General features: G+C 71.4%; 52 protein-coding genes (1 of these 52 only partly in view). 19 read left to right on the forward strand and 33 right to left on the reverse strand.

From position 1 onward, the window contains the following. The 8 genes in view from ABEA34_RS16785 to ABEA34_RS16820 are tightly spaced (at most 53 nt apart) and all read right to left on the reverse strand, a layout consistent with a single transcriptional unit that may run on beyond the window. A protein-coding gene (locus tag ABEA34_RS16785; RefSeq protein WP_345522543.1) for a phage baseplate assembly protein V crosses the window boundary here: on the reverse strand, positions 1–1000 show its 5' portion. It extends 773 nt beyond the left edge of the window; 1000 of the gene's 1773 nt are visible here — the first part of the coding sequence; its start codon is at positions 998–1000; its stop codon lies off the left edge, out of view. 1 nt (position 1001) lies between these two features. Then, positions 1002–1664, reverse strand: coding sequence for a CIS tube protein (locus tag ABEA34_RS16790; protein WP_345522544.1), 663 nt, complete (start codon positions 1662–1664; stop codon positions 1002–1004). Continuing rightward, on the reverse strand, positions 1664–5239 hold the full coding sequence (locus tag ABEA34_RS16795; RefSeq protein ID WP_345522545.1) for a hypothetical protein: 3576 nt from the start codon (positions 5237–5239) through the stop codon (positions 1664–1666). The genes ABEA34_RS16790 and ABEA34_RS16795 overlap by 1 nt, the downstream gene beginning before the upstream one ends. Continuing rightward, entirely contained in the window at positions 5236–5718 is a 483-nt protein-coding gene (locus ABEA34_RS16800; RefSeq protein WP_345522546.1) for a phage tail protein, read from the reverse strand. The genes ABEA34_RS16795 and ABEA34_RS16800 overlap by 4 nt, the downstream gene beginning before the upstream one ends. Continuing rightward, positions 5705–5881, reverse strand: a complete 177-nt coding sequence (locus ABEA34_RS16805; protein ID WP_345522547.1) for a DUF6760 family protein — start codon at positions 5879–5881, stop codon at positions 5705–5707. Before ABEA34_RS16805 ends, ABEA34_RS16800 begins: the two co-directional genes overlap by 14 nt. A gap of 20 nt (positions 5882–5901) precedes the next feature. Then, positions 5902–6336 (reverse strand): hypothetical protein, encoded by a 435-nt coding sequence (locus ABEA34_RS16810; protein ID WP_345522548.1) that lies wholly within the window; start codon positions 6334–6336, stop codon positions 5902–5904. A 4-nt stretch (positions 6337–6340) separates the two neighbouring features. Further along, a complete protein-coding gene (locus ABEA34_RS16815) occupies positions 6341–6814 on the reverse strand; it encodes a phage tail protein (RefSeq protein ID WP_345522549.1) in 474 nt (157 codons plus the stop codon). A gap of 53 nt (positions 6815–6867) precedes the next feature. After that, positions 6868–8442 carry a phage tail sheath family protein gene (locus tag ABEA34_RS16820; RefSeq protein ID WP_345522550.1) on the reverse strand — a complete coding sequence of 525 codons (1575 nt, stop codon included), beginning with the start codon at positions 8440–8442 and terminating at the stop codon, positions 6868–6870. 156 nt (positions 8443–8598) lie between these two features. On the opposite strand from ABEA34_RS16820, the gene ABEA34_RS16825 reads away from it, so the two are divergent. After that, positions 8599–9600: a helix-turn-helix domain-containing protein gene (locus ABEA34_RS16825; protein ID WP_345522551.1), complete on the forward strand. Its 1002-nt coding sequence runs from the start codon at positions 8599–8601 to the stop codon at positions 9598–9600. A gap of 12 nt (positions 9601–9612) precedes the next feature. Here ABEA34_RS16825 and ABEA34_RS16830 read toward each other — a convergent pair whose 3' ends face one another. Genes ABEA34_RS16830 through ABEA34_RS16840 form a run of 3 tightly spaced genes read right to left on the reverse strand, consistent with a single transcriptional unit; the run spans position 9613 to position 11075 of the window. Then, positions 9613–10002, reverse strand: coding sequence for a DUF4280 domain-containing protein (locus ABEA34_RS16830; protein WP_345522552.1), 390 nt, complete (start codon positions 10000–10002; stop codon positions 9613–9615). 19 nt (positions 10003–10021) lie between these two features. Continuing rightward, positions 10022–10516: a septum formation family protein gene (locus ABEA34_RS16835; RefSeq protein WP_345522553.1), complete on the reverse strand. Its 495-nt coding sequence runs from the start codon at positions 10514–10516 to the stop codon at positions 10022–10024. After that, the gene (locus ABEA34_RS16840; protein WP_345522554.1) at positions 10509–11075 is read right to left on the reverse strand and encodes a Pvc16 family protein; all 567 of its coding nucleotides are present in this window, start codon (positions 11073–11075) and stop codon (positions 10509–10511) included. Before ABEA34_RS16840 ends, ABEA34_RS16835 begins: the two co-directional genes overlap by 8 nt. 316 nt (positions 11076–11391) lie before the next feature. Between ABEA34_RS16840 and ABEA34_RS16845 the strand changes: the two genes are divergently transcribed. From ABEA34_RS16845 to ABEA34_RS16855, 3 genes are read left to right on the forward strand one after another with little or no spacing between them, the layout of a single operon-like run. After that, on the forward strand, positions 11392–13746 hold the full coding sequence (locus ABEA34_RS16845) for a carboxypeptidase regulatory-like domain-containing protein (protein WP_345522555.1): 2355 nt from the start codon (positions 11392–11394) through the stop codon (positions 13744–13746). A gap of 1 nt (position 13747) precedes the next feature. Further along, positions 13748–16357 carry a carboxypeptidase regulatory-like domain-containing protein gene (locus ABEA34_RS16850; RefSeq protein WP_345522556.1) on the forward strand — a complete coding sequence of 870 codons (2610 nt, stop codon included), beginning with the start codon at positions 13748–13750 and terminating at the stop codon, positions 16355–16357. Beyond that, positions 16354–22503 carry a carboxypeptidase regulatory-like domain-containing protein gene (locus ABEA34_RS16855; protein WP_345522557.1) on the forward strand — a complete coding sequence of 2050 codons (6150 nt, stop codon included), beginning with the start codon at positions 16354–16356 and terminating at the stop codon, positions 22501–22503. Before ABEA34_RS16850 ends, ABEA34_RS16855 begins: the two co-directional genes overlap by 4 nt. Positions 22504–22528: 25 nt before the next feature. On the opposite strand, the gene trhA is transcribed toward ABEA34_RS16855, so the two are convergent. Beyond that, positions 22529–23260, reverse strand: a complete 732-nt coding sequence (trhA, locus tag ABEA34_RS16860; RefSeq protein ID WP_345522558.1) for a PAQR family membrane homeostasis protein TrhA — start codon at positions 23258–23260, stop codon at positions 22529–22531. Between the two features lie 98 nt (positions 23261–23358). On the opposite strand from trhA, the gene ABEA34_RS16865 reads away from it, so the two are divergent. From ABEA34_RS16865 to ABEA34_RS16875, 3 genes are all read left to right on the forward strand, one after another. After that, positions 23359–24129, forward strand: coding sequence for an isoprenyl transferase (locus ABEA34_RS16865; protein WP_345522559.1), 771 nt, complete (start codon positions 23359–23361; stop codon positions 24127–24129). 245 nt (positions 24130–24374) lie between these two features. Beyond that, the gene (phoH2, locus tag ABEA34_RS16870; RefSeq protein ID WP_425576879.1) at positions 24375–25784 is read left to right on the forward strand and encodes an RNA 5'-3' helicase PhoH2; all 1410 of its coding nucleotides are present in this window, start codon (positions 24375–24377) and stop codon (positions 25782–25784) included. Positions 25785–25972: 188 nt separating this feature from the next. Further along, entirely contained in the window at positions 25973–26629 is a 657-nt protein-coding gene (locus ABEA34_RS16875; RefSeq protein WP_345522561.1) for an aggregation-promoting factor C-terminal-like domain-containing protein, read from the forward strand. Positions 26630–26727: 98 nt separating this feature from the next. On the opposite strand, the gene ABEA34_RS16880 is transcribed toward ABEA34_RS16875, so the two are convergent. The 8 genes from ABEA34_RS16880 to ABEA34_RS16915 all read right to left on the reverse strand — a co-directional run bounded on the left by ABEA34_RS16880 (position 26728) and on the right by ABEA34_RS16915 (position 35148). Then, positions 26728–28110, reverse strand: coding sequence for a class II fumarate hydratase (locus ABEA34_RS16880; RefSeq protein ID WP_345522563.1), 1383 nt, complete (start codon positions 28108–28110; stop codon positions 26728–26730). Continuing rightward, a complete protein-coding gene (locus tag ABEA34_RS16885; protein ID WP_345522564.1) occupies positions 28107–28790 on the reverse strand; it encodes a spermidine synthase in 684 nt (227 codons plus the stop codon). Before ABEA34_RS16885 ends, ABEA34_RS16880 begins: the two co-directional genes overlap by 4 nt. A gap of 20 nt (positions 28791–28810) precedes the next feature. Next, complete coding sequence (locus ABEA34_RS16890; protein WP_345522565.1) at positions 28811–29059, reverse strand: TFIIB-type zinc ribbon-containing protein; 249 nt, start codon at positions 29057–29059, stop codon at positions 28811–28813. A gap of 72 nt (positions 29060–29131) precedes the next feature. Next, positions 29132–30820, reverse strand: coding sequence for a fumarate hydratase (locus tag ABEA34_RS16895; protein WP_345522566.1), 1689 nt, complete (start codon positions 30818–30820; stop codon positions 29132–29134). Between the two features lie 51 nt (positions 30821–30871). After that, the gene (locus ABEA34_RS16900; protein ID WP_345522567.1) at positions 30872–32107 is read right to left on the reverse strand and encodes an ABC transporter ATP-binding protein; all 1236 of its coding nucleotides are present in this window, start codon (positions 32105–32107) and stop codon (positions 30872–30874) included. A gap of 4 nt (positions 32108–32111) precedes the next feature. Continuing rightward, positions 32112–32945, reverse strand: coding sequence for a carbohydrate ABC transporter permease (locus ABEA34_RS16905; RefSeq protein WP_345522568.1), 834 nt, complete (start codon positions 32943–32945; stop codon positions 32112–32114). Further along, positions 32945–33880, reverse strand: a complete 936-nt coding sequence (locus tag ABEA34_RS16910) for a carbohydrate ABC transporter permease (RefSeq protein ID WP_345522569.1) — start codon at positions 33878–33880, stop codon at positions 32945–32947. Before ABEA34_RS16910 ends, ABEA34_RS16905 begins: the two co-directional genes overlap by 1 nt. Further along, positions 33877–35148, reverse strand: coding sequence for an extracellular solute-binding protein (locus tag ABEA34_RS16915; protein WP_345522570.1), 1272 nt, complete (start codon positions 35146–35148; stop codon positions 33877–33879). Before ABEA34_RS16915 ends, ABEA34_RS16910 begins: the two co-directional genes overlap by 4 nt. Before the next feature lie 159 nt (positions 35149–35307). On the opposite strand from ABEA34_RS16915, the gene ABEA34_RS16920 reads away from it, so the two are divergent. Further along, entirely contained in the window at positions 35308–36390 is a 1083-nt protein-coding gene (locus tag ABEA34_RS16920; RefSeq protein ID WP_345522571.1) for an ABC transporter ATP-binding protein, read from the forward strand. A gap of 58 nt (positions 36391–36448) precedes the next feature. Here ABEA34_RS16920 and ABEA34_RS16925 read toward each other — a convergent pair whose 3' ends face one another. Next, the gene (locus ABEA34_RS16925) at positions 36449–37342 is read right to left on the reverse strand and encodes an alpha/beta fold hydrolase (RefSeq protein WP_345522572.1); all 894 of its coding nucleotides are present in this window, start codon (positions 37340–37342) and stop codon (positions 36449–36451) included. A 183-nt stretch (positions 37343–37525) separates the two neighbouring features. On the opposite strand from ABEA34_RS16925, the gene ABEA34_RS16930 reads away from it, so the two are divergent. Continuing rightward, a complete protein-coding gene (locus ABEA34_RS16930) occupies positions 37526–38362 on the forward strand; it encodes an esterase/lipase family protein (RefSeq protein ID WP_345522573.1) in 837 nt (278 codons plus the stop codon). Here ABEA34_RS16930 and glpX read toward each other — a convergent pair. The 6 genes from glpX to ABEA34_RS16960 are packed head-to-tail and all read right to left on the reverse strand — an operon-like array spanning position 38327 to position 43655. Then, positions 38327–39349, reverse strand: coding sequence for a class II fructose-bisphosphatase (glpX, locus tag ABEA34_RS16935; protein ID WP_345522574.1), 1023 nt, complete (start codon positions 39347–39349; stop codon positions 38327–38329). The genes ABEA34_RS16930 and glpX overlap by 36 nt on opposite strands. Positions 39350–39379: 30 nt before the next feature. Beyond that, positions 39380–40435: a sulfate/molybdate ABC transporter ATP-binding protein gene (locus ABEA34_RS16940; protein ID WP_345522575.1), complete on the reverse strand. Its 1056-nt coding sequence runs from the start codon at positions 40433–40435 to the stop codon at positions 39380–39382. Continuing rightward, complete coding sequence (locus tag ABEA34_RS16945) at positions 40432–41220, reverse strand: ABC transporter permease (protein ID WP_345522576.1); 789 nt, start codon at positions 41218–41220, stop codon at positions 40432–40434. Before ABEA34_RS16945 ends, ABEA34_RS16940 begins: the two co-directional genes overlap by 4 nt. A 3-nt stretch (positions 41221–41223) precedes the next feature. After that, a complete protein-coding gene (gene modA, locus ABEA34_RS16950) occupies positions 41224–41997 on the reverse strand; it encodes a molybdate ABC transporter substrate-binding protein (protein WP_425576888.1) in 774 nt (257 codons plus the stop codon). Positions 41998–41999: 2 nt separating this feature from the next. Beyond that, positions 42000–42395, reverse strand: a complete 396-nt coding sequence (locus ABEA34_RS16955) for a TOBE domain-containing protein (RefSeq protein WP_345522578.1) — start codon at positions 42393–42395, stop codon at positions 42000–42002. A 24-nt stretch (positions 42396–42419) separates the two neighbouring features. Continuing rightward, positions 42420–43655 carry an SLC13 family permease gene (locus tag ABEA34_RS16960; RefSeq protein WP_345522579.1) on the reverse strand — a complete coding sequence of 412 codons (1236 nt, stop codon included), beginning with the start codon at positions 43653–43655 and terminating at the stop codon, positions 42420–42422. A 34-nt stretch (positions 43656–43689) separates the two neighbouring features. Here ABEA34_RS16960 and ABEA34_RS16965 point away from each other — a divergent pair, with 34 nt between their 5' ends. Next, positions 43690–44265 (forward strand): DUF4245 family protein, encoded by a 576-nt coding sequence (locus tag ABEA34_RS16965; RefSeq protein WP_345522580.1) that lies wholly within the window; start codon positions 43690–43692, stop codon positions 44263–44265. Positions 44266–44312: 47 nt separating this feature from the next. On the opposite strand, the gene ABEA34_RS16970 is transcribed toward ABEA34_RS16965, so the two are convergent. Together ABEA34_RS16970 and xseA are read right to left on the reverse strand one after the other, a co-directional pair. Further along, on the reverse strand, positions 44313–44522 hold the full coding sequence (locus ABEA34_RS16970; RefSeq protein WP_345522581.1) for an exodeoxyribonuclease VII small subunit: 210 nt from the start codon (positions 44520–44522) through the stop codon (positions 44313–44315). Continuing rightward, positions 44506–45741 (reverse strand): exodeoxyribonuclease VII large subunit, encoded by a 1236-nt coding sequence (gene xseA / locus ABEA34_RS16975; protein WP_345522582.1) that lies wholly within the window; start codon positions 45739–45741, stop codon positions 44506–44508. Before xseA ends, ABEA34_RS16970 begins: the two co-directional genes overlap by 17 nt. Before the next feature lie 75 nt (positions 45742–45816). Between xseA and ABEA34_RS16980 the strand changes: the two genes are divergently transcribed. Both ABEA34_RS16980 and ABEA34_RS16985 read left to right on the forward strand, forming a co-directional pair. Beyond that, complete coding sequence (locus tag ABEA34_RS16980; protein WP_345522808.1) at positions 45817–46800, forward strand: 4-hydroxy-3-methylbut-2-enyl diphosphate reductase; 984 nt, start codon at positions 45817–45819, stop codon at positions 46798–46800. Between the two features lie 3 nt (positions 46801–46803). Then, complete coding sequence (locus ABEA34_RS16985) at positions 46804–47430, forward strand: L-threonylcarbamoyladenylate synthase (RefSeq protein ID WP_345522583.1); 627 nt, start codon at positions 46804–46806, stop codon at positions 47428–47430. On the opposite strand, the gene ABEA34_RS16990 is transcribed toward ABEA34_RS16985, so the two are convergent. From ABEA34_RS16990 to ABEA34_RS17000, 3 genes are read right to left on the reverse strand one after another with little or no spacing between them, the layout of a single operon-like run. After that, positions 47373–47837, reverse strand: a complete 465-nt coding sequence (locus tag ABEA34_RS16990; RefSeq protein ID WP_345522584.1) for a DUF6542 domain-containing protein — start codon at positions 47835–47837, stop codon at positions 47373–47375. The two genes, ABEA34_RS16985 and ABEA34_RS16990, sit on opposite strands and share 58 nt — an antisense overlap. Further along, positions 47834–48907: a DNA recombination protein RmuC gene (locus tag ABEA34_RS16995; protein ID WP_345522585.1), complete on the reverse strand. Its 1074-nt coding sequence runs from the start codon at positions 48905–48907 to the stop codon at positions 47834–47836. The genes ABEA34_RS16990 and ABEA34_RS16995 overlap by 4 nt, the downstream gene beginning before the upstream one ends. Before the next feature lie 27 nt (positions 48908–48934). Then, positions 48935–49726, reverse strand: coding sequence for an exodeoxyribonuclease III (locus ABEA34_RS17000; RefSeq protein ID WP_345522586.1), 792 nt, complete (start codon positions 49724–49726; stop codon positions 48935–48937). A gap of 70 nt (positions 49727–49796) precedes the next feature. On the opposite strand from ABEA34_RS17000, the gene ABEA34_RS17005 reads away from it, so the two are divergent. From ABEA34_RS17005 to ychF, 7 genes are read left to right on the forward strand one after another with little or no spacing between them, the layout of a single operon-like run. Continuing rightward, a complete protein-coding gene (locus ABEA34_RS17005) occupies positions 49797–50348 on the forward strand; it encodes an ArsR/SmtB family transcription factor (RefSeq protein ID WP_345522587.1) in 552 nt (183 codons plus the stop codon). A gap of 8 nt (positions 50349–50356) precedes the next feature. Next, positions 50357–51601, forward strand: a complete 1245-nt coding sequence (locus ABEA34_RS17010) for an MFS transporter (RefSeq protein ID WP_345522588.1) — start codon at positions 50357–50359, stop codon at positions 51599–51601. Next, on the forward strand, positions 51598–53388 hold the full coding sequence (locus ABEA34_RS17015) for an NAD-binding protein (RefSeq protein WP_345522589.1): 1791 nt from the start codon (positions 51598–51600) through the stop codon (positions 53386–53388). The genes ABEA34_RS17010 and ABEA34_RS17015 overlap by 4 nt, the downstream gene beginning before the upstream one ends. Positions 53389–53406: 18 nt before the next feature. Continuing rightward, on the forward strand, positions 53407–53808 hold the full coding sequence (locus ABEA34_RS17020) for a hypothetical protein (RefSeq protein ID WP_345522590.1): 402 nt from the start codon (positions 53407–53409) through the stop codon (positions 53806–53808). A 4-nt stretch (positions 53809–53812) separates the two neighbouring features. Continuing rightward, complete coding sequence (locus ABEA34_RS17025) at positions 53813–54670, forward strand: MOSC domain-containing protein (RefSeq protein WP_345522591.1); 858 nt, start codon at positions 53813–53815, stop codon at positions 54668–54670. 47 nt (positions 54671–54717) lie between these two features. Then, a complete protein-coding gene (locus tag ABEA34_RS17030) occupies positions 54718–55044 on the forward strand; it encodes a TraR/DksA family transcriptional regulator (protein WP_345522592.1) in 327 nt (108 codons plus the stop codon). A gap of 39 nt (positions 55045–55083) precedes the next feature. Beyond that, positions 55084–56160: a redox-regulated ATPase YchF gene (ychF, locus tag ABEA34_RS17035; RefSeq protein WP_345522593.1), complete on the forward strand. Its 1077-nt coding sequence runs from the start codon at positions 55084–55086 to the stop codon at positions 56158–56160. Positions 56161–56222: 62 nt separating this feature from the next. Here the strand turns inward: ychF and ABEA34_RS17040 are convergent, their stop codons facing one another. Further along, a complete protein-coding gene (locus ABEA34_RS17040) occupies positions 56223–56897 on the reverse strand; it encodes a hypothetical protein (protein ID WP_345522594.1) in 675 nt (224 codons plus the stop codon). Between the last annotated feature and the right edge of the window lie 142 nt (positions 56898–57039).

Raw genomic sequence — 57039 nt, forward strand, 5'->3', positions numbered from 1 at the left:
TGAGGAAGCCGTCGGGCTCGAACACGTGCTGCACCCGGGTGACCAGGAACTTCCCCGAGGACGGTCCCGCGTCGGACACCTCGACCTTCGTGAACGGCCGGATCGCGCTGTTGATCATGCACGTCCCGCGGGTGGTGACGGCCGCCGCCGTGGCCTCCGCGAGCATGGTCTCGCTGACCAGCTTGGCCTCGTCGGCGGTCAGCGGCGACGCCCCGGAGACCTTGAGGCCGGTCCCGGTGGGTGCTGCGCGACCCGGGTACTTCTCGACCAGGCCCGCCTCGGCGCTGCCGCTGGTGGAGGCGACGTTGGCGATCGCGGCCTGCTGGGCGTCGTCCCACCCGGTGACGGTCACCTTGCCGGGGTGCAGCCCGGAGGCCCGCGTCGACAGCCGGATCAGGTCCTGGCCCAGCTTGACCGTGGCGGCCGGGCTGCTCGGGGCGGCCGAGATCTTCTTGACCATCAGCTTGCCGACGTCGACCCACCAGACCATGCCGCAGCGCCCGACGATCCAGTTGAGGTACGCCAGGTTGGAGCCGGTCTGCAGCAGGTAGGGGTGCGAGGCCGAGGTGGCGTCAATGGAGCTCGTGAGGCCGGTGCCGGACACCATCTTGGTGATCACGTCCGAGTACGTCGAGTTCAGGAACGCGGTGTTCTGCGTGTTCTGGCCGAGCTTGTACGACGCGTCGTCCACGGTGACGGTCAGCACCGTGGTGCCACGCTCGGCGTCGTAGTCGAGGCTGACCCCGGTCACGAGGCCCTTGAAGAGGTCCTTGTCGGCGCCGGTGCCCATGGTCCCGAGCTCCACCTCGGTGCCGAGCCCGAACGTGGGCGAGACGGCGACGTCGTACGACGACTCGATGAAGCGCAGCGTCGCCCGGCCCACCAGGTTGAGGCCGAGGTCGACCTCCATGTAGGTCAGCGCGCCGTACTGGGCGGCGGTGAGCGTGGCGCCGCCGACCTTGATGACCGGGCTGATCAGCCCCATCGACGCTGTCGTCATGTCAGGACCCCTCGAGACGCGGGACCGTCAGCATCGTCCCCGGCCGGACGGCCAGCGGGTCCTCGAGTCCGTTCGCGGAGGCGAGCAGGCGCCAGCGGGTCGAGTCCCCGTAGTAGCGCGCGCTGATCCGGTCGAGGGTCTCGCCGGGCTGCACCCGGTGGACCCGGTGCGGCTTCGGGGTGCCCGAGGTGGGGTTCTGGGCGCCGAACGCCTGGGACTTCTCGTACTGCCGCAGCTCCAGCTCCATGTTGGCGCGCAGGGGGACGCCGGCGGAGGAGAAGTAGGTGAAGCTCAGGCGCAGCCCCTCGATCACCGCCTTGAACGAGTGCAGGTCGCCCCAGTGGAACGTGACCGTCGGCGGGCGCACGTTGCTGGTCGCCTCGTCCGCCCCCGGGAGGGACGGGTCGATGTCCATCAGGTCGACGATCTTGCCGGTGTGCGTGGTGACCGCGGTGCCGTCGTTGGTCGTGTCGAAGACGAGGTCGACCTTGAGCCAGCCGGAGTTGGCGCCGGCGTACCGCAGCGTGGGGACGCCCTGGCCGGGCATCGGGTTGGAGACCCAGTTGTTGCGGCGGCCGACCGTGACGGTCTCGGGGTTGTAGAGGCAGGGCACCTTGTCGTTGGAGCCCTCGATCTCCAGGAACGCCTTCTCGAGCTCGGCCATCAGTACTGCCCTCTTCCCTGACGGTGGCCACGTCGCTCGAGCTCCTCGATCACGCGGCGCTCGATGCGCTCGACGACCTTGTCGACGAGGCTGTCGGTCACGCCGTCGGACAGGAAGTCGGGGTTGCCGGAGGTCGCCGGCGAGTGGTCGGACTGGGTGATCGTCCGGCGGATCTGCAGGTCCCCCGATGCCCCGGACTGGGATGGCACAGGCATGGAGGAACCTCCTGGGTCGGTGTAGCGGCGGACGAGCGGGGCGTCCGGGGTGGCGAACAGGTGGGCGGTCGCGTCGACCAGCGAGCTGCCGGGCGCTGTGTTGCTCCGGCGTACGGGCGAGCTGCTGGGGGCGCGCACCGGCAGGTTGCCGGTGCGGGCGACCTCCGGGACCGGAGGGGGCGGCGGCTGCGAGGGCGCGACGCTGATGCGCGGCGGCGCGACGGTCATCCGGCGCAGGTCGGGTGCGGCGCGGCGTCCGCTCGGGGCCGACGCGGCGCCCGGGGGTCCCGCGGGGAAGCTCGTGGTCGGAGCGGCGCCGGGCGCCGTGCCGGCCGGAGCGGGGGAGTCGCTCCAGGGCTGCCAGGTGCGCCGCACGGGAGCGCTCGGGCTGGCGGCCCGGGCGGCCCCCGAGAAGCGTGGTGCGTCCGGGGCGCCGCCCCCGGCAGCAGCGCGGCCCGTGGCGAACCCGGCCGCGAAGCCGACCGGCGGAGCGGAGGCGCGAGCGGTGGCCGCGGTGGTCCCGACGCCTGCGGCGGTCCTCGTGGTGGCGGGTGCGCCGGCGCCGGCTGCCGCGGCGGCGGGGGTCGTCAGCGACATCGGCGCGGCGGACGCCCCCGCGGGAGCGCCGAAGCTGCGGACCACGCCCGCGGGAGTGATCGTCCGCCGCCAGAGCCGGGACTCGCCGCCGACCGCGGCCACCGGCGCGGCCACGGGGCTGCCCGCCGGGCGGATCGTCTGCGAGGCGCCGAAGCCGGTCGCCAGCGTGCGGTTGGCGTCGGTGCCGTGTGCCGTCGCCCGCCGGATCGTCATCAGCTCCGGCATGCCGACCGCCACCCCGGCCATCCAGGGGCTGGCCACGTGCGCGCCGACCCGGCTCGCCGGGAAGGTCGAGCGGCGTACGGCGGCCGCAGGCGTGGCTGCTGCGGCTGCGGCTGCGGCTGCGGTTGTGGCCGGTGTGCCTGTGGGTGCTCCAGGAGCGGCGACCGGACGCGCAGCCGTGCTCGCTGCCGTGCTCGCTGCCGGGGAAGCGGCAGCGGCCGGAGCCGTCGTCGGTGCTGCCGGGGAGGTCGGGGAGGACGGTGATGCGGTGGCGATCCCTGCGGCCGGGGTGCGGGCTGCCGGGGTGCCTGGAGACGGCGTGGTGGCTGCCGGTGCTCCGGGCGCGGCGCCTGGTGCCGGTGCGGAAGCCGCCGGAAGGCGACGGACGGTGGCCGCGGAGGCGGGAGCGGCCGGGGTCGAGGCGCCGGGCTCGGCCGCCAGGCGCACGACCGGGGCCGGGACCGACGTACGGACGTCGGTGGCGGGCCGGACCTCGGTCGCCCGACGCCACAGTCGCGGGAGCCCGCGTGGGGTGCTGGGCGCAGCCGCTGCGGTGCCGGGATCGGCGGAGGACGACCCGGCCGCAGGCCCAGCAGGCGACGAGGCAGACGATGAGACAGGCGAGCCAGCGGCAGTCGCCGCGGTCGCCGCGGCCGGATCGTGCTGCCCGGAGTCGGTGGACGTCACCGGTGTAGGGCCGACTGCCGAGGGCAGACGGCGTACGACGGGCTCGGCGGCTCGGGCTGCGGGGGCCGAGGGGGCTGTGCCCGCCGGTGTCGCGGCGTCCGGGCTCGTGGCGGCCGGCGCAGCACGGGGCGTCGTGGCGGAGGGAGTCGTGGAGGTCTGCATCGTGCCGGGCGCCGCGCTCGCCTGGCCGGGAGACGTCGACGCAGAGCGCGTCGTCGTACCCGGTGCGGCGGTGGTCCCGGGACCGGTCGAGCGGCTGACCGTCCCGGTGGCCGTCGGACTGGTCGCGCGGGCGATGCTGGCCAGGCCGGCCTGCTCGCGGGCGCCGGCGGCCTGACGCATCACGAGGCTCCCGGCCGACCAGGCGTGCCGACGGATCGTGGCGGGCGCGTCGGCGCCACCCGCGATCAGCGCGGGCCCGGCGGCGGTGACGGTCGTGCTGCCGCGCACCGCGGTCTCGAGCCCCGTGGTGGGGCCGGAGCCGGGCCCGGCCGTCGAGCCGGCGGTCGCGCCGACCGGGCGAGCCCGGTCGGGGGTCGCCAGCCGACTGACGATGCTCGCCAGTCCCACGATGGGGGCGGAGGGGGGCGCCGTGGCGGCGGACGGGACCGAAGCCGGGTGGCCGCTGTGGCCGATCGGGGTGCGGCGTACCAGGCCCGCGAACCGTGACTGCTGCGAGCGCAGCTGCCACGACGGCCGGGCCACGCGTCGCACGGGCGCGCCCACCGCGGCGGCAGTGTCGCCCGCCGCGGGAGCAACCGATCCGCTGCCCGCGACGGTTGCTGGCGCACCGCTGCCGGGGCTCGTCGCGTGCCCGGCGCTGGTCGGCGGTGCGGGATCCACCGATGTTGAGCGGGAAACGGTGGAGGGGGCACCGCCGGTGGGCGCGGGCGGGGCTGGCGGCGTCGGATCCACCGATGTGGAGCGATGAACGGTGGAGGGGGCACCGCCGGCCGGCGCGGGCTGGCCCGGCGGTGCGGGCTCCACCGATGCCGAGGGGGAGACGGTGGAGGGGGCACCGCTGGCCGGGGACGCCGGGATCGCCGGGGCCGCCGGTGTCGGATCCACCGATGCGGACCGGGAGACGGTGGAAGGGGCACCGCCGGCCGGCGCGGGAGCCGCAGCCGGCGCGACGACCGCCGATGGGGCGGCCGGACCTGTCGGGGGCTCCGATGCAGAAGGCGGCGCCGACGCTGCCGAGGCCGGCTGGCGCGGGGTGCGGGTGGTCGCTCGCCGGGCGACCGCCGGCTGGCTGGTCGCCTGCTGCGCGGCGGCCTGCTGGGCCTGGCGGGCGGCCATGCCGGCGTTCAGCTTGGCCCGGTCGTTCTGGGTGAGCATCGGGCCGACGGCGGCGACCTCGTCCATGCGACGGATCCGGGCGACCTCACCGCGCAGACCGCCCACGATGCCGCCCGGCGTCCAGGTCGCCTCGTTGGGCACCTCGCGCGCCGCGCGCGGGAGGCTGCGCTCGGGGAGCCGGCGGATGGCGACCGGACGGGCGGACGACAGCCAGGCCGGCGTCCCGCCAGGCGCGTCGGTCGTACGCCGGACTGCGGCGTCCCCGGAGTCCGGTGCGGACGCGGGGGACTCGGGCTGACGCTCGACCGGGGTCCACCAGCGCGGCGGGGCCGAGCTGGCGGAGAGACCGCGGGGGTCGGGCCCGATGAGCGCACGGCGTACGTCGACCGGCCGCGACGTCGCGGCTGCGAAGCGGGAGACCGACGACGCGAGGCTGCCGATCCGGCTCGGCAGGGGCCGGCCGACCGGCGGACCGGGCAGCCGCATCCGGCGTGCGACGTCGCGCCCCAGCCGCAGCTCGACCGGGGCGGGAGCCTCCGAGGACGGGGTCGTCATGACGCCTGCGTGACCGCCCGGAAGCCGTGGTGCGCGACCTCGAGCTCCTCCTCGAGCGGGTCGCGGCTCTCGACCGAGAAGTCGGGGCCGCGCCAGCGCACCGGGAAGACGTCGATGAACTCCCACGAGCGCAGCCGGGTGCCGACGGGATCGATCACGGTGACCGCCCCGGTCGACTTGGTCAGCTTGTTGGAGTTGCTGGCGAAGCCCTCGCCCGAGGTCTTGTTGAACCAGTCGAAGAGGTCGTTGGCGTTGGTGACGCCGCGCTTGAAGACCAGGTTGGGCCAGCTCATCCGGCCCGGGATCTGGTGCGAGTAGCTGTTCTGGCCGCCCTCGCGGATCTCCTCGACCTGCACCGTCACGTTGAGGCCGGAGACCTCCTTGAAGACGCCGAGCTCGACGCCGTCGAGCTCGAAGAGGAAGCGGTTGGCGATCGGCAGGTCGCCACCGAGAGGCGTTGTGGTGTCACTGCTGCCCATACTCACGCACCGCCTGCCAGGCTCGATCGTTCAACGAGACCACCGCTCGCACCATGCGGACCCGGTCCATGTGCTCGAGGTCGAGCAGCTCGTCCATGCGCCAGTGCAGGTGGTACGCGAGAAACGCTATCTCCTGCCAGAGGGCTTCGGTGGGGTAACGCATCATTGTGCGGTCACCTCAGCTCATTGGGCCTTGCGCGGGATCTCCTCGACCGCTCGACGCAAGTTCGGTCGCGGACCCGGATCCGGCTGTTGTGTCGGCTCGGTGCCGAGGAGGGCGGACGACGCCTGGGCGTTGACCAGTGCGTCGTACTCCTCCTGGCTGCCGAAGTTGATCACCCCGTAGAAGTCCTGGAGGAACGCCAGGTCGACCGCGAAGAGGCCCTCGATGTCGTACGAGGTGACCAGGTCGAGGCTGCCGAGCGCCTCCACGACCCGCGTCAGCACCAGGATGGTGAGACGCGGGTCGTCGGGGCCTTGCACCGTCGGGTCGCGCAGCGGCTCGAGCTCGTCGCGCGCTGTCGCCAGCCGCATCGTGCCCGTCTTGTGCAGACGACCCTGCCCGTCCACGTAGCCACGCGGCAGGGTGAATTCGTACGACGTACGCAGTGAGCTCACGTGCCTACTTAACCCGGTCGAGGCGCTCGATGACCAGGGTGATGGTCTCCTTGACCGCCTCGCTGGACTCCGTGCTCACGGCGTCGGTCGCGATCTTGCTCGGCCAGCCCTTGATGAAGTTGAAGCGGCCGATCTCCACGAACGACGTGTCGTAGAGGACGATCGAGCCGTTCTTGCGGGCGCTGGCCCGGTCCATCGTCAGACCCTTGTCTCGGATCGCGATGAACCACTTCCAGATCGGGTCGGCCATGGCGTCCGAGGGCGCCATCCGGGTGATGGTCAGGTCGGGCGCCTTCTGGGTGTTGCCCCGGGTCTTGACCACCTGCATGCGGCCGGTGGGGCCGTTCTGCTGGATGGTGACGACGTCGTGCTCGACGTCGAGGCCCGAGACGCCGGACAGGATGATGTTCTCGCCGTCGATCTCCAGGTAGAAGTTCTGGGCGACGATCGGGTCGGTTGAGATGAGGTCGTTGGGCATGACTGTGGACTCCGGTCTCTAGTGAGGTCTCGTGGGGTGACGGGGTCCCGGCGTCAGCCGGCGACCTGCTTCTTCTGGCTGATGCGGAAGACCACGAACTCGGCCGGCTTGACCGGCGCGATGCCGACCTCGACGACCAGGAGGCCCTGGTCGATCGACTCCGGCGGGTTGGTCTCCGCGTCGCACTTGACGTAGAACGCCTCGTCGGCGGACGTGCCGAACAGCGCACCGGCCGACCACAGGCCGCGGAGGAACGCTCCGACGGTCCGCTTCACGCCCTCCCACAGCGCCATGTCGTTGGGCTCGAAGACCGCCCACTGGGTGCCGGTGAGGATCGTCGCCTCGACCATGTTGAAGAGGCGACGGACGTTGATGTAGTTCCAGTCGGTGTCCGACGAGAGGGTGCGCGCGCCCCAGATGCGGATGCCGCGGGTGCCGAACGGGCGGATGCAGTTGATGCCGATCGGGTTGAGCAGCGACTGCTCGTTCTGGGTGACGGTGCGCTCGATGTCGAGGACGCCGCGCATCGTGTCGTTGGCCGGGGCCTTCCACACGCCGCGGGTGTCGTCGGTCCGGGCCCAGACGCCGGCCACGTGGCCCGACGGCGGGATCAGGATCTCGGTGTTGCCGTTGACGCCGGTCGGGTTGTCGACCTTGACCCAGGGGTAGTACAGCGCGGCGTACGCCGAGTCGTACATGGCGACGTCGCTGCGCCACTCCTTGATCTGCTGCGGGGACATCCCGGGAGGCGCGTCGAGGACCGCCATCCGGTTGCCGTTCTGCTCGCAGTGCGAGATCAGCGCCGTCTGCACGGCCTTCCAGAGGTTGAGGTCGATGGTGCCGTCCTCGCCCGTGGCGGCGGTGACGAGGTCGGGGACGATCACCATGGTGACGTCCTCGGCCACGGCCAGGCCGTTGATGCCCTTGCGCGCCGACTCGGAGCCGGCGAACTTCGCGCCGGTCACCGGGACCGGGGTGGGGGCGGCCTTCTCGAGCGGGTAGACGCCCGGCTTCACGAGCTCGAGCTGCGACGCGAGGTCGACGTCCTCGTCGAGGTTGAGGTCGATCTTGATCTTCGTCGAGGTGGCGTTGACCTTGGTCGCGACGTTGCTGTCGCCGCTGCCGAAGCCGAGGCCGGAGAAGGACTCCACGGCCGCGCCGCCCTCGAGGACGGTGATCGTGAAGGTGGCCGGGCCGTCGACGTCGTCCTCGCCACCGTCGTCGGTGGTCACCTGCAGGGCGATGTTGGCGTCGGGCTCCAGGCTCTCGACGGCGACCGGCAGGCCGAGCGAGCGGTCCGCGGCCGGGAGGGCGAGGCGGGCCGGCTCACCAGCGGGCTCCGTGTTCGGGACCCGGCAGATGTAGGCGATGCTGCCGCCGTTGGCGAAGTAGCCGTAGACGGAGAGCGGCAGGATGCAGCCCTCGGCGAAGCCGCCGTACAGGGACTCGAACTGGGTCCAGCTCGTGACGAGCCGGGGGGACAGACCCTGGGGGTCGTTGGGGTCGTCGCTCGGGAAGGTGGCCGTGAAGCCCACGAAGGCTGCTACCGCGGTCGGCGCGGCTGACAGGACCTTCTGGGACGACGGGACCTCTTCGACGTAGACGCCGGGTGCGGTGTATGTGGGCATCTCTTCATCCGCTCTCAGGACAGGTTGCTGGACATCGGCACACTGCTCCCGGCCCGGGGGCCGTGCAACGAGAACGGCGACACATGACCCGAAATGACTACTCCGATGGCGCAGAGATGTCTTGACGGTTCGCGGCGGTCGTCCTCATGATCGGGCATGCCCAACCGCCCCGCCGCGCCGCTCCAGCTGCGCGAGGGGGACCACCCCAGGCTCATCGCGATGACGCGGAGCCCGACCGTGCGGGCTGGACTAGCCCAGCGGGCCCGGATCCTGCTGCTCGCCGCGGACGGACTGTCCAACACCGAGATCGCCGACAAGGTCGGCGTCTCCCGTCCGACGGTCCTGGTCTGGCGCCAGAGGTACGCCGAGCGCGGCATCGACGGGCTGACCGACCTCGCCCGCCCGGGCCGCCGTCCGGAGGCGTCGGCGACGGACGTGCTCCGGGCGACCCTCGCGCAGCCACGGCGGCGCCTGGGTGTCACGCACTGGTCGTCGCGGGTGCTCGGGGACGAGCTCGGCGTGGGTCGTGGCACCGTGGTCCGGGCGTGGCACACGTACGGCGTGCAGCCGGTGCGCGGCGGCTACCGGTTCGCCGTCACGCCCCCGCTCACCGGCCGGGTGGCGACCGTGCTCGCCCTGCGGATCGGGCCTCCTGAGTCGTTCGCCGTGCTGGACCTGCGCGAACCCTCGCGCGCCGGCGACCGGTCCGACGACTCGGCCGCGCAGGATGCGCTGCACGACCTCGCGGCGGCCCTGCACCGCGACCTGCCGCCGGCGCCCCTCGACGCGGGCGCGGCGCTGCTCGGCTTCCTCGACGAGGTCAACCGGTGCCGTGCGCACTGGCCGACGGCGTCGCGGCTCCACCTGGTGACGGACGGCCGCGGACCGGTCAGCCTGCCGGCGCTCCGTGAGGCGCTCGCGGTGCGCTCCCGGATCTCCGTGCACACCGCGCGCGACCCGGATCGCTGGCCCCGCATGCTCGACGCGTGGCTCTGGATGGCGGCGTACGGCGCCGCCGACCCGACCACCCTCGTGGCGGGCGCCGAGCGGGTCCGGCTCGGGCTCGCGCCGGGGGAGGTCTTCGCCTGGTCGCTCGGGGCCCGGTCGAGCGGTGCCGAGCCGTGGCGGCTGATGCCGGCCCGGCCAATCGTCAAGTGACTTCCGAGCCAGTCAGCCGGACGTGGTCCGCATGGCGCCGGGCATGGTGATCTGGATGACCCCGCCGTACGCGCACATGCAGGTGGACCCCGAGACCAGGGCGGGCTGCTTGCCGAGCATCGTCTTGACGGCGCCGGGCACCCACGGCGCGGGAACGAGCGGGACGCAGGGCATCGGCGTGAGCACGCCCAGGGCGGCGGCGGTCGCGGCGGCGACGGTCGGGTTGGCCAGGCTGTTGCACATGCCGAACGGGGGGATGTTGGCACCGCCGGCGTTGTCCATGATCGTCGCCGCCGGCCGGCCCTCGACCATCACCTTGCTGGTGCCCTTGGCGACCAGCGTCGAGGGCGCCAGGCCGAACGAGCACTGCAGCATCGCGCCCATCACCGCGTTCTGACCCATGACGTTTCCTCCTCGTTCCTCAGCGCTTCGAGCCCTTGACCGAGCCCTGCAACGGTTCGCCGGCGCTCGTGACGAAGCAGATGACGCTGCGGTCGTCCTCGTTCTCCCAGCTGCGCGCCGACGGCAGCAGGTAGGTGTAGAAGAGCTTGGAGTCGAGGTAGTCCACGCCGACGTACTTCCCGTACTCGCCGGCGCACGCTCCGTTCGCGAACTTCGCGAGCGCATCGTCACCGGGGTAGGTGTCGGCGGCCTCGCCGGTGTCGCTCACGTAGGGGACCACGGCGTACGACTCCTGTGCGTGGTCCTGGTCGCAGTCGACCTCGGTGAGCTTGCTGAGCTGGGCCTTGACCTCGCCCTGGCCCTCGAAGCACTGGCCCGGCTCGATCTTGAAGACGGACACGCCCTCGCCCTCGTCGTCGTTGCGGAAGTAGCCGCAGCCGGCGAGCAGGGGCAGGGCCAGGACGACGGCGAGCGCGGTCGCGCCGCACCGCCCGAGGCGCGTGCGGTCAGGCATTCGGGCCGTCGTCCATCCGCGACGCCATGCCGCTGATCCGCTCCACCGACGGGGGCGTGAGCTCCCAGTCGAAGGTGTCGGCCGCGACGGTGACCATCAGGCTGAACGACGCCTTGAGCGAGCCGCCCGAGGCGGCCCAGATCTCGCGGACCTTGTTGTCCGAGTCGCCCAGGCCGAGCCGGACGGTCGAGGACAGCTCGTCCGGGAGCAGGTCGTCGGGGATCGCCTCGACGCCGGCCATGATGCTCACCACGTCGCCGAGCAGCTGGTGCTCGTCGCGGGGGCTGCCGGCCCAGGCGCTGACCAGGTAGCCCAGCTGCATCATCGGCTGCGGTCGGCGGCGCTGCGCCGGACCGCCGTCGAGGCTGCGGGTCGTCGGCGCCGAGGGCTGGTTGCTGCGCTGGATGTCGTACAGGAACAGGTTGACCGTGATCCGCGAGAGCTGGGCGGACCAGTTGCCACTGGGTGGGTCGAACGACACGTCACCCATCTCCTCGGGGAGCGGGAGCCGCGTGCGGAGCAGCTTCTCCAGGCCCGAGTCCACGTGGCTGATGAACACCCGGCGAGTCTGGCACGCATCGGCAGGGGCCACAGTAAATCGGTCAGATCACCCCTCGGGTCGGTCCATCTGGGGGGGTGGTCACACCACCCGAACGGGCCAGGGGATTGACCCTTTCGGGTTTCCCGATTCGGCCACGCGAGCGGCCCTTCGATTCCTAGGATCGGACGGTCAGCCACCAGGCCGGACACGGGGTTGGGAACGACGTGCAGTTGACCTCTAGCAGAGAGGCGAGGAGGGGCTCGGGAGGAGCCTCCCCTGTCCTCGGTGCGCCCCCGTCCGGGCCCGGCTCCCGCCCCCTGGGTGAGGGGTCGTCGTGCGGGTAGCAACCGAGCACCGCCTCGTCACCTCCCACCCGGGTGAGACGGTCGAGGTCCGGGTCGACGTCGTCAACACCGGTGAGCTGATCGAGGGCGTCACCGCCCACGTCATCGGCCTGCCGGACGGGCAGATCTCGGTCGAGCCGCAGCTGCTCCCGCTCTTCCCCGACGCCCAGGGCCAGATCACGCTGTCGATCGGTGTGCCCAACCACCAGCCGGCGGGCATGCACCCGCTGACGATCGCGGTGGTCTCCCACGGGTCGGGCTCGCCCACGCAGCACGTCGACATCGACCTGTCCGTCTCGGCCCGGCCCGGCATCAAGATGTCGCCCGAGCCCCAGACGATCCGCTCCAAGCGCTCGGGACGCTTCGTCCTCACGGTCGAGAACAGCGGCAACGTCGCCCTCGACGCCGCGCTGTCGTCGACCCAGGAGGACAAGCGGACCAGGACCCGGTTCACCCCGGAGACGGTCCACGTGGAGCCCGGCATCGCGACGCCGGTGATCCTCACGGTCAAGGGACCGCGGATGTTCACCGGCTCCGAGGCCGACCGGATGGTCACCGTCGGGCTGGTGGCCAAGCGCGCGCACACCATCCCCGCGATGGACGAGACCGAGACCGGTCCCGAGCTCGAGCGCGAGACCCTCGTCCGGCTGCGTCAGAAGCCGCTGGTCAGCCGGGGCCTGCTGACCGCGCTGATCCTGATGTGCATCGTCGCCCTCTGGGCGGCGATCTTCCTGCTGGGCCTGACCCAGGTCCTCGCCGGCGACCCGATGACGAAGACGGCACCGGCCTCGTTCTTCCCCGTGTCCGCGGACACCGGGGGCACCGGTGCGGACGGCGAGGCCGGTGGTGGCGGGGACGGTGCGACCGGCGGTGCGGCCGACGCGGCCGCCGCACCTGCCGGCGCGATGCCCAAGACCGGCCTGCTGCCCGCCGGCGTCGGTGGCGAGATCTCAGGCACGGTCACCGCGGCGAGCGACCAGCTCCCCGCCGGACGGATCACCGTCCAGGCCTACCGCCAGGGCCGCACCAAGCTGATCGAGGTCAGCTCGGCCGCCACCCAGACCGACGGCACCTACAGCCTGGCCGGGCTCTTCCCGACGAGCTACGTGCTGAAGTTCAGCGCCGACGGCTACCGCCCGGTCTGGTACCAGAGCTCACCCTCCGCGGCTGGCGCGACGAAGGCCGGGGCGACGAAGGTGAGCGTCGCCGCCCAGGGCAAGTCCGAGGGCATCAACGCCGTGATCGAGGGCAAGCCCGGCAGCATCACGGGCGACATCGACCCCGGCGACTCCCTGGTGCCGGTCACCACCAAGGTGGTCGCCCGGATGACGACGGCGACGGGCGAGGCCGACAAGGTCGCCACGACGGTCGCCAAGGGCTCGACGTACACGCTCGAGAACCTGCCGGCGCCCGGCACCTACGAGCTCAGCTTCACGGCTCCCGGCTACTCGGCCACCAAGGTCGTCACGACCGTGGCGGGTGGCGAGGCGCGGATCCAGCCGACCGTGGTCCTCGACGCGGGCACCGGGCAGATCAGCGGCACGGTCACCGACGGCACCAGCCCGCTCGGCAACGTCAAGATCACCTACACGGTCGGCGGCCAGGAGGTCTCGGTGATCACGCCGACGACCGGGCAGATCGGCGCCTTCACCCTCGACCACCTGCCGACGCCGGGCACCTACATGCTCACGTTCACGAGCGAGGACCACGGCTCCAAGGCCGTGATCGTCGACCTCGAGGCGGGCCAGAGCAAGGCCGGCGTCGACACCAAGCTCGTGGCCGGCACCGGCTGCGTCATCGGCACCGCGAAGGACGCCGACGGCAACCCGCTCGGTGGGGTCCGGGTCGTGCAGGGCGGCTCGGTGCTGAGCGGCGGGTCCGACACCAGCGCGCTCCCGTCGACCACCACGTTGACCGACGGCGCGGTCGGCACCTTCTCGATCTGCGGTCTGACGGCCCCCGGCGACTACACCCTGTCGTTCCTCGCCGACGGCTACGCCCCCGAGACGGTGCCGGTGAGCCTCAGCGACGACGGGGCACCGCCGAAGATCACCGTCACCCTCGCCACGCAGCTCGGCGGCATCAGGGGCACCGTCAAGGGTCCGGCCGGCGGCGTGTACGTCGGCGCCACGGTGACCGCGACCAACGGTGCCCGGACGTGGGTGACGACGAGCAGTGCCGCGGGCGGTCCGCTGGCCAACGGCGGCTACCTCTTCAGCTCGTTGCAGCCCGGCACCTACAGCGTCACGGTCACGGCCAACGGCATCAAGCAGCAGACCGGCATGGTCACGGTGAGGTCCGGGGCGACCTCCGTCCAGAGCTTCGCGCTGGACTCGGCGGGCTGAGATGTACGTCGAGCTGAGCCAGCGCCGCATCATCGCCGTCCCGAACCGCCCCGAGCCGCTCGAGATCACGATCAGCAACACCAGCGACGTCATCGGTGGCTACACGCTGCGCTTCCTGGGCGCCGACCCGAGCTGGATCCAGCTCGAGGAGAGCGACATCTCGCTCTTCCCCGACGAGACCCGGACGATCACCGCGCAGATCACGGTGCCCGACGGGATGGTCGCCGGCGACCGCCGGATCACGGTCCAGGTGCGTGAGCTCACCCCGCCGGAGGCGACCAGCATCGAGGAGGTCGTCCTCGTCGTGCCCGAGGCGCGGTCCGTCCAGATGCGGGTCGACCCGATGGCGCTGAGCGCGGGCAAGGTCGGTCGTTTCGGCCTGCTCGTCGACAACACCGGCAACACCACGGTCCGGAGCCGGCTCACGGGCACCGACGCCGAGGGCCAGGTGCGCTTCGAGTTCGACCCCCCGATGCTCGATCTCCAGCCCGGCGAGCACGCGGTCGTCGAGATCAAGGCCAAGGCGAAGCGGCCGTTCGTCGGCGGTCCGTTCGTCCGGGTGCTCGACATCGGCATGGAGGACCCCCACCCCGAGGGGTACGTCGCGCCGCTGCCGGCGCCGGAGCCGCCGCCGGAGACCATGGCGCAGAAGCTGTCGCTGACGGGCAAGAAGAAGAAGCGGAAGAACCCGGCCGCCCCGACCCCCGGCTCCGAGGAGCCGGTCCTCGCGAACGCCTCGTTCATGCAGAAGGCGGTGCTGGGCCGCGGCCTGCTGTCGCTGCTCGGCCTCCTGGTGGCGTTGTCGGTGTTCGCGATCGTGATCACCCTCGCGCTGTCCAAGCTCGTCGGTCAGTCCGCCGCCGACCGCAACCTGGCGCTCGAGATCGCCCAGGCGCGCAACGCCGCGGCGACCTCCGGGAGCAGCGGCATGTCCGGCACGGTGCTGCTCCTCACGTCCGGCCAGCCCGTGCCGGGTGTCGCCATCGACGTCTACCCGGCCGACGACACGTCCGCGCCCGTGGCCACCACCGCGACCAGCAAGCAGGGCACCTGGGCGGTCTCCGACCTCCCAGCGGGGGACTACAAGCTCACGTTCCGCGGCGCCGGCTTCGTCCAGCTGTGGTTCCCGCAGGCGCTCTCGGCCGACAACTCCGAGACGGTGACGCTCGAGGCCAACAGCAAGAAGGCCGGTCTCGACGTGTCGCTCGGCGGCGTACCGGCCTCGATCAAGGGGACCGTCCTCGGCGACGACGTCTCCGCCGCCACGCTGGCCCTCACCGTGCCGGTCGCGAGCGTCCCGGGCTCGGCCAGCGGCACGGGTGCCATCGTGCAGACCGTCCCGATCGGCGCCGACGGCTCCTTCGAGCTCACCAACGTGCCCTCGCCGAGCGTGTACGACCTGGTCGTCAGCAAGACCGGGTACGCCACCGCGACCCAGCGCGTCGACGTGAGCGCCGGTGAGGAGCGCGGCGGGGTCGAGATCACCCTGCGCAAGGGCGACGGCGTCATCTCCGGCGTGGTCAGCTCCTCCGCCGGGCATCTCGGCGGCGTCACGATCACTGCCACCTCCGGCCAGACCGAGGTCACGACGATCTCCCTCAACAACGGGGATGTTGGCACCTTCACGCTCCGCGGACTGCCCACTCCGGCGAGCTACACGGTCGTCGCGAGCAAGCCCGGCTTCGCCTCGCAGACGATGACGCTGACGCTCGGGAAGGGCCAGAAGCTGACCGGCGTCGGCATGACGCTCGGGAAGTCGTCCGGCTCGCTCAAGGGCGACGTGTCGCTGCTGCCCGACCGCGCACCGGCGGCGGGCGTCGCGGTGACCGTCACCGACGGTGAGCACACGATCGTCACGGCCACCCAGAGCTCCGGCGACATCGGTGCGTGGAAGGTCGGCGGCCTCGCCGTGCCCGGCACCTACACGGTCACCTTCACCCGCGCGGACCTCGCCTCGCAGACCGTGTCGGTCTCGCTCGACGCGGGCGGCGAGATCACGCCCGGCTCACAGGGCGGGACGGTGACCGCGGACGGCATCGCCGTCGCGATGCAGCCGTCGGCGGCGGTCGTGAAGGGCACGATCAGCCAGCCCGGCACGGGTTCCGGAGCGTCCGTCGTCCCGGTCGGCGAGGTGACCGTCCAGCTGAGCTCCGGCTCGGCGACGTACTCGGTCATCACCGCGTCGGTCCCGGCCAGCGACAAGGGCAGCTACCGCGTCGAGAACATCCCGCCCGGCACCTACACCGTCAGCGTGAGCCGCAACGGCGTCAGCCCGACGTCGACGATCATGCAGCTCACCGCCGGGCAGGTGCGCGACTACAGCCCCGTGCTGGCGGCCGCTGCGTCCATCTCCGGCACCGTGACGCAGGACGGCAGCGCCGTACCGGCCGGCTGGTACGTCGACATCTACCGGTCGTCCAGCTACCCCGACGACCCCTACCGGACCGTCCGCACCAACGCGCAGGGCAAGTTCGCGTTCGACGACATCGACGCCCCCGAGGTGTACGTGATCGAGGTGCGCCCGACCCGCGGCAGCGCGCCGCTCGGCTCGCGGACCGTCCAGCTCGCCGCGAGCGAGCAGCGGATCATCACCGTGAAGGCGGACCCATGACCTCGAGCTACCCGGGCACGGAGCCGGCACCCGGCCTGGTCGTGGCGACGCACCTGCGCACCTCGGCCGGGTCGCCGCTGCCCGTCGAGGTGACCCTCACCAACAACGCCGACGCACCGCGGATCCTCGCGGTGGGGGCGCTCGGCGTCGACGCCGGATGGCTGCCGACACCCGTGCGGACCGCCGCGCTGGAGCCCGGGCAGAGCGTCATCGTCACGCTCGTGCTGTCGCCGGCGCAGGGCACCGTCCCTGCGCACTACCCCTTCGCGTTCACCGTGCAGGCCCTCGACCCCGCCACCGGCCGGCCCGCCGGCGCCCAGGCGGTGATGGTCGACAGCACCCTCGTGGTCAACCCGCGCAACCAGCTGACGCTCGAGCTCCGTCCACGGTCGGTCTCGACGGTGTCGACGCGCCGGATGAAGCTGGCGCTGCGCAACCGCGGCAGCGAGCCGGCCCGGGTGACCCTCGAGGTCCAGACGTCGCCCCGGGTGCACGTGCGCTTCCGCAAGAAGGTCGTCGAGGTGCTGCCCGGCGCGACCGAGGTCGTGCGCGGTCGGGCGCGGGTGACGCACCGGCGGCTCTTCGGCGCCACGGAGCACCACACCTACACCGTCAGCGCCAGCGGCACGGAGTCGTTGCGGCACGTCGAGGGCTCGGTCACCCAGCACCCGCTCATCGGGACGATGCTGATGAAGGCGGTCGCGCTGCTCTCCGTCCTGGCCATCTGGATCGGCGCGGCGGTCATCTTCATCCCGCAGCTCGCGCACAAGATCGGCGACCGGTCGAGCGAGACCACCACCGCCAAGACGGTCGACGGTGACAAGGCCGGCGGCAAGTCCGGAGGCGACGAGGCCGGCGGCTCCGGCGGCTCCGGGGGCTCGGGCGGCGACAAGGGAGCCGGCAAGGGCGGCGACAGCGGCAAGGGTGGCGGCAAGGGCGGCACCCAGCAGGCGGCCGACGTCCCCGACGACGAGATCGCCCTGACCGGGACCGTCGCCGGCGAGCAGCCGGCGGGCGTGAAGGTGAGCCTGGAGCCGACGTCGCTCGTCGACGAGGACGCCCAGGGCGGCGTGGGCGTCGGCGTACCGAGCACGCAGCTCGGGACCTCGGGGATGAGCCTGGCGTCGGCGTTCCTCAACCGGGCGCTCCCCACGACGCCCCCCAACCGCACGGCCACGACCACCGAGGACGGCTCCTGGGCGTTCGCCGGCGTGAAGAAGCCCGGCTACTACCTGCTGACCTTCACCAAGGGGGGCTTCCAGAAGCAGTCCTTCGTGATCGACTCGACCAGCGAGGCCTCGGCGGAGCCCCTCGAGGTCGACCTCGAGGCCGGCGAGGGCACCCTGTCCGGCACGGTCACCGGCCCGCAGGGCGCCGTCGGAGCGGCCACGGTCACCATCACCGACGGCACCAACACCCTCACCACCAGCAGCAACTCGCGCGGCCGGGTGGGCCACTGGTCGGTCAAGGGACTGTCGACGCCCGGCACGTACGTCGTGCAGGCCGCCAAGCCGGGCTACTCCAGCGAGTCGCGCATGGTCGAGCTGGCGGCGGGCGGCACCTCGACCGCCGACCTGCGCCTGCGCAACGGCGTCGCGAGCCTGGTCGGCAAGGTGCAGGCGGTCAACGAGGCGGGCGCGCTCGCCGGCGTCGGCGGTGCGACCGTCACGGTCACCAGCGACGACGGCGTCGTCCGCACGGCGACCACCCTGACCCAGGGTGACAAGGCGGCCCGCAGCAACGCGCGGGTCTCGGCCGAGTTCGTGGGGACCTACACGGTGCCGGGGCTCCCGGTCCCCGGCACGTACGTCGTCACGCTCACCGGCCCCGGCATGCAGACCCAGACCAGCAAGGTGCACCTCAAGCCGGGTCAGTCGCGGGCCGTCGCGGACGCCAACCTCGTCGCGTCCACGGGATCGGTCACCGGCACGATCACCGGTCTGTCGACGTCCGGCGACGCGAGCGGGATCATCGGCGCCGGTCTGACCCTGTCCAACGCGGACAACACCTACAAGACGATGTCGACGTCGGAGCCGTCGGGCGGCTACCTCTTCGACGGGGTCGCCCCGGGGACCTACTCGCTGCAGACGCAGTTCTTCGGCTACGTCAGCGACCACGTCACGGTCACGGTCCGGGCCGGGAAGACGGCGACCGCCAACCGGCAGATCACCCAGGTCGAGGGCGGTGTGCTCGCCGCCCGTTCGGCCGTGCAGGGCCGCGCCATCGACGGCAGCACCAGCCTGCCCATCACCTGCGACGCGAGCGGGCCCGACGAGTGCGTGGTGGCCACGGTCGTCGAGCCCGGCGTCGACGACGGCACGGCCGACGACCACACCTACACGACCGACTTCCTGCCGACCGACCAGTTCACGCTCCCGGACCCGCTCCTCGATCCCAGCGGCGGCCTGCTGCCGGGCGTGCACACGGTCAGGGTGTCGGCACCGCACTACTCCTCGGCGACCACCACCGTGCAGGTCGGCAACGACCAGACCGTCAACGTCGGCACCCTGGCGCTGCTGCCGGCGCCCAAGATCGTCGGCACGCTCACCACGGTCGTGGGGTCCCCGCAGGTGCCGGACACCTCCGCGGGTGCTCCTCCCGGGGCGACCGTCCCGGCCAACACCTGCATCTACGCCGTCGCGGGCACCGACATCGCCGACGCCGACGTACCCGACCCCGGCTGCGACGTCGGCACCGGTGACGCCGCTGCGTGCCAGCACGACGTGGCGACCTTCGACCCCGGCGACACCCGCGTCTGCGCGTACGTCACCGGCGCGGGCAACTACTCGATCGAGGTGCCGGCCGACGGCACCTACACCGTCTACGTGAGGTCGGCCGACCTGGAGTACGTCTCGCCGAGCCCGGCCACCGTCCTGCTCGAGTCGGGCGTCACCCGCAACCAGTCCTTCAACCTCAACCGCCTCGCGCGCTCGACGATCACCGTGCGCAAGCCGGGCCCGACGGGTGCGCTCGTCCCTGCCTCCGGCGCGTCCGTCTCGCTGACGCTCAACGGGGCAGCCAGTCCGTGGCAGGCGGCGACGACCAACGGCGACGGCGTCGTGTCGTTCACCAAGGTCCCGACCGGCACCTACACGGTCGCGGCCACCGGGGGAGGGGTCTCGGCCAGCACGAGCGCGTCGATGGGGCTCAACCAGGACGTGCCGGTCCGGCTCAACCTGACCAGCGGGATCGCCGACGTGGTCGGCCGGGTCACCTGGAACAGGGACGGCGTCGCGACCCCGGTCCCGGGTGCCAGCGTCACGGTGTCCGCCCCGATCTCGTACGGCGCCGACGACTCGGTCAACCTCGGCTCGGTCTCGATGACCACGAAGAGCGACGACGGCTGCTTCATCATCGAGAAGTCCGCCTCGACCTCGCCCATCGTCTCGTCCGGTCTCTGCTCGTGGCCGGCCGGTGCGGCCCCGTCGCGCGGGAAGCAGACGTTCCTCTCGCCGGCGGCGTCGTCGGTCCAGCTCAGCGCCGACGAGTTCGTGTCCCCCGACACGAGGACCAACATCACGCTGACGACCGGGTCCACCGCGAACAGCTTCACGATGGTGCCGCTCCCCGTGCTCCTCGGCACGGTCGCCCCGGTCGTCTTCCCGGCCGACGCGGGCTTCGACTGGAGCCAGGTCGCCTTCACGGCGCAGCCCATCACCGGTCCGATCACCGGCCTCAGCGTCAGCGCGTCCGGGACGGGCACCGGCAGCCTCGTCTGGAACGACGAGCGGGCCAAGGCCGCGGGCAAGGTCCTGCCCGGCGACTACAAGATCACCGCGACGCGGGCCGGCTACCTCCCGGCCGAGGGGATCCTCTCCTGCGACCCCGCCGTCCCCACGGCCGTCGACGCGTGCCACTGGAAGACCGGCAACACGCTCACCCTGACCACGCTGTCGTCGCTCAAGGTCGGGGCCACGAGCAGCGCGACGCCGGTGACCGGCGCCCGCTACTCGCTCTACCAGGACGGGACGCTGATCCAGACGCTCACCGACACCGCCGGCGCCGGGTCGGTGACCTTCACGGGACTCGACCCCCGCGTCGACGACGGCTACAAGGTCGGGGTCCGGGCCGCCGGCTACGCGTTCACGTCCGCGCCCGCGTACAACACCCTCACCTGCACCCCCACCTCGCCGCCGACGGTGAGGCTGGAGCCCGGTCAGCAGACGGTCTGCGGCGCCGCCCTGACGAAGCTCGGCACGATCTCGGGCACCGTGAAGGGAGTGCGGGCGAAGTCGCCAGCCACGACTCCGGTGGACAACCTCGTCGGCGCCACGGTGCGGGTCCAGCAGTGCACGACCGCGGCGTGCACCGCGACGACCGGGACCGTCTTCACGGGCACCACGGCCGCCGACGGCTCCTACAGCATCACCGGCACCGCGGACGCGGCCGGGCTGGACACCACCAAGTCGTGGTTGGTGACCGCGTCGTCGCCGGGCTACTCGCTCATCGGCTCCGGGACGGCGGTGAGCAGCTTCCCGGGCAACCTGGGGACCGCGACCCTCACCCTCTACCAGGACCCCGTCAACGTGTCCGTCGTGCTGCTCGACGGCACCGGGACGCCGTACCCGCGGACGGCCAACGTCCAGCTCCTGCGGGTCACCTCGTCCGGCACCGAGCTGGTCAAGGCGGCCGTCCAGAACGGCACGGCGTACGACCTGACCGACATCATCCCGGGCGCGTACGTCGTCAGCGTCAGCGGCGGCGGGCTGCAGGCGGCGACCCAGTCGGCCACGATCGCCGCCAACGGGCAGGTCATCTCGATCTCGGTCGTGCGCGCGGCCAACGTCGCGCACGGGACGATCACCGCCGACGACATCGCCTCGCCCGGTGCGCTCGAGGGCGCCGCGATCACGCTCTGCAAGACGGCCACCTGCACGGCCGCCGAGACCGAGGACGGCAGCGACAACGCGCCGATGGCGACCGAGACGGACGCATCGGGCAACTTCCAGATCCGCACCGTCCCGGACGACGACTACTACGTGAAGGTGGCGCTCGACGGCTACCGGACGCAGGTGCTGGGGCCGTACACGTTCAACCACGTGATCGGCGCGGTGCTGCCGATCAACACCCTGATGGTGTCGGTCAAGCGCGACGTCAAGATCACGCTGGACCCGGCCTGGGCCAACGACGACCTCTCGTCCAGCACGGTCACGCTGACCAACGGCACCGTCCTGACCGCGGGGACGCTGGCGACCGACGGTGCAGGTGGATGGGTCGCCTCGTTCACCGGGGTGCACTGGGGCTGCTGGCAGGTGGACGTCACGCTGCCGAGCTCGCACCACGGGACGCTGAGCGGCCTGAAGAGCAACCTGCCCGCCGACGCGACCCAGACCTGCACCGGCAAGCTCGTGGTGTCGCGGGACAAGGCTACGACCACCGCCACGACCGCGACCGTCGAGGTCGACGAGGGTCGCCTGGACATCACGACGAAGGCGACGGTCGAGCCGGCCTTCGGCCACACCGCGCCGACGGGCACGCTGGTCTCGCTGCCGCCGTACCTCACGGACCTGGCGGTCACCACCGGCGACGCGGTCACGATCTGGCTCCCGACGGGGGTGCAGCACGACGTCTCGGCCACGCTCGCCACGCCCGACAGCTTCTGGGGCGACGCGGCCGACCAGGTGACGCTCGACGACACCGGCGACGGGTCGTCACCCGCGACGGTCCTGCTCGACCTGAAGGAGAAGCACGCCACCCTGGTGGTCCACGTCAGCGGGCTGGGCGGTGGCGAGGCGGCGCTCCAGCTGACCGCGCCGTCCGGCGAGACGATCCCGCTCGGCGCTCCGACGACGACGGTGTCGGGGACCCAGACCTTCCACCTGCCGCGTGGCGACTGGACGGTCACCGCGACCGTCGCCAGTCCGAGTCCCAGCCGCAGCGACAGCGACCACCTCCAGATCACGGCCCCCAACGGGAGCTACACGATCAACCTGGCCATCCCGCCGCCGCCCGCGACGGGCGCCACGGCCGGCAAGCCCGGGTCGTTCACCCCGGCGGGCGCGGCCACGCCGGCCAACCTGGCGTCGCTCTCCGGTATCACGCCGAGCCCCTCGACCGCGTGGACGACGGGCCAGCGGGTCGTCCTCGCCGACAGCTCGACGGCCAGCTGGAACGGCACGGCCTGGGTGGCTGGCGCGGCACCCTAGGCGCGGGTCGGCAGCCGAGGGTCGGTCAGCGCAGGGAGTACGTCGCGAGCGAGACGCCCACGTAGTGCGCGACGAACGCCAGGATCGTGAAGGTGTGGAACACCTCGTGGAAGCCGAACCAGCGCGGCCACGGGTTGGGCCGCTTGAAGCCGTAGACGGCTCCGCCGAACGTGTAGAGCGCACCGCCGACGACGATCATCGTGAACGTCGCGATGCCGACGCCGACGCCGAGCTTGGTGGCGCCGTCGAGGAAGGCGGGCAGGAAGAACACGGCCGCCCAGCCCATCGCGATGTAGAGGGGCACGTAGAGCCAGCGCGGGGCGTCGGTCCAGAAGATCCGGAAGAGCACGCCGAGGATCGCGCCGGTCCAGACGGTCAGGAGCAGCACCCAGCGGGTGGTGCCGTCGAGGAGCAGCAGGCTGAAGGCCGTGTAGGACCCGGCTATCAGCAGGAAGATGTTGGCGTGGTCGAAGCGGCGGAGGAACGCCCACGTCCGAGGCGACCAGGTGCCGGTGTGGTAGATCGCGGACACCGTGAAGAGGATCAGGGCGGTCCCAGTGAAGGCCGCCGACCCGATCCGGGTCGTCTGGTCCGGCGAGAGGGCGATCAGCACGATCCCGGCGGCCAGCGTGAGCGGCGCCGTACCGAGGTGCAACCAGCCCCGGAGCCTCGGCTTGATCTCGGCCGTGATGTCGGCGACGGCTTCCTGCAGGTGGTCGAGGCCTGCGCGCATCGTCTGGTTCACGGACTGGTTCATGGACAGAACCTACCCGTAGGTAGTTCGCGGAAACGCCACACGCGGTGAACGTCACGTCAACGACACCGGCACAGCAGCGGGCGCCGTACCATCGAGGGGTGGACTGGAAGCGCGGAGCTCGACGGGTGCTCTATCCGGCCTACGAGGCGCGGATGCTGCGGCGGATGCCCGCGGACGTGCCGAAGCACGTGGGCGTCATGCTCGACGGCAACCGGCGCTGGGCGAAGGCCGTCGGCCGCGACACCGCCCACGGCCACCGGGCCGGCGCGGCCAACATCGAGCCGCTGCTCGGCTGGTGTGACGAGGTCGGCATCGAGGTGGTCACGCTGTGGCTGCTCTCGACCGACAACCTCAACCGCCCGGACGCCGAGCTGGCCCCGCTGCTCGACATCATCGGCGAGGCGGTCGCCTCGCTCGCCGACCAGCAGCGGTGGCGGATCCACCCCGTGGGTGCGCTCGACCTGCTGCCCGCCACCGTCGCCGAGCAGCTGAAGGCTGCCGAGGAGTCCACCCGCGGCGTCGACGGCATGCTCGTCAACGTGGCCGTCGGGTACGGCGGGCGCCGCGAGATCGCCGACGCCGTGCGCTCCTTGCTGCACGAGTCGGCGGCCAAGGGCATGTCGCTCGAGGACCTGGCGACCGTCATCGACGTCGAGCACATCGCCGAGCACCTCTACACGAAGGGGCAACCCGACCCGGACCTGGTGATCCGCACGTCGGGGGAGCAACGGCTCGGTGGCTTCTTGCTGTGGCAGAGCGCGAAGTCGGAGTTCTACTTCTGCGAGGCCTACTGGCCCGACTTCCGGCGCGTCGACTTCCTGCGCGCGATCCGGGCGTACGCCGAGCGCGAGCGACGTTTCGGGTCCTGACCTACCTGGTCGCGAGCGTCCGTATTTCTGCCACGTGACGTTCACCGAAAGGTCTGGCGTGTCGGCCGAAATGGGCCTCCGAGCGGGCGTACGTTCCAGTCATCGGGGAGTGGGGAAGCTCGCCGTATCGGGAGGCCCGTTCGTGAGTGTTCACGACTGCACAGCGCAGCAGCAGCGTTGCTGGTGCGCGACCGGGAGCCGGCACTCCGGCGCTCGGGCTCGTTCCGGTCCATCTGTGTGAGTTGATGGCCGGACGCGGAGTGCCCGCCGGCCTGTTAAGGGGTGTCATCGTGCCGACCCAGGCTCAGAAGTCACAGCGCTCCCCCTCCACCGCCAAGACCCGTGCCCCAGCCGCCCCCGGCGTCCGCACGTACGTCCTGGACACCAGCGTCCTGCTGGCCGACCCCGGCGCCCTCAAGCGCTTCGCGGAGCACGAGGTCGTGCTCCCGGTCGTGGTGATCACCGAGCTGGAGGGCAAGCGGCACCACCCCGAGCTGGGCTTCTTCGCCCGCAGCGCGCTGCGGGCCCTCGACGAGCTCCGCGTCCTCCACGGGCGTCTCGACGAGCCGGTCCCGATCGGCGACGAGGGTGGCAGCATCCGGGTCGAGCTCAACCACACCGACCCGACCTCGCTGCCGTCGGGCTTCCGGCTCGGCGACAACGACACCCGGATCCTCGCGGTCGCCCACAACCTCTCCGCAGAGGGCTGCGACGTCACGCTCGTCTCCAAGGACCTGCCGCTGCGGATCAAGGCGTCCGCGGTCGGCCTCGACGCCCAGGAGTACCGCGCCGAGGCGATCAGCGACTCCGACTCCGGCTACACCGGGATGGCCGAGATCGAGGTCGCGGCCGCCGACCTGGACGAGCTGTACGACGACGGCGTGCTCGACCTGGAGGCGGCGCGCCAGCTGCCGTGCCACCAGGGACTGGTGCTGCTCTCCGACCGAGGTACGGCGCTGGGCCGGGTCGGCCCCGACAAGCAGGTGCACCTCGTGCGCGGCGACCGCGAGGCCTTCGGCATCCACGGCCGTTCGGCCGAGCAGCGGATCGCCCTGGAGATCCTGCTCGACCCCGAGGTCGGGATCGTCTCGCTCGGCGGCCGGGCCGGCACCGGCAAGTCGGCGATGGCGCTCTGCGCCGGGCTCGAGGCGGTCCTGGAGCGCGGCCAGCACAAGAAGGTCGTGGTCTTTCGTCCGCTCTTCGCCGTCGGTGGCCAGGAGCTCGGCTACCTGCCCGGCTCCGAGAGCGAGAAGATGTCGCCCTGGGGCCAGGCCGTCTTCGACACCCTGGGGGCGATGACCTCCAAGGAGGTCATCGACGAGATCCTCGACCGCGGGATGCTCGAGGTGCTGCCGCTGACCCACATCCGCGGGCGGTCGCTGCACGACGCCTTCGTGATCGTCGACGAGGCGCAGTCGCTGGAGCGCAACGTGCTGCTGACGGTGCTGTCGCGGATCGGCGCCAACTCCAAGGTGGTGCTGACCCACGACGTCGCCCAGCGCGACAACCTCCGGGTCGGCCGGCACGACGGCGTCGTGGCGGTGATCGAGAAGCTGAAGGGTCACCCGCTCTTCGCCCACGTCACGCTCACCCGGTCGGAGCGCTCCCCGATCGCGGCGCTGGTCACCGAGATGCTGGAGAACGTCACCCTCTGACCGCGGTGCATCTGGGTCCCCTGTGACTGTTGTGACGGGGGAGGCGGAAAGCTGCTGGATTGCCTCAGGAGATCGGCAGTTCGGTTTGCAACCACCTCCCTCGTCCGGCAGGGTGGCCCGTGATCCTTTCGTGACCTCCGACAACGCCGTCGTGGTCTGCCCGAGTCGTCTACCCGAGCCCCGAGGCCTTGTCCAAGCACAAGAAGTACGTCCCCAAGCACCGCCACGTTGCTGAGCCGACCCTGCTCGAGGCGCCGAAGAAGGCGCTGCGCACCGGGGTAGTCCTCACCTCGGTGGCGGTCGCCGTGACCGGCATCGCCGTCTCCGGCGGTGTGCTCGGCAGCGGCGCGGGACAGGTGGCCGCCACCGCCCAGGACCTCCACGGCGACCTCACCGACGGGCGGGCCCCGCAGGCGTCGGCTGCCCTCGACCGGACCGTGACCTCGCGCTCGGCCGACCGCCGGCGCAAGGCGGACCCGGTCAAGGTGAGTTCGCTCTCCACGACCAGTGGCCCGGCCCGCACCGCGACGGTCGACCTGAGCGCCGGCGATCCCCGCGACATCGCCCGCGCGCTGATGGGGCAGTTCGGCTTCGGCGCCGACCAGTTCGGCTGCCTCGACTCGCTCTGGATGCGGGAGAGCGGCTGGAACCCCCACGCCGACAACCCGTCGTCCTCCGCCTACGGCATCCCGCAGGCGCTCCCCGGCTCGAAGATGGCCTCCGCCGGTGCCGACTGGGCCACCAACCCGGCCACCCAGATCATGTGGGGCCTGGGGTACATCCAGGACCGGTACGGCAGTCCTTGCGGCGCCTGGGCGCACTCGCAGGCGCGCGGGTTCTACTGAGCCTGACCCAACCAGGGATACCCGGTTAACCGGGTATCCCTGAACTCCTCGGGCACTGCAATGCCCCAGGAGTTCATGAAGTGCCCGAGGAGTCCGACCTACGGGTGGGTCATCGACTCGACGTCGAGGGCCTCGTCCAGCTGCTCCTCGGTGAGCTCCCCGCGCTCGACGTACCCCATCGCGACCACCGTCTCCCGGATCGTCCGGCCCTCGGCGAGCGCCTGCTTGGCGATCTTGGCGGCGGCCTCGTAGCCGACGTACTTGTTCAGCGGGGTGACGACCGAGGGCGAGGACTCGGCGTACTGCCGCATCCGGTCGGCGTTGGCGGTGATGCCGTCGACGCAGCGCTCGGCGAGCAGGCGTGAGGAGGCCGCGAGCAGACGCACGGACTCGAGCACGTTGCGCGCCATCACCGGCATCGCGACGTTGAGCTCGAAGCTGCCGCTCGCGCCGGCCGCGGTGACGGCGGCGTCGTTGCCGATGACCTGGAAGCACACCATCAGCGTGGCCTCGGGCAGCACCGGGTTGACCTTGCCCGGCATGATGCTCGACCCGGGCTGCAGATCGGGCAGGTGGATCTCCGCGAGCCCCGTCGTCGGCCCGGAGGACATCCAGCGCAGGTCGTTGCAGATCTTGGTGAGCCCGACGGCGATGGTCCGGAGCACGCCGCTCAGCTCGACGAGCGAGTCGCGGGTGCCCTGGGCCTCGAAGTGGTCACGCGCCTCGGTGAACGGCTGACCCGCCTGCTCGGAGAGCACGGCGATCACCCGCTCCGCGAAGCCGGGAGGGGTGTTGATGCCGGTGCCGACTGCGGTGCCGCCGAGCGGCAGCTCGCGCACCCGGGGGAGCACCGACTCGAGCCGCTCGACGGCGTACCGCACCGTGGCGGCGTACCCCCCGAACTCCTGGCCGAGCATCACCGGCGTGGCGTCCATCAGGTGGGTGCGTCCGGACTTCACAAGGCCGGCGAACTCCTCGGCCTTGCTGCCCAGCGATGCCGCGAGCACGCCGAGCGCCGGCACCAGGTCGTCGGCGACGGCGACGGTGGCCGCGACGTGGATCGCCGTCGGGAAGGTGTCGTTGCTCGACTGGCTGGCGTTGACGTGGTCGTTGGGGTGCACCTCGGTGCCCGCGCGGCCGGCCAGGCTCGCGATGACCTCGTTGGCGTTCATGTTGGAGCTGGTGCCCGAGCCGGTCTGGAAGACGTCGATCGGGAACTCCGCGTCGTGCTCGCCGGCCACCACGCTGGTCGCCGCCTCGACGATCGCCGCGGCCTGCGCCTCCTCGAGAACGCCGAGCTCGGCGTTGACGGCTGCCGCTGCGGCCTTCACCCGCCCGATCGCGTGGATCAGCGCGGGCTCGATCGGGGTGCCGCTGATGGGAAAGTTCTCCACGGCGCGCTGGGTCTGGGCCCGCCAGAGTGCCTCCCGAGGCACCTGGACCTCGCCCATGCTGTCGTGCTCGACGCGATAGTCGCTCATGGCGTCGACGGTACCCGCGCGACGTAGAGCCAGTACTCCTCCTCGCGGTCCTGGAGCAGTACGTCGTACCGGTGCGCGCCTGCCTCGTCGAAGACGCGGCCCAGGGTCTCCTCGAGGTCGGGGGCCTCCGCGGCCGACCAGATCGCCAGGACGCCCCCGGGCCGGAGCACGTCGCGCGCCGCCTCCAGGAACGGCTCGCGGTAGAGCACAGCGTTGGTGTCGTGGACCAGGTAGCCCGGGCCGTTGTCGACGTCCAGCAGGACCAGGTCGTACGACGCGGGCGCGGCCTCGGCCAGCGCGACCGCGATGTCGGCGACCACGACCGTCACGCGCTCGTCGGCGAGCAGGGCCGGTCCCTGGGGCACCGTGCCGTCGCGCATCCAGTCGACCAGCGCCTGCTCGATCTCGACGACCGCGACCTTCTCGACACGGCTGTCCGCGAGCACCGCGTGCATCGTGAACCCCAGCCCCAGTCCGCCGACGACGACCGCCCGCGGGTCCTCGACCTGCGCCAGCGCCGACTCGGCGAGGGCATGCTCCGTGCTGGTCTCGAGGGTGTCCATCACGAACACCCCGTTGGCCCGCAGCTCCAACGACGCCGGCCCGCTCTCCGGGCGCCGCTCGCGCAGCACCAGCTCGCCCCGCTCCGACTCGGTCCGCGCGATCTCGACGTACTCCACGGGGCAACGCTACGGGGGCGCTAGTCGAAGAGCTCGCTGAGCCAGCTCTCCTTGCGCTTCTTCTTCGCGTAGCCCTGCTGCTGGTACCCCTGCGGGCCCTGGCCGTACGCCGGGGCGGGCGCGACCGCCTGCGGGGTGAGGGACCGCTCGATGATCTTGTCGAGCTCGCCGCGGTCGAGCCACACCCCGCGGCAGGTCGGGCAGTAGTCGATCTCGATCCCGCTGCGCTCGCTCATCGTCAGGGTCGCGCCGTCGGTAGGGCACTGCATGAGGGTCCTCTCGTTGCTTACCCGGTCGAACGGGTGAGCGGCGACGAGGGTTCCGGGCGGGCGGGTGACGTCCTACTCCGCCGAGCGCACCCGGATCCCGGTGACCGGGACCGTGACGGTGCCGGACGGGTCGGTGAAGAAGTCGTTGCCCTTGTCGTCGACCACGATGAATGCCGGGAAGTCCTCGACCTCGATCTTCCAGACCGCCTCCATGCCGAGCTCGGCGTACTCCAGGACCTCCTGGGAGCGGATGCAGTCCTGCGCGAGCCGGGCGGCAGGGCCGCCGATCGAGCCGAGGTAGAACCCGCCGTACTCGTCGCACGCCTCGGTGACCTGCTTGGAGCGGTTGCCCTTGGCGAGCATCACCATCGAGCCGCCGGCGGCCTGGAAGGCCTTCACGTACGAGTCCATCCGGCCGGCGGTCGTCGGGCCGAAGGACCCGGACGCCATCCCGGCCGGGGTCTTCGCCGGGCCGGCGTAGTAGACCGGGTGGTCCTTGAGGTACGCCGGCATCTCCTCGCCGGCGTCGAGCCGCTCCTGGATCTTGGCGTGCGCGATGTCCCGGGCGACGACGAGCGGCCCGGTCAGCGAGAGCCGCGTCTTGACGGGGTGCTTCGAGAGCTCCGCGAGGATGTCGGCCATCGGCTGGTTGAGGTCGATCGACACGACCTCGCCCCCGGCGATGTCCTCGGCCACCCCGGCCGACGGCATGTAGTGCGCGGGGTCCATCTCGAGCTGCTCCAGGAAGACGCCCTCGGGCGTGATCTTGCCCAGCGCCTGCCGGTCGGCCGAGCACGACACCGCGATCGCGACCGGGCAGGACGCACCGTGGCGGGGGAGGCGGACGACGCGGACGTCGTGGCAGAAGTACTTGCCGCCGAACTGCGCACCGATCCCGAAGGACTGGGTCAGCTTGAAGACCTCTTCCTCCAGCTCGACGTCGCGGAAGCCGTGCGCCGACATCGATCCCGACGTCGGCAGGTTGTCGAGGTAGTGCGCGGACGCGTACTTCGCCGTCTTCAGCGCGAACTCCGCCGACGTGCCGCCGATCACCACGGCCAGGTGGTACGGCGGGCACGCGGCCGTGCCGAGCGAGCGGATCTTCTCGTCGAGGAAGGTCAGCAGACGTTGCGGGTTGAGGACCGCCTTGGTCTCCTGGAAGAGGAACGACTTGTTGGCCGAGCCGCCGCCCTTGGCCATGAAGAGGAACTTGTACTCCGGCCGCCCCGACGTCTGAGGCGTCGAGTAGATCTCGATCTGTGCGGGCAGGTTGGTGCCGGTGTTCTTCTCGTCGTACGTCGTCAGCGGCGCGAGCTGCGAGTAGCGCAGGTTGAGCTTCGTGTAGGCGTCGTACACGCCGCGCGAGATCGCCTCGCCGTCGTCGATGCCGGTGATGACGCCCTCGGACTTCTTGCCCATCACGATCGCGGTGCCGGTGTCCTGGCACATCGGCAGCACGCCACCGGCGGAGATGTTGACGTTCTTGAGCAGGTCGAGCGCGACGAAGCGGTCGTTGCCCGACGCCTCGGGGTCGTCGATGATCTTGCGGAGCTGGGCCAGGTGCGCCGGCCGCAGGTAGTGGCTGATGTCGTGCATCGCCTCGGCGGTCAGCCGCTGGATCGCCTCCGGCGACACGCGCAGGAAGGTCTCCCCGTCGACCCGGAAGCTCGACACGCCCTCCGTCGTCACGAGCCGGTACGGCGTCTCGTCCTTGCCGATGGGCAGCAGGTCGGAGTACAGGAACTCAGCAGATGTCGCCACGAGCCCCGACGATATCCGGCCCGGTCCCGACCAGCCTGACCGGTATCGGCGTCAGCTGGTCGCGGCGTCCTGCTCCGCCTCCTGTGCCGCTGCCTGCTCGGTCGCGTGCTCGAGGATCCGGCCGGCGTTGTCGCGGTCGACGGTGAGGTTCTCGCCGGTGGCCGGGTCGAAGAGGTGGATCTTGGAGCCGTCGACCCAGATCTCGGCCTCCTCGCCCTCCTTGATCCGGCTGGCGCCGTCGAGCGAGACGACGAGCTGGGTGTGCAGCGACTCGCCGTCGAGGTCGCGCTCCAGCTGGCGCAGCTGCTCCTCGACCTCGGGCGGCGCCTCGAACGGGATGTAGGCGTACGTCTCGTTGCCCAGCCACTCGACCACGTCGACCGTGGCCCGGAAGGTGGAGCCGTTGCCCGGGTCGGTCTTCACGCTGGCGTCCTCGAAGTACTCCGGCCGGATGCCCGCCATGAGCAGGCCCTTGCCCTCCGCCTTGGCGGCCTTCTCGGCGGGGATCTCGACGGTGCCGAACGGCAGCTTGACCGAGGTGCCCTCGACGGTGGCCGGCAGGAAGTTCATCGGCGGCGAGCCGATGAAGCCTGCGACGAAGAGGTTGCCGGGGTTCTCGTAGAGCTCCCGAGGGGTCGCCAGCTGCTGCAGGATCCCACGCTTGAGCACGGCGACCCGGTCGCCCAGGGTCATCGCCTCGGTCTGGTCGTGGGTCACGTAGACGGTGGTGATGCCGAGCCGCTTCTGCAGCCGCGAGATCTCTGTGCGCATCTGCCCGCGCAGCTTGGCGTCGAGGTTCGACAGCGGCTCGTCGAAGAGGAACGCGTCCGCCTCGCGGACGATCGCCCGGCCCATCGCGACGCGCTGGCGCTGACCGCCCGACAGGTTGCCCGGCTTGCGGTCGAGGTGCTCATCGAGCTCGAGCGTCTTCGACGCCGCCCGCACCTTCTTGTCGATCTCGTCGTCGGGGGCCTTCGCCAGCCGCAGCGGGAACGCGATGTTCTCGTAGACGGTCAGGTGCGGGTAGAGGGCGTAGTTCTGGAAGACCATCGCGAGGTTGCGGTCGCGCGGCGCCAGGTCGTTGACCCGCTTGTCGCCGATCATCATGTCGCCGGACGTGATGTCCTCCAGCCCCACGATCATCCGTAGCAGCGTCGACTTCCCGCACCCGGACGGCCCGACGAGGATCATGAACTCCCCGTCGGCCACGTCGATGCTGATGTCGTTGACCGCCGGAAAGCCGTCGCCGTACTTCTTGACGATGTTCTTCATGTCGATGGCAGCCATCAGGTCACCCCTTCACTGCGCCGGAGGTGAGGCCGGCGACGATCTTTCGCTGGAACAGCAGGACGATGATGATGATCGGGACGGTGACCACGACCGAGGCGGTCGCGAGCTGGCCGTACGGCGGGTTGAACGGGTCGGGCCCGACGAAGTAGGACATCTGGGCCGGGACGGTCCTCGACTTCGTCGTCGACGTGAGCGAGATCGCGAGCACGAACTCGTTCCACGCGAAGAAGAACGTGAGGATCGCGGCGGTGAAGACGCCGGGTGCCGCGAGCGGGACGATCACCTTGCGGAAGGCCTGCCACGAGGTCGCGCCGTCGACCTGGGCCGCCTGCTCCATCTCCCATGGGATCTCACGGAAGAACGCCGACAGGGTCCAGATCGCCAGCGGGAGCGTGAAGGTCATGTAGGGGATGATCAGGCCCGGCCAGGTGTTGAAGAGGTGGAAGGTCCGCCACAGGTCGAAGAGCGGTCCGACCAGCGACACCACCGGGAACATCGCGATCGCGAGGGCGAGCGACAGCACGAGCCGCTTGCCCCGGAACTCCAGGCGCGCGATCGCGTACGCCGCCAGCGTCGCGAAGATCACCGACAGGAACGTCGCGATGAGCGCGATGCCGAACGAGTTGCGCAGCGCGTCCAGGAAGTCGCCGTCGTTGAGGATGTCCTTGTAGTTCTGGAGGGTCGGGTCCTTGGGCAGGAACTGCGGGCTGCCCGCGGCCGTCTCGCCGACACCCTTGAAGGACAGCGAGATGATCCAGACGACCGGGAGCAGGCACCACACGAGGATCAGCAGGAAGCCGACCCAGGTGCCGATGAGGTTGCGGGTGCGGTTCATCAGCCCTCCCCTCGGGCCTGGGCCAGATCGACTCGGAAGAGCTTGACGATCAGCCAGGCGAGCAGCAGCACGGTCAGGAAGAGCAGCACCGAGAGGGCGGAGCCGAGGCCCAGCTGGAACTGCTCGATCACCTGTCTGTAGGTCAGGAACGACGAGGACTCGGTGTCCTGGGCGCCCCGGGTCATCACGAAGATGTTGTCGAAGATGCGGAACGCGTCGAGCGCCCGGAAGAGCACCGCGACCATGATGGCCGCCCGCATGTTGGGCAGGATCACCTTCCACAGCCGCTGCCACCACGTCGCGCCGTCGACCTTGGCCGCCTCGATCATGTCCTCGGACACCTGCGAGAGGCCGGCGAGGAGCAACAGCGCCATGAACGGCGTGGTCTTCCAGATCTCCGAGACCATGATCGCGAACATCGCCGGCCAGTGCTCACCGAACCAGTTGGTGTCCGGGCCGATCCACGGCAGCCAGGCGAACCAGCTGTTGACCCAGCCGTTGTTGATGCTGAAGGTGAACTGCCAGGCGAAGGCCGAGACGACGGTGATGATGCCGTACGGGATCAGGATCGAGGTCCGGATGGCGCCGCGGGCGAAGACGATGCGGTGCATCACCATCGCGAAGGCGAAGCCGATCACCAGCTCGATCGCGACCGTGACGATCATGATGATCACGGTGTTGACGGTGTCCTGCCAGAACAGCGAGTCGGACAGGATCGTCAGGTAGTTCGACAGCCCGACGAACTCCTTGTCGTCCGGTGTCGTGAGCCGGTAGCGGTAGAGCGAGAGGTAGAGCGCCTGGATCATCGGGTAGGCCGTGACGACGAGCATCACCACCACCGCAGGCGCGACGAGCTTCAGCCCCAGACGGTTCTCGGCCTTCGCGCGATCGCTCGCGACGACCTTGCCCGGCCGGCCGGCGGTCGTGGTGCTCACAGGAGCCTCTTTCCGTGGAGGACTTCGTCGATGAACGACTGCGATTCCTTCGGTGTCGACGAGTTCACGCTGGCGGGTGGGTGCCAGGTCGACTGGATCCCGCCGGAGATGTCGCTCCAGTACGGGGTGACCGTGCGAGGGGCCGCCGCGTCCAGGCTGTCCTGGAAGAGCTGCAGCAGGTCCTCCGGGTAGATCTTCGCCAGCGCGGGGTAGTCGTAGCCCGCCGAGCTCGCCGGCATGTTGCCGGTCATCTCGGCGTTGATGCCCTGGCTCTCCGGGCTGGTGAGGCACTCGACCGCCTTCATCGCCTCGTCCACGTGGGCCGAGTGGGAGCTGACGCCGATCCCGATGCCGCCGTACGGCGGGCGCGAGTCCTCGCCGGCCACGGTCTGCGGGTAGCGCGTGTAGCCGATGTCCTTCTTGACCTCGGGCTGCGTCGAGTCGTAGTTGGTCCAGATGTAGGTCCAGTTCGTCAGGAACGCACCCTGCGCGGAGCCGAACGTCGCTCCCGCCTGTCCCTCCTGGGAGACCGAGAGGTCGGGCGGGGCCGCCTTCGAGTGGGCGAGCTTCTCGATGACGCCGGCCGCCTTCTCACCGGCCTCGGAGTCGAGGCCGAGGGTGAGGTCGACGCCCTTGTCGGTGTCGGTCGCGATCTCGCCTCCCGCACCGGCGATCAGCGAGTTGATCCAGACGACGTAGCCCTCGTACTTGTTCGCCTGCACCGCGACCTTGCCGTCGTTCTTGCTCGCGGCGTCGATGATCTGGTCCCAGGTGACCGGCTTCGTCATGTCGATGCCGGCCTTCTCGACGAACGACTTGCGGTACCAGAGCACCTGCGTGTTGGACCAGAACGGCGCGACCACCAGCTTGCCGTCCCAGGTCGCGGCGTCGGTCGCGCCCTTGAAGGACTGGTCCTTCAGCTTGCCCTGCAGGTCCTCCGGGATGTCGGCGAGGTAGCCGGCGTTGGCGAACTCCGCCGTGTACGGCGGGTCGATGCTCATGATGTCGATGCTCGAGTCGCCGGCGGCGAGTCGCCGGGCGAGCTGGATCCGCTGCTGGTTGGCGTCCTGGGGCAGCACCTGGGTGGTGATCGTGTAGTCGTCGGTGGAGCACTTCTTGGCGACGGCGGCCTGTCCGCCGCTGTCGGGGTTGATGTACCAGACGAGCTCCGGCTTGCCGGAGTCCGCGTTGGCCGAACAGGCAGCGAGTAGCCCTGAAGCCGTGATCAGCGCTGCGGCCGCGGCGAGTCCGCGACGTACTCCATCCATGCGCTCCACCTCCCCAGTGGTCTAGATCACATGTAGCCCCCTTTCGTCCCGAAGTAAACGTTGACATTTCTCCGATCAAGGGCACCCGCTACTGTGAGCGCGCTCACCTTTACTACGGATCGTCCGGCACGTACCTGCCGGTGAAGGAGTTGTTGAAGCATGGCCACAGTTCGTTTCGAAGAGGCACAGCGCTGGTACCCCGGTGCTGACAAGCCCGCCGTCCCCGGCATCAGCCTGGAGATCGGTGACGGCGAGTTCATGGTCCTCGTCGGTCCCTCCGGTTGCGGCAAGTCCACGACCCTGCGGATGCTCGCCGGGCTCGAGGAGGTCAACAAGGGGAAGATCTTCATCGGTGACCGCGAGATCACCAACATCCCCCCGAAGGACCGGGACATCGCGATGGTGTTCCAGAACTACGCGCTCTACCCGCACATGTCGGTCGCCGACAACATGGCCTTCGCGCTCAAGATGGCCAAGGTCCCGACGGACGAGCGCAACAAGCGCGTCCAGGACGCGGCGAAGATCCTCGGCCTGACCGAGTACCTCGACCGCAAGCCCAAGGCCCTCTCCGGCGGCCAGCGCCAGCGCGTCGCCATGGGTCGCGCGATCGTCCGCCAGCCGCAGGTGTTCTGCATGGACGAGCCGCTGTCGAACCTCGACGCCAAGATGCGCGTGCAGACGCGCACCGACATCGCGAAGCTCCAGGCCGACCTCGGCGTCACGACCGTCTACGTCACCCACGACCAGGTCGAGGCGATGACGATGGGCGACCGCGTCGCGGTGATGAAGGACGGCTACCTGCAGCAGGTCGACACCCCGCTCGGTCTCTACGACAAGCCGGTCAACCTCTTCGTCGCCGGCTTCATCGGCTCGCCCGCGATGAACCTGCTGGAGGCGCAGGCCAAGGACGGCAAGGCCCAGATCGGCGACTACCTCGTGCCGGTCGACCCGGCCGCGGCGTCGAAGATGGAGGGCAACATCACCGTCGGCGTACGCCCCGAGGCGTGGCGGATGGTCGGCAACAGCGAGGCCGGCATGCCGGTCCGGGTGACCGTGGTCGAGGACCTCGGCTCCGATGCCTTCGTCTACGGCACCAGCGGCGTCGAGGGCACGCCCAACAACATCATCATCCGCGTCAACGGCCGCGACCACGTGCAGAAGGGCGAGACGGTCTACGTGACCACCGACCCCGAGAACGTGCACGTGTTCGACACCGAGACCGGGGAGCGTCTCTCCGACTGAACCAACGCCGAGTCGGCGCCAGTTTGCACCTCCGGGCTGCAAACTGGCGCCGACTCGGCTATTTCGCTCGGTTGGCCGTACGCCGGATGGCGGCGACGAACGTCTCGAAGAGCGCGGGCGGCAGGTCGTGTCCCATGCCGTCGACGAGGAGCAGCTCGGCGCCGGGGATCGCGGCGGCGGTGGCCCGGCCGCCGGAGACGTGCACCATCTTGTCGGCGAGGCCGTGCACGACCAGGGACGGGACGCGTACGCCGCGCAGCCGGGTGCTCCGGTTGGGCTGGGTCAGCACCGCCATCATCTGGCGGACCACGCCCGCGGGGTGCAGGCCGCGGTCGAAGGTCAGGGACGCGCGGGCGCGGATCCGCTCCTCGTCCTCGGGGTACGCCGGGGAGCCGATCAGCCGCGCCATCGTCACGTTGGTCGCGAGGTAGGCGGCCCGGCCCGGCCGGGCCGGCGCGAGGAAGTGGGGGAGCACGGAGGGGTGCTGCCAGCCGACCGTGCGCTTGCCGGTCGTGGACATGATGCTGGTCATCGACCGCACCCGCTCGGGGTGGGCGAGCACCATCGTCTGCACGACCATCCCGCCCATGGACACCCCGACGACGTGCGCCGACTCCAGGCCGAGGTGGTCGAGCAGGCCGAACGCGTCGTCGCCCAGGTCGCCGAGGCTGTACGGCGCACGCACCCGGGTGCCGGCGAACGCCCGGACCAGCGTGGCCCGCGAGATCCGCGCGTCGAGGATCGTCGAGCGGCCCGTGTCGCGCTGGTCGAAGCGGATCACGAAGAAGCCCGCGCGGGCGAGGTCCTCGCACAGCTCGGTGTCCCACCAGGTCATCGGCCCGCCGAGGCCCATCACCAGGAGCAGCGGGTCGTCGTCGGGGTCGCCGAAGGTCTGGTAGCACAGCTCGATGCCCCGGCCGACGGGTGCGAAGAGCTCCTGGGAGACCGTCACGGCGGACTGGACCGGAGTTTCGGCCGCAGTGGCGCGGGTACGTCGTGGTCCGGAGGGCACTTGACCAGTCAACCACCCGGTCGACCGGTGCCGGGAGGGCGGGCGTTATGCGCTGGGCGAACAGTCGACACGGGCTGACCGATAACCGGGTATCCCGGGTTTCGGGGACGTAACGTGGCTCACGTGAGCACCAATCCACTTGCCGACTTCCTCCTGCCGGAGGGCTTCGCCGCCCCCGGCGCGGGAGCGGTGCTCCGCGAGGGCAGCGCGGTCGTCGAGATCGGCCGCTTCGCGCTCCGGGCCGCGGGCGACCGCCGGCACCGCCGGGACACGTCGTACGCCGCTCGCGCGGTGCCCCGCCTCGGCGACCCGGTGCTGCTCGTGCCCGGCTTCCTGGCCGGTGACGGGACGCTGGCCCTGATGAGCCGGTCGTTGCGGGCGCAGGGCTTCCGCACCTACCGGTCCCACATCCACGCCAACATCGGCTGCACGCTCAACGCCGCGGCCCAGCTCGAGGCCCGACTGGAGTCCATCGCGATCCGCCGGGGCTCCCGGGTGCAGGTCGTCGGGCACAGCCTCGGCGGCATGCTGGCGCGTGGCGTCGCCGTACGCCGTCCCGACCTGGTCTCCAACGTCGTCACCCTGGGCAGCCCGATGCTCGCGCCCGGCGCGCACCACCGCTCGCTGAGCGCCAGCGTCGAAATGCTGGTCCGGCTCAGCAAGGCCGGCGTGCCCGGCCTGATGGCCGAGGACTGCGTGGCCGGCGCGTGTGCGCGCCGGAGCTTCGAGGAGTGCCGCGCCGCGATGCCGGCGGGCATCGGCTTCGCCGCGGTCTACTCGCGCCGCGACGGGATCGTCGACTGGCGGGCGTGCATCGACCCGGCGGCGCACCAGGTCGAGGTCACCGCCTCGCACCTGGGGATGGCGTTCGACCCCCGCGTCATCGACGTCGTCGCCGACAACCTGCTGCGGACCTCGGCTGCCTCAGCCGTGGAAGTCGATCGCGGCAAAAGCGCGTAGCTTCTGGAGCTGGTGCTCCGAGCTGATCTTGCGGATCGTGCCGCTGCGCGACCGCATCACCAGCGACTCGGTGGTGCAGCCGCCCGCGTAGTAGCGCACCCCGCGCATCAGGTCGCCGTCCGTGATGCCGGTGGCGACGAAGAAGCAGTCGTCGCCGGTGACCAGGTCGTCGGTGCCGAGCACGAAGTCGGCGTCGAGGTTGTGGCCGGCGTCCAGCGCCCTCTGCCGCTCGTCGTCGTCCTGCGGCCAGAGCTGGCCCTGGATCACGCCACCCATGGACTTCATCGCGCACGCCGTGATGATCGCCTCGGGCGTGCCGCCGACGCCGAGCAGCAGGTCGACGCCGCTGTCCGGGCGGGCCGCCGAGATGGCCCCGGCGACGTCGCCGTCGACGATGAACTTGATCCGCGCGCCGGTCGCCCGGATCTCGTCCGCCAGGGCGGCGTGCCGCGGGCGGTCGAGCAGCACGACGGTGACGTCCTCGGGCTTGCCGCCCTTGGCCTTGGCGACCTGGTGGATGTTCTCGGCGACCGGGTAGCGGATGTCGACGAGGTCCGCCGCCTCCGGTCCGGTGGCCAGCTTGTCCATGTAGAAGACCGCGGACGGGTCGTACATCGAGCCACGCGGAGCGACGGCCAAGACGGCGACCGCGTTGCTCATGCCCTTCGCGGTCAGCGTGGTGCCGTCGATCGGGTCGACGGCGACGTCGCACTCGGGGCCGGTGCCGTCGCCGACGCGCTCGCCGTTGAAGAGCATCGGGGCGTTGTCCTTCTCGCCCTCGCCGATGACCACGACCCCGTCCATCCCGATCGTCGAGATCATCACCCGCATCGCGTTGACCGCGACCCCGTCGGCGCCGTTCTTGTCGCCGCGTCCGACCCACCGGCCGGCGGCCATGGCGGCCGCCTCCGTGACCCGGACGAGCTCCAGTGCGAGGTTGCGATCGGGCGACTGCGGAGCGACGGACAGGCTCTCTGGCTCGGTCATGCGGGAACTCTATCGGGCCCGGATCTCCCTTCAGGTGCGATAGATCGACACTTCGGTCGCCTTGATGCTGAAGACCACGGGCAGGCCTGGCACGAGGTCGAGGTCGGCGGCCGCGAGGGTGGTGACGTCGGCGGCGAGGCTCTGCCCGTCCGCCGGGGCCGCCCGGACCCGCACCTGGTCCCCGAAGGGCTCCAGGTCGGTGACCGTGGTGGCGATGACGTTGCGCGGGCTGCCGCCGGGCGGCTCGCGATAGATGGACACGGCGCTGGGCCGGAAGACCGCGACCACCAGGTCCTCGTCGGCCGGGACCGGGTCGGTGGTCAGTCCCTTCACCTCGATGCCGTCCGGGCCGACGACCGCCCCGTCGCGCCAGGTCCCGCGGACCATGTTGAGGCCGGCGATCCGGGCGGTGAACGGGCTGCGCGGCCGCGTCAGCACCTCGGCGGTCGGACCCGCCTCGACGACCCGCCCGGCGTCGACCACGACGACCCGGTCGGCGAGCAGCAGCGCGTCGAGGACGTCGTGGGTGACCAGGACCGCGGTCCGGTCGGCCAGCACGCGGCGCAGCGTCTGCCGGAGAGCCGGTCGTACGGCGACGTCGAGCGCCGCCATCGGCTCGTCGAGGAGCAGCAGCCGCGGGTCCGCGGCCAGGGCGCGGGCGACGGCGACGCGTTGGGCCTGCCCCCCGGACAGCTGGCCGGGTCGGCGGCTCGCGAGGTCCGCGACCCCGACCTCCTCCAGCCAGGCACGGGCCTGCGCGCGCGCCGTACGCCGTGGGTCCCCGCCGCTGCGAGGCCCGAAGGCGACGTTGTCGAGCACGCTCAGGTGGGGGAAGAGCAACGGGTCCTGGGCGAGCAGGGCGATCCGGCGCTGGTGCGGTGCGACCCACGTGTGGGGTCCGGTCAGCTCCACGTCGTCGAGCACGACCCGTCCGGCATCGGGGCGCAGCAGCCCGGCCGCGACGGCCAGCATCGTGGACTTGCCGGCCCCGTTGGGGCCGAGCACCGCGACGGTCTCGCGGTCGGCGACCTCGAGCGTGACGTCGACGTCGCGCTCGTCCACGCGGGCGCTCAGCTCGAAGCTCACCAGGTGCTCCGACCCGGGCGGGCGAGCGCGATCACGACGACCGCGACCACGACCAGCACCAGCGACATCGCGACCGCGGCGTCGGGGTCGGTCACCCGGAGGTTGTAGATGAAGAGCGGCAGGGTGCGGGTGGTGCCCTCGAGGCTGCCCGCGAAGGTGATCGTCGCGCCGAACTCGCCGAGTGCCCGGGCGAAGGACAGCACCGCACCCGAGACCAGCCCGGGGAGCACGAGGGGGAGGGTCACCCGTCGGAAGACCGTGGTCGGTCGGGCCCCCAGCGAGGCGGCCACCTCCTCGTAGCGCGCGCCGGCGCTGCGCAGCGCGCCCTCGAGGCTGACCACCAGGAAGGGGAGGGAGACGAAGGTCTGCGCCAGCACGACCGCCGTGGTCGAGAACGCGATCTGGACGCCGAGGGCGTCCAGCTCGCCGCCGAGCAGCCCCCTGCGGCCGAAGGTGTAGAGCAGCGCGATGCCGCCCACGACCGGCGGTAGCACCAGCGGCAGCAGCACGAGCGAGCGCACCAGTGCCTGGCCGGGGAAGCTGGTGCGGGCGAGCACCAGCGCCATCGGGACGCCGAGGAGCAGGCACAGGACGGTGGCGACCAACGACGTACGCAGGCTCAGCGACAGGGCGGTCAGCGCGGAGTCAGAGGTGACCAGATCGAGGAAGCCGCCCCACTCGACCCGCGAGAGCATCCCGGCGAGCGGGAGCAGGACGAGGGCGACGCCGAGCGCGGCGGGGACGTAGATCCAGGCCGGGAGCCCGACCTGCCGCTGCTTCGTCACCGCTCAAGGCTGCCCGAAGCCTGCGTCCTGCAGGACCTTCTGCCCCGTGTCGCCGAGCACGAAGTCGACGAACTCCCCGGCCAGGTCGGACTCGTCGGAGCCCTTCACCGGGGCGATCGGGTAGGTGTTCACGACGTCGCCCGACTCCGGGAAGGTGACCCCGGTGACGGCGTCACCGGCGGCGGTCACGTCGGTCACGTAGACCACCCCGGCGTCGGCCTCGCCGCTCGTGACCTTGGCGAGGACGTCGGTCACCGACTGCTCCTCGCTGACGGGCTTCAGCGTCACGCCGAGGTTGGTCGCCATCGTCTGCGTCGCGGCACCGCACGGGACCTCGGGGGCGCAGATGACGAGCTGGAGCCCCTTCTTCGCGAGGTCCTGGAAGCTCGCGACCCCGGCGGGGTTGTCGGGCGGGGTGGCGATCTCGAGGGTGTTGGTGGCGAAGTCCTGCGGGTCCGCACCGGTCAGGTCGTCGTCGACCAGCTTGTCCATGTTCTTGGTGTCGGCGGAGGCGAAGACGGCTGCCGGTGCGCCCTCCTGGATCTGGGTGACCAGGTCGGAGGAGCCGCCGAAGCTGAACTCCACCTTGACGCCGTCGTGCTCGGCCTCGAACTTCTTGCCGATCTCCTCGAAGGTCGAGGTCAGCGACGCCGCGGCGTACACGGTCAGGGTGGTCGTCCTGCCGCCGGCGCCACCGCCGTCGGATTCGGAGTCGCTGCCGCACGCGGCGAGCGGCAGCACCAGCGCGAGTGCGGCGGACAGGACGAGCGGGTTCAGCTTCACGGGCGCTCCACGACGACGTTGGTGGACTTGACGGAGGCGATGGCGCGTACGCCGGGCTCGAGGCCGAGCTCCTCGGCGGCCTCGGAGCTCATCAGCGAGACCATCCGGTAGGGACCGCAGATCATCTCGACCTGGGCCATGACGGTGTCCTTCTTGACCTTGGTGACGATCCCGGCCAGCCGGTTGCGGGCGCTGACCGAGGCCGCCCGGGTGGCCTCGCGATCGGGCTGGTCGGCGAGCGACTCCGCCAGGACGGCGAGGTCGACGCCCGGTACGACGGTGCGGCCGTCGCTCTTGGTGCTGGCCACGCGACCCGCCTCGACCCAGCGGCGCATGGTGTCGTCGCTGACTCCGAGCAGCTCGGCTGCTTCCGCGATTCGGTAGGTCGTCACGCGGGGATCATGCCGCAGATGCGGTCAGGTGACCAGTGAAAGCGCCGCAACGGCGGCAATGAGACTGATCGGGGTGACCAGCAGCGAGACTCGGTGGAACTCCCGCATCGAGGGCGGGTGACCGAGCCGGACCATGCCGCGGCGCCACAGCAGGTTGGCCAGCGACCCCGTGTAGCTGAGCCCCGAGCCGATGTTGAGGCCGAGCAGGGCGGCCAGGATCGCGGTGTCGCCGAGCGGCGCCAGCAGGGGGACGAGCAGCAGCGTCGCCGAGAGGTTGGTCAGGAGGTTGGCCAGTGCGGTCGCGATCACCGCGATCAGCAGCAGGCTGGCGAAGTCGGTGCCGTCCGGGAGCCGGTCGCTCACCCAGGAGCCGAGGAAGCCGGCGGCCAGCGCCGCCACCACCACGCCGAGGGAGAGCACGAAGACCGCGAACGTGGGGTGCGCGGACCGGACGGCGTCGGGCGCGGTGAGCAGCCCACGCCGGCGCGCCCACACGACCAGGACCACGGCGGCGGCGCCGGAGACCCAGAACGGGTCGACGCCGAGGGGTGACCCGACGCCGAAGCCGACCAGCATCAGCAGCACGACGACGAGCGGGGTCCGGGGGATCGGCGGTGCCTCCTCCACGTGCGTGGGCCCCGGGGGTGCTGCGAGGTCCGAGCGGAAGAGCAGCCGCAGCGCGACGTACTCGACCACCAGCACGACCGCGAGGACCGGCGCCATCACGAGCGCGAACCCGCCGAAGGTCAGGTCGAGGTGGGGCATCGCGAGCAGGTTGGTGAGGTTGGAGACCGGCAGCAGCAGCGAGGCGGAGTTGGCCATCCGCAGGCAGGCGTGTGCGCCCGGCCGGTACGACGTACCGCTGCTGACGGCGGCCGCGACGACCACCGGGGTGAGCAGCACCACGGTAGCGTCGAGGCTCAGCGCCGCGGTGACCGCGGCCGCGAGCAGGAAGACGCCGGTGAAGATCGGCACCGCGCGGCCGCGGCCCGCGTCGCGGACCCGTGCGGCGGCCGCCGCGAAGAGCCCGGCCCGGGCGCAGACGTCGGCGACCACCAGGATCGTGACCAGGAAGAGCACCACCGGACCCAGGTGGCGCAGCGTGTCCTCGACCTCGGACCTGGTGAGGATCCCGGTGGAGAGGGTCGCCAGCGCCGCGAGCACGCCGACACCGGCCTCGACCCGTCCGGACGGGTGCGCGTAGGCCGTGACCAGGAGTGCGAGGAGGGCGGCCAACGGGATGAGATCGAGGGCCGCCACGCCGCGACCCTAGATGACCTGGGAAACTGCTCGTGTGAGTGAGTCGCAGACCGAGCCGGCCGCGCCGGAGAAGGCGGGCCGGTACAACCGGTCCACCGGTGGCCTGATCGGCTCGATGATCGTGCTGGTCCTGGTCGTCCTCGGCATCGTGGCCTTCCGGGGAGCCTTCCGCGACACCCCGGACTACCAGCCGGAGCACATCGAGTACCTCGACCTGATCCAGAGCGTGCAGCGGGTCGGGCTGGAGCCGCTCTACCCGCCGGAGCTCCCGGACGGATGGTTCACCAAGGACGCGAGCTACGACCCGGGCGACCGGCCGTCCCTCGACCTGGTCTTCGCCACCGACGACGACCACACCGCCGGGCTGCACCAGGAGGACACCTCCGCGAAGGGCCTCCTGACGACGTACGTCGGCGGCGGCGTGACCGAGGACAAGGCGACGCTCACCACCGACGTCGGCACCTGGACGTCGTGGACCGACACCGACGGGGACCACGCGTTCACCACCCAGCACGGTGAGGACACGGTGCTCGTCTACAGCTCGGGTGACCCCGACGCCCTGCGGTCCTTCGTCGAGTCACTCACCGACGCGAAGCTCCCGGAGCAGTGAGTCGAGTCGGGACCTCTGACCGTTGAGTCGGGAGTTCTAGTTCCGGCTCAACCCTCGTCGCCCTCGATGGCCGCGTCGAGGCGCTTGCGGGCACCGTCGAGCCAGTCCTGGCAGATGGTGGCGAGGGCCTCGCCGCGCTCCCAGAGCGCCAGCGACTCCTCGAGCGTGGTGCCGCCGGCCTCGAGGCGGCGGACGACCTCGATGAGCTCCTCCCGGGCGCCCTCGTACGACGGCGTCTCCTCAGCCTTCTTCGGCATGGATCTCCTCGGTGCTGGTGGTGGTGGCGTGGATACGGCCGTCGGCGACCCGGACGCTGACCTGCTGGTCGGGGGCGACGCCGTCGATCGAGGTGACGACGTGACCGTCGGCGTCCTGGAGCACGGCGTACCCCCGCTGCAGGGTGGCCAGCGGCGACAGCGCCCGTGCCCGGGCGCGCTGGTGGCCGACGTCGTCGGCGGCGCGGTCGAGCGAGTGGCCCAACGTACGGCGGGCCCGGTCGCGCAGCCGGTCGACCTCGTCGAGGCGCGCGTCGAGCAGGCTGCGCGGGTCGGCGAGGGCGGGCCGGGAGCGGAGCGCGTCGAGCCCGGCCTGCTCGCGCCGGACCCACCCGGCGAGCGCCGACCGGACCCGGTCGCGGGCGTGGGTGACGCCGCGCAGCTCCTCCACGACGTCGGGCACGACGAGCTTGGCGGCGTCGGTCGGCGTCGAGGCGCGGACGTCGGCGACCAGGTCGAGCAGCGGCTGGTCGGGCTCGTGGCCGATGGCGGAGATGACCGGCGTCCGCACCGCGTGCACCGCCCGGATCAGCGCCTCGTCGGAGAAGGGCAGCAGGTCCTCGACCGAGCCGCCGCCACGGGCCACGATGATCACGTCGACGGCCGCGTTGCGGTCCAGTCGCTCCACGGCCTCGATCACCTCGGCCGCCGAGCGAGGGCCCTGCATCGCGGCGTACGCCACCTCGAAGGTGACCGCCGGCCAGCGGCGCTTCGCGTTGTCGAGGACGTCGCGCTCGGCCGCACTGTTGGGCGCCGTGACCAGGCCGACGGTGCCGGGCAGGAACGGCAGCGAGCGCTTGAGCTCGGGCGCGAACAGGCCCTCGGCCGCCAGCAGCTGGCGCCGCCGCTCGAGCCGGGCGAGCAGCTCGCCCAGGCCGACCATCCGGATCTCGCGGGCGTAGAGCGAGATGGTGCCGCGGTTGGCGTAGTACGACGGCTTGGCGTTGACCACGATGCTCGCCCCCTCGACCACAGGCGGGTTGAGGCTGTCGAAGAGCGTGCGCGAGCAGGTCACCGTGACCGAGATGTCGGCGACCGCGTCGCGCAGCGTCATGAAGACGGTCGCCATGCCCGGCCGGCGGCTCACCTGGGCGACCTGGCCCTCCACCCACACCGCGCCCAACCGGTCCACCCAGCCGGCGATCGCGTTGGCGATCTGGCGCACGGGGGCCGGGGACTCGAGCGAGGTCTCCATGGCCATGCCCGCGAGATTAGGGGATAGCACCGACCCACCTAGACTGGCGTCATGACCACCGCCCTTCCTACCAACATGGGCATGCCCCCGATCCTGTCGCCGGAGGCGGCCGAGAAGGCCGTGCTGCTGGCGGCCCCTCGGGGCTACTGCGCCGGCGTCGACCGTGCGGTCATCACCGTGGAGAAGGCGCTCGACCTGTACGGCGCGCCCGTCTACGTGCGCAAGCAGATCGTGCACAACAAGCACGTGGTCGCCGACCTGGAGTCGCGCGGCGCGATCTTCGTCGAGGAGCTCGACGAGGTGCCGGCCGGGCAGACCGTGGTCTTCTCCGCCCACGGCGTCTCGCCCGAGGTGCACCGCCAGGCCGGGGAGCGCTCGCTCAAGACCATCGACGCCACCTGCCCGCTGGTGACCAAGGTCCACCACGAGGCCAAGCGCTTCGCCGCCGAGGACTACGACATCCTGCTCATCGGCCACGCCGGCCACGAGGAGGTCGAGGGTACGGCGGGCGAGGCGCCCGACCACATCCAGCTGGTGCAGAGCCCGGCCGACGTGCCCGGCATCGTCGTGCGCGACCCGAAGCGGGTCGCCTGGCTGTCGCAGACCACGCTGTCGGTCGACGAGACCCTCGAGACCGTGGCCGCCATCCGCGAGCGGTTCCCCGATCTCCTCGACCCGCCGAGCGACGACATCTGCTACGCCACCCAGAACCGTCAGCTCGCCGTCAAGGAGATCTCCCCGAACGCCGACCTGGTGATCGTGGTCGGCTCCGGCAACTCCTCCAACTCGGTGCGGCTCGTCGAGGTCGCCCTCGAGGTCGGCGCCAAGGCGTCGTACCGCGTCGACGACGCCTCCGAGATCGACGAGGCGTGGCTCGACGGCGTCCGGACCGTCAGCGTGACCTCGGGCGCGAGCGTGCCCGAGGCGCTGGTCGACGGCGTGCTCGCCTTCCTGGCCGAGCGCGGCTACCCCGACGCCCAGGCCGTGCACACCGCCGAGGAGTCGCTGATCTTCGCGCTCCCGCCCGAGCTGCGCCGCGACCTCAAGGCCGCCGGCCGGGTCTGAGCGATGGCCCGCTACCTCGACGTACACCCCGACAACCCGCAGCCGCGGCTGCTCGGCCAGATCGCCGAGGCGCTCCGCGACGACCAGCTGATCGCCTACCCGACCGACTCCGGCTACGCGCTCGGCTGCCGGCTCGGCAACCGGGACGGGCGCGACCGGATCCTGCGGATCCGCGGGCTCGACGACCGGCACCACTTCACGCTGATGTGCAAGGACTTCGCGCAGCTGGGTCAGTTCGTGCAGGTCAACAACTCGGCGTTCCGGGCGATCAAGTCGGCGACGCCGGGCCCGTACACCTTCATCCTCCCGGCCACCCAGGAGGTGCCGCGGCGGCTGATGCACCCGAAGAAGAAGACCGTCGGCGTCCGCATCCCCGACCACGTCTTCGTGCAGGCGCTGCTCGCGACGCTCGAGGAGCCACTCCTGACCAGCACGCTGATCCTCCCGGGCGAGACCGAGCCGCGCAGCATGGGCTGGGAGATCAAGGAGGAGCTCGACCACCAGGTCGACGTGGTGGTCGAGGCGGGGGAGACCCTGGCCGAGCCGACCACGGTGATCGACTGGTCGGAGGGCTACCCCGAGGTGGTGCGCGTCGGAGCCGGCGACCCGAGCCGGTTCGAGGCGGCCTGACGGCTCAGCACCCGGTGGCGCAGCACCCGATGCCTCAGGGCGAGCACCGCCAGGCTGAGCAGGTAGCCCGTGGTCAGGGCGCCGGCGTGGCTGGCGAGCCCGCTCACCACGGCCTGCACGACCCCGTCGCCCGGGTCGGCGATCACGTCGGGCCGGGTGAGGCCGATCAGCACGAAGACGCCGACCATGAGCAGCGGCGGGAGCACGCCGACCGTGAAGAAGTCCGACGGCCGGACCAGCAGGGCGAGCGCCACGCACGACAGCACGAAGCAGATGTCGAAGAGGACGGTCAGCCGGCCGAAGGCGACGAGGTCGAGGGCGGTGACCGTGAGCGCGAGCGCGACTCCGAGCACGACGACCTGGCGGCCGGACTCGTGCCCCTCTTCCCAGAGGGTCCTCTGGCTCACAGGGCCACGCTATGGTCCGCCGGGCCCTCGTCGTCGGCGCCGCGCCGGTCGACCGCGTGCAGTCCGGCGGTGACCGGGCCGGCGGGAGTCCGGGTGCTGACCTCCACCTGACGTGGTGCGGGCAGGTCACCGAAGCGCCGGGCCGACACCAGCACCCGTGACTCCAGGGAGCCGACGGTCTGGTTGTAGTGCCCGACCGCGGCGTTGAGGGAGCGGCCGAGCTGGTCCAGGTGGCCGTTCATGCTCGCCAGCCGCTCGTGCAGCTCCCGCCCGAGCCGGTGGATGTCGCGCGCCTGGTCGGCCAGGGCCTCGTGGCTCCAGCCGTGGGCGACCGTGCGCAGCAGCGCGATCAACGTCGTCGGGGTCGCGAGCACGACCTGCCGCGCAGCGGCGTACTCGATCAGGCTGCCGTCGGCGTCGAGAGCGGCGGCGAGGAACGACTCGGCGGGCAGGAAGAGCACGACGAACTCCGGGCTCTCGTCGAGCGAGCGCCAGTACTGCTTCGACCCGAGGACGTCGACGTGGGCGCGGACCTGGCCGGCGTGCCGGCGCAGGTGCCGGTCGCGTACGTCGTCGTCGTCGCTGGTCGTCGCGTCGAGGTAGGCGTCGAGCGGCACCTTGGCGTCGACCACCACCTTGCGGCCGCCGACCAGGTTGACCACCAGGTCGGGCCGGCGGGCGCCGTCGTCGAGCCGGACCTGCTCGGCGAAGTCACAGCGGTCCACCAGGCCCGCCAGCTCGACGGCCCGGCGCAGGTGCAGCTCTCCCCACTGCCCGCGGACCTGCGGCTTGCGCAGCGCGGTGGACAGCGTCTGGGTCTCCCGCTGCAGCTGCCCGACCTGGGCGTCGAAGTGCCCCTGCCAGCTGGCCCGGGCCCGGTCGAGGTGGTGCATCTGGTCGCTGAGCCGGTCCAGGCCCTGCATCACCTCGGCCTGGTCCACGACACCGGCCGTGAACGTCGGGCGAGAGCGGGACCAGAGGACGCCGACGACCGCGCCCAGGCCGAGGCCGATCGCGAGCGTGAGGAAGAGCGTCAGGATCTCCATGCCGTCCAGCATGGCGGTGGCCACCGACAGTGCGTCTCGACCGTCGCCGCGTCAGCCGAGGTCGACGACCACGGGCGCGTGGTCGGAGGGGGCGCCGGTGCCCTGGGCGGGGTCGCGCTCGTCGCGGTCCACGAAGGCGCCGGTGACCCGGGCCGCGAGCGACGGGGAGCCGAGCAGGAAGTCGATGCGCAGGCCGCGGTTGCGCTCGAAGCGCTGCCGGTAGTAGTCCCAGTAGGTGTAGCCCGGGTCGTACGGCTTCACCGTGTCGACCCAGCCGTCCTCGGCGAAGGCGAAGAACGCCGCGCGCTCGGCCGGGGTCACGTGGGTCGAGTTCTTGAACTGGGTCACGTCGAAGACGTCGTCGTCGGTGGGGCAGACGTTCCAGTCGCCCACCAGCACCGACTCGGCACCGACCCACGCGCGGGCGGCCTCGCGCAGCGCGGCGTACCACTCCAGCTTGTAGACGTAGTGCGGGTCGTCGGGCTTGCGGCCGTTGGGCACGTAGAGCGACCAGAGGCGTACGCCGCCGCAGGTCGCGCCGATCGCCCGCGACTCCGGCTCGGCGGGGTCGGCCGCGTCCTTGGCGTAGCCGGGCTGCCCGGGGAAGCCGACCTCCACGTCCTCGAGCCCGACCCGGCTGATGATCGCGACGCCGTTCCACTGGTTGGTGCCCGCTGCCGCGATCTCGTAGCCCCGGGACTGCAGGCCCATCAACGGCAGCTGGTCCTCGCGCGCCTTGGTCTCCTGGAGCGCGAGCACGTCGATCTCGTGGCGGTCGAGCAGCGCCTCGACGCGGTCGATCCGGGTCCGGAGGGAGTTGACGTTCCAGGTCGCGATGCGCACGACGGCACCCTACGACCCGAGATGTACAAGAACTCTTGTAGGTGTCGGAGGTGGCGCCTAGCGTGCGGGCATGACCTCGATCGAGACCCTGCGGGCGTTCCACCACCCGACCCGGCGACGGATGGTCGACTACCTCTACCTGCACGGCCCGACCCAGGTCGGCACGCTCGCGCGGGAGCTGGGGGAGCAGGTCGGCAGCATCAGCCACCACCTGCGGATGCTCGAGCGCGCCGGGGTGGTCGCGCCGGCGCCCGAGCTCGCCACCGACGGGCGCACCAGCTGGTGGCGCCTGGAGCAGTCGTCGGTCTCGTGGTCGGTCGACGACTTCGCGGGCGACGCGGCGGCGATGGTCGCGGCGACCGCTGCCGAGCGGCTCAACATCGACCATCAGCTCGGCAAGCTCGCCGCCTGGAAGCGGGCGGCCACGAAGGCCGACCCGGAGTGGCGGCAGGCCGCGTTCACCACCGACTTCCTGGCGCTCGCGACCCCCGACGAGCTGGCGGCGCTGCACGAGGCCCTCAACGAGGTCGCCCGGAGCTGGCGGGCCGGCATCGACCCGGACGACGGCGCTGTGCGCGAGCCCGTCTTCGTGTACGCCCACGGCTTCCCGACGCGCCCGTGACCGGCGCGATGACGAGGGACCGGGTCGCCCTCGGCTGGCTCGGGATCAAGGCCGTCTCCAACGCGGGCGACGCCCTGTGGACGGTCGCGCTCGCGTGGACCGCGGTCCACGTCGCCAGCCCCGCCGTCGCCGGGCTCGTGGTCGCCTCCGGCACCATCCCCCGCGCCCTGGTGCTGCTGCTCGGGGGAGTGGTGGCCGACCGCCGCGAGCCGCGCCTGGTGATGATGGTCGTCAACGTCGTGCGCGTCGCCGTCCTCGTCGCGACGGCGCTGTGGGTGATGGTGGCCGGTACGACGCTGCCGGTGCTGATCGCGGCCGCGGTCGCCTTCGGGCTCTGCGACGCGCTCTACCAGCCGTCGGCCGCGACGATCTCCCGCCAGCTCGTCCCGGCCGAGCAGCTGCCGGCGTACGCCGGGGCGAGCCAGACGGCGATCCGCCTGGGCAGCATGGCGGGCGCGGCCCTCGGCGGTGCCGTGGTCGCCGCCTGGGGGCTGGGCGGCAGCGCGGTCGCCAACGCGGTCACGTTCGCGGTCGTCGTCGGCTACCTGGCACTGGTGCTGCGGCCGCGCTACCCGCTGCCGCGGGCCGAGGCCGAGCCCGTGCTCCGCGGCGTGGCGCGCGGGTTCGGCCACCTGCGGGACGAGCCCACGACCCGCACCCTCGTGCTGACGCTGTCCGGGCTCAACCTCGCGGTGTCCCCGGCGCTCGCGCTCGGTGTCGCCCTGCGGGCCCAGGGCGAGGGCTGGGGCGCCGGTGCGGTCGGCCTGATGCAGGCACTGGTCGCGCTCGGCGCCGCCGTCGGCGCGCTGACGCTGCTGCGGTGGCGGCCTCGCCGCGAGGCGGTCGTCGGCTTCTGGCTGCTCGTCCTGCAGGGGGTGGCGATCGTCGGCATCGGCGTCGGCTCCCTGGTCACCACGGCGGTCGCCTGCGCCGTCATCGGCATCACCGCCGGCTCGGCCTCCTCGCTGCTCGGCGCCGTCTTCATGGCCCTGGTCGACGGTGCCTACCTCGGCCGGATGACCTCGATCCTGCAGCTCGGGGACGACGTGCTGATGCCCGCGGCGATGGCCGCGTTCGGTGCCCTCGCGGCGGCGTACGGCGTCGGGGCGGCCTGCGCGGCCTACGGGCTCGCCATGGCCGGCCTGATGCTGCTGCCGCTCTCCCGCCCGGCCATCCGCCGGATCTCCCTCACGGCGGGCGTTAACACGCCCGCAACCCAGGACGCGCCGGTCGCCGCCACCCTGGAGGCGTGACCGACACCCCGCCCCGTGCGTGGACCGGCCACGTCATCGTCTGCGGCCTGCACGACGAGGGCCTGCGGATCGTGGAGCAGCTGCACGGCGCCGGCGTGCGGGTGCTCGTCGTCGACGACGCCCCCGACCCGCGTCTGGTCCGGTCGCTCCAGGCGCTCGGGGTGCCGCACCTCGAGGCCGACTCCCGCCAGGCCGAGACACTCGAGTCCGCCGGGCTGGCCGGGGCGACGGCGCTGGTCTGCGTCGAGAGCGCGGACCTCCACACCCTCGCGACCGCGCTGCTCGCCCGCGAGGTGCGTCCCGACCTGCGGGTGGTCGTGCAGCTGCGCAACGCCGCCGTCGGGCGCGCCCTCGGCGGCGTGGGCGTCGCCGTGCTCGACGTCGCCGGGCTGGCCGCCCCGTCGATCGTCGAGGCCTGCCTGCGCACCGGCTCGTGGACGCTCGAGCTGGGGGAGGTCGCCTTCCGCGTGGTCGAGACGGTCGTCCTCAGCGAGGGGACGCTGCGTGACCTGTACGGCGACCTGGCGCCGCTCGCCGTCGTGCGCGCGGTCGACGGGCACGCGGCGCTGACGCCAGGACGCGACACGGTCGTCCACGCAGGCGACAGCATCGTGGTCGTCGGCACCCCGGACGAGGTGGCCGCCGCCGGCCTGGGGGTGCGACGCCGTACGAGCGACGCCCCGGCGGTCCCCGCGTTCATCGGTGCCCGCGCCCCACGGCCGCCGGGTGCGCGGCGCTCGCTGCTGCGCGACCTGGTCGCCGACGTCGATCGACGGATCAAGTTCGCGCTCCTCGCGCTGGTGGGGCTCGTCGGGGTGTCGATGACCGTGCTCCTCGTCGGCTACGAGGAACCCTCCGGCCGGCGGATGTCGGCGATCGACGCGCTCTACTTCACCGTCGAGACGATCGGGACGGTCGGGTTCGGCGACTTCTACTTCCGGGACCAGCACGCCTGGCTGCGGATCTGGGCGATCTGCCTGATGCTCGTCGGCGCGACCCTGGCCACGGTCTTCTTCGCGCTACTCACCAACGCCCTGATCGGCCGGCGCCTCGAGGAGACCCTGGGACGTCGTCGGATCACCAGCCTGGACGACCACGTGATCGTCATCGGCGCCGGTTCGATCGGCGTCGCGGTCGTCGACGGGCTGCGGGCCGCCGGCGTCGACGTCGTGGTGGTCGAGACCGACGACGGCAACCGGTTCCTCGACCACCTCCGGCGGAGCAAGGTGCCGGTGGTCGTCGGCGACGCGACCCTGCCCGAGACGCTGTCCACGCTGCACCTCGAGACGGCCCGTGCGGTCGCCGTGCTCACCAGCGACGACCTCGCCAACATCGAGACCGGCCTGGCGGTCCGCGACCTGCTCGGCGATCGCTGGACCGACGTACCCGTGGCCCTCCGCCTCTTCGACCGACGGCTGGCGGGGACCGTCGCCGGCAGCTTCGACTTCCGGTACGTGCGGTCGCCGGCGGCGCTGGCCGCGCCCTGGTTCGTCGGCGCCGCGCTCGGCCTCGACGTGATCGACACGTTCTACGTCGGCGACCTGCCGATGCTGGTCGCCCGGCTGACCATCCCCGAGAGGAGCGGCCTCGACGGGCTCGCGATGCGTGACCTCGAGGCCCGGATCCTGGTGGTGTCCCTCGTCCGCAGCGACGGCCGGACCGAGCACCCACCACGTCGGGACACCCGCTTCGCGGCCGGTGACGTGGCCTACCTGGTCGGGCCGCACGAGGAGCTGCTCCAGCTGCTGCGGACCGACGCGCTCGCACCGGCAGCGCTCGACGGCTGAGTCTGCTTACATCGGCCCATGAGGCGCACCGTCCAGGCCATGCTCGTCGTCGCGATCGTCATCGACATCGCCTACTGGACGATCTGGTTCACCGACCGCGACGTGCTGGCGAGCTCGCACCGCTCGGCGTACTACGAGTTCGAGGACGCCTTCCCGCTCGCCGACCTGTGGCTCGGCATCGCCTGCGTCCTGGCGCTCGTCGCCCTGACCCGCGGACGCCCGTCGGCGACGTTCTGGCTCACCTGCGCCGGGTCCGCCGGCCTCTATCTCTTCGGCATGGACTTCCTCTACGACGTCGAGAACGGCATCTTCACCTCGGGCGGCGGTGGCGTGGTCGAGGCCGTGATCGTGGCGCTCACCCTGGTCTTCTCGGTGACGGTGCTGCGGTTCGCGTGGCAGCGGCAGCTCGCCGTACCGTGAACCCGTGAGCCTGAGCCTCTCCTCGATCCACCGCTTCCCGGTCAAGTCCTGCCGGGGCGAGGACCTGGACATCGCGGTCGTCGAGCCCTGGGGGCTGGCCGGGGACCGGCGCTGGATGCTCGTCGATGAGGCCGGTGACGTGATCACCGCGCGCGAGGCCAACCAGCTGGTGCTCATCACCCCAACCATGACCGCCGACGGCCTGGTGCTGACGGCGCCGGACCTGCCGCCCCTCACGGTGCCGACCCCGGACCCGCGCCACCAGACCCCGGTCGCCCTCTGGAAGTCGGAGCTCACCGCCGCCACCGCCGGCGCGGAGGCGGACGCGTGGTTCGGCAAGGCCCTCGGGCGTACGGCGCGGCTCGTCCACCTCGACGACCCCACCCGCCGGCCGACGAGCATCGCGTTCAGCGAGCCGGACGACCGGGTCTCCTTCGCCGACGGCTACCCGCTGCTGGTGACGACCGAGGCGTCGCTGGCCGCCCTCAACGACGTGGTCGTCGAGCGGTCCGCGGGCGCCCACCCGCCGCTGCCGATGACCCGCTTCCGTCCCAACGTGGTCGTCACGGGGTCGGCGGCCTGGGCCGAGGACGACTGGCGCCGGATCCGGATCGGCGACGCGGTGTTCCGGGCCGTGAAGGGGTGCGCGCGCTGCGTGCTGACCACGATCGACCCCGACACCGCCGTACGCGAGAAGGAGCCGATCGCCTCCCTGGCCCGGATCCGTCGGTGGGACGGCGCCACCTGGTTCGGCGTCAACCTGGTCCCCGACACCCCGGGCGCGACGATCCGGGTCGGCGACGAGGTCGAGGTGCTCGAGGCCGTGCCGCCCGGCGGCGGGCCGATCCGTCCTGCCCTCTGACCGTCCAGGCGCGGCTGTGGGCTTGGCGTCAGGAGGAGACTCGGTGGATGGACGCCACCCGCACGACCCTGCTCGACAAGAAGACCGAGCTCGAGGAGCAGATGGCCGTGCTCGAGGAGCTGCCCGGCGAGCGCGGTGAGATCTCGTTCGGCAAGCGCGTGGGCGAGGGCACCTCCATCGCCGTCGACCGGCTCTCGCAGGTCGCGGTGCACGACAAGCTGCAGCTGACGAAGGTCGATGTCGAGCGCGCGCTGGTCAAGGTGGACGAGGGCACCTACGGCACGTGCGACGTGTGCGGGCGGGCGATCGGCGACGGTCGTCTCGAGGCGCTCCCGTGGGCGACCCTCTGCGTGGACGACTCAGCGAAGCGCTGATTGGGGCGCGGTCGCCGTACGCCCGTAAAGTGACCGCCCGTGGCACTCACCATCGGCATCGTCGGACTCCCCAACGCGGGCAAGTCCACCCTCTTCAACGCCCTGACCAAGAACGACGTCCTCGCGGCCAACTACCCGTTCGCGACCATCGAGCCGAACGTCGGCGTCGTGGGGGTCCCGGACGACCGGCTCCCGCGGCTCGCGGAGATCTTCGGCTCCGCCAAGATCCTCCCGGCCACTGTGGAGTTCGTCGACATCGCGGGCATCGTGCGCGGTGCCTCGGAGGGTGAGGGCCTGGGCAACAAGTTCCTCTCGCACATCCGGGAGTCGTCGGCGATCTGCCAGGTGACCCGGGTCTTCCGCGACGAGGACGTCACCCACGTCGACGGTGAGGTCAACCCCGGCAACGACATCTCCACGATCCAGACCGAGCTGATCCTGGCCGACCTGCAGACCGTCGAGAAGGCGATCCCGCGGCTGGAGAAGGAGGCCCGGATGAACAAGTCCCAGGCCGCCGTCCTCGACGCCGTGAAGGAGGCGCTCGGCCACCTCGAGGCGGGGACGCCGATCATCGCCACCAAGGTCGACCGCACCCTGATCCGCGAGCTCTCGCTGATGACCGCCAAGCCGTTCATCTACGTCTTCAACTGCGACGCCGACGAGCTCGCCGACGAGGACCTCAAGGACAAGATGCGTGCCCTGGTCGCGCCGTCCGAGGCGATCTTCCTCGACGCGAAGTTCGAGTCCGAGCTGGTCGAGCTCGACGACGACGAGGAGGCGCGCGAGATGCTCGCCGAGATGGGCGTCACCGAGCCCGGCCTCGAGACGCTCGCCCGGGTCGGCTTCGCCACCCTCGGCCTGCAGACCTACCTGACCGCCGGTCCCAAGGAGACCCGCGCCTGGACGATCCCCCAGGGCGCCACCGCTCCCGAGGCCGCCGGCGTGATCCACACCGACTTCCAGCGCGGCTTCATCAAGGCCGAGATCGTCTCCTTCGACGACCTCGTCGCCCTGGGCTCCATGCAGAAGGCCAAGGAGGCCGGCAAGGTGCGCATGGAGGGCAAGGACTACGTCATGGCCGACGGCGACGTCGTGGAGTTCCGCTTCAACGTCTGACGAGGGCGTGCCTCGGCCGCTGCTGGTCGTGCGCACGTGTTGGTGACCGGCTCGGAGTCCCGTCACCGTGCGACGACTCGGTAGTCCTCGCCGAGAGCTCGACCAAGTTCGCGCGCGATGGCCGAGCCCTCGTCCTCCCACGCGAAGATGGCAGCGGTGTTGTCGTCCGTCGCTTCCTCGTACTTGCCGGCGTCGGCAATCCACGCGAGAACTCGCTTGGTCAGCGCCTCGGGTGTAGGAGGCAACACCTTGGCCTGTCCAGTCGTGGTCGCCTCCTCGTCCCACGAAACGAGGTGGCCAGTCTCTGCGTCCATGATCAGCCTGCTCAACTGGATGAGCAGAGGGGGCTGGCTTCGTGGGGGCTCGACCTCGATGCCGGGGTGGACCTCTTCGCCGAGACGTCGGAGGAGCTCCTGCTGTCTGGCGAAGTGGCGACGCTTCCAGTCTTCGGGCGGCTCGCTCTGAGGTGACGCCAACTCCTCGTTCCAGGCCATCGCGTCGTCGAAGAGCTGGCGCGAGATGCCGAGCCAGCGGCGAAGTTCGTCGAAGTCGTCACTGAGATGTCCCTCGTCATCCCAGAATGGTCCCGCGTGCTCGTGGGCGCGAAGACTCACGTTGCGGATGACCGGGTCTTCGTTGTCGAGGTCAGCGGCTCCCTCTGGTGCGAATGCGAACCAGCCGAACTCGCCCCTCTGGTCCGCAGGCGGCGTCAGCCTGTCCGGGTACTGCTCACTCATGTCACGACCCTCTCAGATGTGAGGGTGCAGTCGCCTTGCGTTGGCGGTCGACGGTGAGCACGGTGTTCCGCTTCAACGTCTGACCAACGCCGTTGCTCCACCGGCAGCCGGGCTTCACCCCATCAGGTGAGGATTTTGGACG

The organism is Nocardioides conyzicola (assembly GCF_039543825.1).
GTDB lineage: Bacteria > Actinomycetota > Actinomycetes > Propionibacteriales > Nocardioidaceae > Nocardioides > Nocardioides conyzicola.

Excerpts from the sequence above, each read along its gene's own strand:
- ABEA34_RS16790 (WP_345522544.1), bottom strand. The coding sequence starts at position 1,664 with ATGGCCGAGCTCGAGAAGGCGTTCCTGGAGATCGAGGGCTCCAACGAC.
- ABEA34_RS16795 (WP_345522545.1), bottom strand. The coding sequence starts at position 5,239 with ATGACGACCCCGTCCTCGGAGGCTCCCGCCCCGGTCGAGCTGCGGCTG.
- ABEA34_RS16800 (WP_345522546.1), bottom strand. The coding sequence starts at position 5,718 with ATGGGCAGCAGTGACACCACAACGCCTCTCGGTGGCGACCTGCCGATC.
- ABEA34_RS16805 (WP_345522547.1), bottom strand. The coding sequence starts at position 5,881 with ATGCGTTACCCCACCGAAGCCCTCTGGCAGGAGATAGCGTTTCTCGCG.
- ABEA34_RS16815 (WP_345522549.1), bottom strand. The coding sequence starts at position 6,814 with ATGCCCAACGACCTCATCTCAACCGACCCGATCGTCGCCCAGAACTTC.
- ABEA34_RS16820 (WP_345522550.1), bottom strand. The coding sequence starts at position 8,442 with ATGCCCACATACACCGCACCCGGCGTCTACGTCGAAGAGGTCCCGTCG.
- ABEA34_RS16825 (WP_345522551.1), top strand. The coding sequence starts at position 8,599 with ATGCCCAACCGCCCCGCCGCGCCGCTCCAGCTGCGCGAGGGGGACCAC.
- ABEA34_RS16830 (WP_345522552.1), bottom strand. The coding sequence starts at position 10,002 with ATGGGTCAGAACGCGGTGATGGGCGCGATGCTGCAGTGCTCGTTCGGC.
- ABEA34_RS16835 (WP_345522553.1), bottom strand. The coding sequence starts at position 10,516 with ATGCCTGACCGCACGCGCCTCGGGCGGTGCGGCGCGACCGCGCTCGCC.
- ABEA34_RS16850 (WP_345522556.1), top strand. The coding sequence starts at position 13,748 with ATGTACGTCGAGCTGAGCCAGCGCCGCATCATCGCCGTCCCGAACCGC.
- ABEA34_RS16855 (WP_345522557.1), top strand. The coding sequence starts at position 16,354 with ATGACCTCGAGCTACCCGGGCACGGAGCCGGCACCCGGCCTGGTCGTG.
- trhA (WP_345522558.1), bottom strand. The coding sequence starts at position 23,260 with ATGAACCAGTCCGTGAACCAGACGATGCGCGCAGGCCTCGACCACCTG.
- phoH2 (WP_425576879.1), top strand. The coding sequence starts at position 24,375 with ATGGCCGGACGCGGAGTGCCCGCCGGCCTGTTAAGGGGTGTCATCGTG.
- ABEA34_RS16880 (WP_345522563.1), bottom strand. The coding sequence starts at position 28,110 with ATGAGCGACTATCGCGTCGAGCACGACAGCATGGGCGAGGTCCAGGTG.
- ABEA34_RS16890 (WP_345522565.1), bottom strand. The coding sequence starts at position 29,059 with ATGCAGTGCCCTACCGACGGCGCGACCCTGACGATGAGCGAGCGCAGC.
- ABEA34_RS16900 (WP_345522567.1), bottom strand. The coding sequence starts at position 32,107 with ATGGCTGCCATCGACATGAAGAACATCGTCAAGAAGTACGGCGACGGC.
- ABEA34_RS16905 (WP_345522568.1), bottom strand. The coding sequence starts at position 32,945 with ATGAACCGCACCCGCAACCTCATCGGCACCTGGGTCGGCTTCCTGCTG.
- ABEA34_RS16915 (WP_345522570.1), bottom strand. The coding sequence starts at position 35,148 with ATGGATGGAGTACGTCGCGGACTCGCCGCGGCCGCAGCGCTGATCACG.
- ABEA34_RS16920 (WP_345522571.1), top strand. The coding sequence starts at position 35,308 with ATGGCCACAGTTCGTTTCGAAGAGGCACAGCGCTGGTACCCCGGTGCT.
- glpX (WP_345522574.1), bottom strand. The coding sequence starts at position 39,349 with ATGACCGAGCCAGAGAGCCTGTCCGTCGCTCCGCAGTCGCCCGATCGC.
- ABEA34_RS16970 (WP_345522581.1), bottom strand. The coding sequence starts at position 44,522 with ATGCCGAAGAAGGCTGAGGAGACGCCGTCGTACGAGGGCGCCCGGGAG.
- xseA (WP_345522582.1), bottom strand. The coding sequence starts at position 45,741 with ATGGCCATGGAGACCTCGCTCGAGTCCCCGGCCCCCGTGCGCCAGATC.
- ABEA34_RS16980 (WP_345522808.1), top strand. The coding sequence starts at position 45,817 with ATGCCCCCGATCCTGTCGCCGGAGGCGGCCGAGAAGGCCGTGCTGCTG.
- ABEA34_RS16985 (WP_345522583.1), top strand. The coding sequence starts at position 46,804 with ATGGCCCGCTACCTCGACGTACACCCCGACAACCCGCAGCCGCGGCTG.
- ABEA34_RS17005 (WP_345522587.1), top strand. The coding sequence starts at position 49,797 with ATGACCTCGATCGAGACCCTGCGGGCGTTCCACCACCCGACCCGGCGA.
- ABEA34_RS17010 (WP_345522588.1), top strand. The coding sequence starts at position 50,357 with ATGACGAGGGACCGGGTCGCCCTCGGCTGGCTCGGGATCAAGGCCGTC.
- ABEA34_RS17020 (WP_345522590.1), top strand. The coding sequence starts at position 53,407 with ATGAGGCGCACCGTCCAGGCCATGCTCGTCGTCGCGATCGTCATCGAC.
- ABEA34_RS17030 (WP_345522592.1), top strand. The coding sequence starts at position 54,718 with ATGGACGCCACCCGCACGACCCTGCTCGACAAGAAGACCGAGCTCGAG.
- ABEA34_RS17040 (WP_345522594.1), bottom strand. The coding sequence starts at position 56,897 with ATGAGTGAGCAGTACCCGGACAGGCTGACGCCGCCTGCGGACCAGAGG.